The sequence below is a fragment of the Sphingopyxis sp. LARHCG72 genome (assembly GCF_052871675.1).
This window is the reverse complement of record NZ_JBIXJU010000006.1, coordinates 220021-275466: the sequence shown is the minus strand read 5'-3', so window position 1 is coordinate 275466 and position 55446 is coordinate 220021. Positions and strand designations below refer to the sequence as shown.

Annotated in this window: 59 protein-coding genes (2 of these 59 cut by a window edge); 20 read left to right on the top strand and 39 right to left on the bottom strand. The window is 65.2% G+C overall.

The features are described from left to right. The 9 genes from ACIPPQ_RS15630 to ACIPPQ_RS15590 all read right to left on the bottom strand — a co-directional run. Positions 1–1081, bottom strand: partial view of a sugar MFS transporter gene (locus ACIPPQ_RS15630; protein WP_446544982.1) — the 5' portion only. The gene continues 215 nt to the left of window position 1, outside the view; the window shows 1081 of its 1296 coding nt (coding positions 1–1081); it begins with the start codon at positions 1079–1081; its stop codon lies off the left edge, out of view. Between the two features lie 48 nt (positions 1082–1129). Next, positions 1130–3559: a glycoside hydrolase family 3 N-terminal domain-containing protein gene (locus ACIPPQ_RS15625; RefSeq protein WP_446544981.1), complete on the bottom strand. Its 2430-nt coding sequence runs from the start codon at positions 3557–3559 to the stop codon at positions 1130–1132. 141 nt (positions 3560–3700) lie between these two features. After that, positions 3701–4894, bottom strand: a complete 1194-nt coding sequence (locus ACIPPQ_RS15620) for an MFS transporter (RefSeq protein ID WP_446544980.1) — start codon at positions 4892–4894, stop codon at positions 3701–3703. Beyond that, positions 4887–5951, bottom strand: coding sequence for a LacI family DNA-binding transcriptional regulator (locus ACIPPQ_RS15615; RefSeq protein ID WP_446544979.1), 1065 nt, complete (start codon positions 5949–5951; stop codon positions 4887–4889). Before ACIPPQ_RS15615 ends, ACIPPQ_RS15620 begins: the two co-directional genes overlap by 8 nt. 112 nt (positions 5952–6063) lie before the next feature. Next, positions 6064–7563 carry a tryptophan halogenase family protein gene (locus ACIPPQ_RS15610; RefSeq protein WP_446544978.1) on the bottom strand — a complete coding sequence of 500 codons (1500 nt, stop codon included), beginning with the start codon at positions 7561–7563 and terminating at the stop codon, positions 6064–6066. Beyond that, the gene (locus tag ACIPPQ_RS15605; RefSeq protein WP_446544977.1) at positions 7560–8591 is read right to left on the bottom strand and encodes a cupin-like domain-containing protein; all 1032 of its coding nucleotides are present in this window, start codon (positions 8589–8591) and stop codon (positions 7560–7562) included. Before ACIPPQ_RS15605 ends, ACIPPQ_RS15610 begins: the two co-directional genes overlap by 4 nt. Further along, positions 8584–9303, bottom strand: a complete 720-nt coding sequence (locus ACIPPQ_RS15600; RefSeq protein WP_446544976.1) for a SapC family protein — start codon at positions 9301–9303, stop codon at positions 8584–8586. The genes ACIPPQ_RS15605 and ACIPPQ_RS15600 overlap by 8 nt, the downstream gene beginning before the upstream one ends. Next, on the bottom strand, positions 9303–10850 hold the full coding sequence (locus ACIPPQ_RS15595; protein ID WP_446544975.1) for a tryptophan halogenase family protein: 1548 nt from the start codon (positions 10848–10850) through the stop codon (positions 9303–9305). The genes ACIPPQ_RS15600 and ACIPPQ_RS15595 overlap by 1 nt, the downstream gene beginning before the upstream one ends. A gap of 105 nt (positions 10851–10955) precedes the next feature. After that, the gene (locus ACIPPQ_RS15590; protein WP_446544974.1) at positions 10956–13940 is read right to left on the bottom strand and encodes a TonB-dependent receptor; all 2985 of its coding nucleotides are present in this window, start codon (positions 13938–13940) and stop codon (positions 10956–10958) included. 316 nt (positions 13941–14256) lie between these two features. Here ACIPPQ_RS15590 and ACIPPQ_RS15585 point away from each other — a divergent pair, with 316 nt between their 5' ends. Next, entirely contained in the window at positions 14257–14592 is a 336-nt protein-coding gene (locus tag ACIPPQ_RS15585; RefSeq protein ID WP_446544973.1) for a hypothetical protein, read from the top strand. 23 nt (positions 14593–14615) lie between these two features. On the opposite strand, the gene ACIPPQ_RS15580 is transcribed toward ACIPPQ_RS15585, so the two are convergent. The 10 genes from ACIPPQ_RS15580 to coxB all read right to left on the bottom strand — a co-directional run bounded on the left by ACIPPQ_RS15580 (position 14616) and on the right by coxB (position 23374). Then, on the bottom strand, positions 14616–15494 hold the full coding sequence (locus ACIPPQ_RS15580; protein WP_446545034.1) for a class I SAM-dependent methyltransferase: 879 nt from the start codon (positions 15492–15494) through the stop codon (positions 14616–14618). Between the two features lie 4 nt (positions 15495–15498). Then, positions 15499–16896 carry a threonine synthase gene (thrC, locus tag ACIPPQ_RS15575; protein ID WP_446545033.1) on the bottom strand — a complete coding sequence of 466 codons (1398 nt, stop codon included), beginning with the start codon at positions 16894–16896 and terminating at the stop codon, positions 15499–15501. 26 nt (positions 16897–16922) lie between these two features. Further along, positions 16923–17567 carry an SURF1 family protein gene (locus ACIPPQ_RS15570; protein ID WP_446544972.1) on the bottom strand — a complete coding sequence of 215 codons (645 nt, stop codon included), beginning with the start codon at positions 17565–17567 and terminating at the stop codon, positions 16923–16925. Beyond that, positions 17560–17952: a DUF983 domain-containing protein gene (locus ACIPPQ_RS15565; protein ID WP_446544971.1), complete on the bottom strand. Its 393-nt coding sequence runs from the start codon at positions 17950–17952 to the stop codon at positions 17560–17562. Before ACIPPQ_RS15565 ends, ACIPPQ_RS15570 begins: the two co-directional genes overlap by 8 nt. 1 nt (position 17953) lies before the next feature. Beyond that, entirely contained in the window at positions 17954–18829 is an 876-nt protein-coding gene (locus ACIPPQ_RS15560) for a cytochrome c oxidase subunit 3 (protein ID WP_446544970.1), read from the bottom strand. Positions 18830–18909: 80 nt separating this feature from the next. Then, on the bottom strand, positions 18910–19458 hold the full coding sequence (locus ACIPPQ_RS15555; protein ID WP_327455971.1) for a cytochrome c oxidase assembly protein: 549 nt from the start codon (positions 19456–19458) through the stop codon (positions 18910–18912). Positions 19459–19466: 8 nt separating this feature from the next. Further along, positions 19467–19616 carry a hypothetical protein gene (locus tag ACIPPQ_RS15550; RefSeq protein ID WP_327455973.1) on the bottom strand — a complete coding sequence of 50 codons (150 nt, stop codon included), beginning with the start codon at positions 19614–19616 and terminating at the stop codon, positions 19467–19469. After that, the gene (locus tag ACIPPQ_RS15545; protein ID WP_446544969.1) at positions 19613–20524 is read right to left on the bottom strand and encodes a heme o synthase; all 912 of its coding nucleotides are present in this window, start codon (positions 20522–20524) and stop codon (positions 19613–19615) included. Before ACIPPQ_RS15545 ends, ACIPPQ_RS15550 begins: the two co-directional genes overlap by 4 nt. Positions 20525–20584: 60 nt before the next feature. Then, positions 20585–22258: a cytochrome c oxidase subunit I gene (gene ctaD, locus ACIPPQ_RS15540; protein WP_446544968.1), complete on the bottom strand. Its 1674-nt coding sequence runs from the start codon at positions 22256–22258 to the stop codon at positions 20585–20587. A gap of 15 nt (positions 22259–22273) precedes the next feature. Further along, entirely contained in the window at positions 22274–23374 is a 1101-nt protein-coding gene (coxB, locus tag ACIPPQ_RS15535; RefSeq protein ID WP_446544967.1) for a cytochrome c oxidase subunit II, read from the bottom strand. Between the two features lie 233 nt (positions 23375–23607). Between coxB and pyrE the strand changes: the two genes are divergently transcribed. Genes pyrE through ACIPPQ_RS15510 form a run of 5 tightly spaced genes read left to right on the top strand, consistent with a single transcriptional unit; the run spans position 23608 to position 27309 of the window. After that, positions 23608–24189, top strand: a complete 582-nt coding sequence (gene pyrE, locus ACIPPQ_RS15530) for an orotate phosphoribosyltransferase (RefSeq protein ID WP_446544966.1) — start codon at positions 23608–23610, stop codon at positions 24187–24189. Then, positions 24186–24923, top strand: a complete 738-nt coding sequence (locus ACIPPQ_RS15525; protein WP_446544965.1) for a pyridoxine 5'-phosphate synthase — start codon at positions 24186–24188, stop codon at positions 24921–24923. The genes pyrE and ACIPPQ_RS15525 overlap by 4 nt, the downstream gene beginning before the upstream one ends. Continuing rightward, positions 24920–25321 (top strand): holo-ACP synthase, encoded by a 402-nt coding sequence (gene acpS / locus ACIPPQ_RS15520; RefSeq protein ID WP_446544964.1) that lies wholly within the window; start codon positions 24920–24922, stop codon positions 25319–25321. The genes ACIPPQ_RS15525 and acpS overlap by 4 nt, the downstream gene beginning before the upstream one ends. A gap of 7 nt (positions 25322–25328) precedes the next feature. Beyond that, positions 25329–26165 carry a signal peptidase I gene (gene lepB / locus ACIPPQ_RS15515; RefSeq protein WP_446544963.1) on the top strand — a complete coding sequence of 279 codons (837 nt, stop codon included), beginning with the start codon at positions 25329–25331 and terminating at the stop codon, positions 26163–26165. A gap of 19 nt (positions 26166–26184) precedes the next feature. Beyond that, entirely contained in the window at positions 26185–27309 is a 1125-nt protein-coding gene (locus ACIPPQ_RS15510) for an AI-2E family transporter (RefSeq protein WP_446544962.1), read from the top strand. 42 nt (positions 27310–27351) lie between these two features. On the opposite strand, the gene ACIPPQ_RS15505 is transcribed toward ACIPPQ_RS15510, so the two are convergent. Together ACIPPQ_RS15505 and rpsU are read right to left on the bottom strand one after the other, a co-directional pair. After that, positions 27352–27888, bottom strand: coding sequence for an FKBP-type peptidyl-prolyl cis-trans isomerase (locus ACIPPQ_RS15505; protein ID WP_446544961.1), 537 nt, complete (start codon positions 27886–27888; stop codon positions 27352–27354). Between the two features lie 171 nt (positions 27889–28059). Then, positions 28060–28266: a 30S ribosomal protein S21 gene (rpsU, locus tag ACIPPQ_RS15500; protein WP_003047635.1), complete on the bottom strand. Its 207-nt coding sequence runs from the start codon at positions 28264–28266 to the stop codon at positions 28060–28062. Between the two features lie 288 nt (positions 28267–28554). On the opposite strand from rpsU, the gene ACIPPQ_RS15495 reads away from it, so the two are divergent. The 5 genes from ACIPPQ_RS15495 to ACIPPQ_RS15475 all read left to right on the top strand — a co-directional run bounded on the left by ACIPPQ_RS15495 (position 28555) and on the right by ACIPPQ_RS15475 (position 33135). Beyond that, on the top strand, positions 28555–29322 hold the full coding sequence (locus tag ACIPPQ_RS15495) for a class II aldolase/adducin family protein (protein ID WP_446544960.1): 768 nt from the start codon (positions 28555–28557) through the stop codon (positions 29320–29322). 27 nt (positions 29323–29349) lie between these two features. After that, complete coding sequence (locus ACIPPQ_RS15490; RefSeq protein WP_446544959.1) at positions 29350–29895, top strand: (2Fe-2S)-binding protein; 546 nt, start codon at positions 29350–29352, stop codon at positions 29893–29895. A 133-nt stretch (positions 29896–30028) separates the two neighbouring features. After that, positions 30029–31015: an RcnB family protein gene (locus ACIPPQ_RS15485; protein WP_446544958.1), complete on the top strand. Its 987-nt coding sequence runs from the start codon at positions 30029–30031 to the stop codon at positions 31013–31015. Positions 31016–31105: 90 nt separating this feature from the next. Further along, entirely contained in the window at positions 31106–31777 is a 672-nt protein-coding gene (locus tag ACIPPQ_RS15480) for a hypothetical protein (protein WP_446544957.1), read from the top strand. An 86-nt stretch (positions 31778–31863) separates the two neighbouring features. Next, entirely contained in the window at positions 31864–33135 is a 1272-nt protein-coding gene (locus ACIPPQ_RS15475) for an amidohydrolase family protein (protein WP_446544956.1), read from the top strand. A gap of 12 nt (positions 33136–33147) precedes the next feature. On the opposite strand, the gene ACIPPQ_RS15470 is transcribed toward ACIPPQ_RS15475, so the two are convergent. Beyond that, a complete protein-coding gene (locus ACIPPQ_RS15470) occupies positions 33148–35769 on the bottom strand; it encodes an EAL domain-containing protein (RefSeq protein ID WP_446544955.1) in 2622 nt (873 codons plus the stop codon). Positions 35770–35932: 163 nt separating this feature from the next. Here ACIPPQ_RS15470 and ACIPPQ_RS15465 point away from each other — a divergent pair, with 163 nt between their 5' ends. Further along, positions 35933–36964, top strand: coding sequence for a fatty acid desaturase family protein (locus ACIPPQ_RS15465; protein ID WP_446544954.1), 1032 nt, complete (start codon positions 35933–35935; stop codon positions 36962–36964). Here ACIPPQ_RS15465 and ACIPPQ_RS15460 read toward each other — a convergent pair whose 3' ends face one another. The 5 genes from ACIPPQ_RS15460 to ACIPPQ_RS15440 form a co-directional block, all read right to left on the bottom strand. Continuing rightward, positions 36965–37447 carry an asparaginase domain-containing protein gene (locus ACIPPQ_RS15460; protein ID WP_446544953.1) on the bottom strand — a complete coding sequence of 161 codons (483 nt, stop codon included), beginning with the start codon at positions 37445–37447 and terminating at the stop codon, positions 36965–36967. It lies immediately after the preceding gene. Beyond that, complete coding sequence (locus ACIPPQ_RS15455; RefSeq protein WP_446544952.1) at positions 37444–37929, bottom strand: DUF3291 domain-containing protein; 486 nt, start codon at positions 37927–37929, stop codon at positions 37444–37446. The genes ACIPPQ_RS15460 and ACIPPQ_RS15455 overlap by 4 nt, the downstream gene beginning before the upstream one ends. A gap of 10 nt (positions 37930–37939) precedes the next feature. Further along, positions 37940–39541, bottom strand: a complete 1602-nt coding sequence (locus ACIPPQ_RS15450; protein ID WP_446544951.1) for a lysine--tRNA ligase — start codon at positions 39539–39541, stop codon at positions 37940–37942. Between the two features lie 61 nt (positions 39542–39602). Continuing rightward, entirely contained in the window at positions 39603–40139 is a 537-nt protein-coding gene (locus ACIPPQ_RS15445; RefSeq protein ID WP_446544950.1) for a DUF4199 domain-containing protein, read from the bottom strand. A 99-nt stretch (positions 40140–40238) separates the two neighbouring features. After that, complete coding sequence (locus ACIPPQ_RS15440) at positions 40239–40658, bottom strand: response regulator transcription factor (RefSeq protein ID WP_446544949.1); 420 nt, start codon at positions 40656–40658, stop codon at positions 40239–40241. A 91-nt stretch (positions 40659–40749) separates the two neighbouring features. On the opposite strand from ACIPPQ_RS15440, the gene ACIPPQ_RS15435 reads away from it, so the two are divergent. Beyond that, positions 40750–41118 (top strand): PilZ domain-containing protein, encoded by a 369-nt coding sequence (locus ACIPPQ_RS15435; RefSeq protein ID WP_446544948.1) that lies wholly within the window; start codon positions 40750–40752, stop codon positions 41116–41118. Positions 41119–41121: 3 nt separating this feature from the next. Here the strand turns inward: ACIPPQ_RS15435 and ACIPPQ_RS15430 are convergent, their stop codons facing one another. Beyond that, positions 41122–41556, bottom strand: coding sequence for a hypothetical protein (locus ACIPPQ_RS15430; RefSeq protein ID WP_446544947.1), 435 nt, complete (start codon positions 41554–41556; stop codon positions 41122–41124). An 88-nt stretch (positions 41557–41644) separates the two neighbouring features. Between ACIPPQ_RS15430 and ACIPPQ_RS15425 the strand changes: the two genes are divergently transcribed. The 3 genes from ACIPPQ_RS15425 (at position 41645) to ACIPPQ_RS15415 (ending at position 45359) form a co-directional block, all read left to right on the top strand. Beyond that, positions 41645–41887: a GIY-YIG nuclease family protein gene (locus ACIPPQ_RS15425; RefSeq protein ID WP_446544946.1), complete on the top strand. Its 243-nt coding sequence runs from the start codon at positions 41645–41647 to the stop codon at positions 41885–41887. A gap of 127 nt (positions 41888–42014) precedes the next feature. Continuing rightward, the gene (locus ACIPPQ_RS15420; RefSeq protein WP_446544945.1) at positions 42015–44750 is read left to right on the top strand and encodes an ATP-dependent DNA helicase; all 2736 of its coding nucleotides are present in this window, start codon (positions 42015–42017) and stop codon (positions 44748–44750) included. Positions 44751–44807: 57 nt separating this feature from the next. Continuing rightward, positions 44808–45359 (top strand): SixA phosphatase family protein, encoded by a 552-nt coding sequence (locus ACIPPQ_RS15415; RefSeq protein ID WP_446544944.1) that lies wholly within the window; start codon positions 44808–44810, stop codon positions 45357–45359. 3 nt (positions 45360–45362) lie between these two features. On the opposite strand, the gene ACIPPQ_RS15410 is transcribed toward ACIPPQ_RS15415, so the two are convergent. From ACIPPQ_RS15410 to rpmF, 5 genes are all read right to left on the bottom strand, one after another. Continuing rightward, positions 45363–45743, bottom strand: coding sequence for a MerR family transcriptional regulator (locus ACIPPQ_RS15410; RefSeq protein WP_446544943.1), 381 nt, complete (start codon positions 45741–45743; stop codon positions 45363–45365). A 29-nt stretch (positions 45744–45772) separates the two neighbouring features. Then, positions 45773–46066, bottom strand: a complete 294-nt coding sequence (locus ACIPPQ_RS15405; RefSeq protein ID WP_327456027.1) for an integration host factor subunit alpha — start codon at positions 46064–46066, stop codon at positions 45773–45775. Positions 46067–46320: 254 nt separating this feature from the next. Next, positions 46321–47286: a beta-ketoacyl-ACP synthase III gene (locus ACIPPQ_RS15400; protein ID WP_446544942.1), complete on the bottom strand. Its 966-nt coding sequence runs from the start codon at positions 47284–47286 to the stop codon at positions 46321–46323. Continuing rightward, complete coding sequence (gene plsX, locus ACIPPQ_RS15395) at positions 47283–48317, bottom strand: phosphate acyltransferase PlsX (protein WP_446544941.1); 1035 nt, start codon at positions 48315–48317, stop codon at positions 47283–47285. Before plsX ends, ACIPPQ_RS15400 begins: the two co-directional genes overlap by 4 nt. A gap of 22 nt (positions 48318–48339) precedes the next feature. Then, the gene (gene rpmF / locus ACIPPQ_RS15390) at positions 48340–48519 is read right to left on the bottom strand and encodes a 50S ribosomal protein L32 (RefSeq protein ID WP_011541714.1); all 180 of its coding nucleotides are present in this window, start codon (positions 48517–48519) and stop codon (positions 48340–48342) included. Between the two features lie 353 nt (positions 48520–48872). Between rpmF and ACIPPQ_RS15385 the strand changes: the two genes are divergently transcribed. Beyond that, positions 48873–49313, top strand: coding sequence for an MAPEG family protein (locus ACIPPQ_RS15385; RefSeq protein WP_446544940.1), 441 nt, complete (start codon positions 48873–48875; stop codon positions 49311–49313). A 6-nt stretch (positions 49314–49319) separates the two neighbouring features. Here the strand turns inward: ACIPPQ_RS15385 and ACIPPQ_RS15380 are convergent, their stop codons facing one another. The 4 genes from ACIPPQ_RS15380 to ygfZ form a co-directional block, all read right to left on the bottom strand. Continuing rightward, positions 49320–49985, bottom strand: coding sequence for an MBL fold metallo-hydrolase (locus ACIPPQ_RS15380; RefSeq protein WP_446544939.1), 666 nt, complete (start codon positions 49983–49985; stop codon positions 49320–49322). 215 nt (positions 49986–50200) lie between these two features. Beyond that, a complete protein-coding gene (locus ACIPPQ_RS15375) occupies positions 50201–50752 on the bottom strand; it encodes a retropepsin-like aspartic protease family protein (protein WP_446544938.1) in 552 nt (183 codons plus the stop codon). Between the two features lie 38 nt (positions 50753–50790). Next, on the bottom strand, positions 50791–51411 hold the full coding sequence (locus tag ACIPPQ_RS15370) for a hypothetical protein (RefSeq protein WP_446544937.1): 621 nt from the start codon (positions 51409–51411) through the stop codon (positions 50791–50793). 32 nt (positions 51412–51443) lie between these two features. Continuing rightward, the gene (gene ygfZ / locus ACIPPQ_RS15365; protein ID WP_446544936.1) at positions 51444–52169 is read right to left on the bottom strand and encodes a CAF17-like 4Fe-4S cluster assembly/insertion protein YgfZ; all 726 of its coding nucleotides are present in this window, start codon (positions 52167–52169) and stop codon (positions 51444–51446) included. Positions 52170–52225: 56 nt separating this feature from the next. Between ygfZ and pyrC the strand changes: the two genes are divergently transcribed. Further along, positions 52226–53251, top strand: coding sequence for a dihydroorotase (gene pyrC / locus ACIPPQ_RS15360; protein ID WP_446544935.1), 1026 nt, complete (start codon positions 52226–52228; stop codon positions 53249–53251). On the opposite strand, the gene rarD is transcribed toward pyrC, so the two are convergent. Together rarD and ACIPPQ_RS15350 are read right to left on the bottom strand one after the other, a co-directional pair. Next, a complete protein-coding gene (gene rarD / locus ACIPPQ_RS15355; RefSeq protein WP_446544934.1) occupies positions 53248–54165 on the bottom strand; it encodes an EamA family transporter RarD in 918 nt (305 codons plus the stop codon). The genes pyrC and rarD overlap by 4 nt on opposite strands. A 28-nt stretch (positions 54166–54193) precedes the next feature. Beyond that, positions 54194–54415, bottom strand: a complete 222-nt coding sequence (locus ACIPPQ_RS15350) for a hypothetical protein (RefSeq protein ID WP_054588143.1) — start codon at positions 54413–54415, stop codon at positions 54194–54196. Between the two features lie 181 nt (positions 54416–54596). Here ACIPPQ_RS15350 and ACIPPQ_RS15345 point away from each other — a divergent pair, with 181 nt between their 5' ends. Continuing rightward, on the top strand, positions 54597–54995 hold the full coding sequence (locus tag ACIPPQ_RS15345) for a glycine zipper 2TM domain-containing protein (RefSeq protein ID WP_446544933.1): 399 nt from the start codon (positions 54597–54599) through the stop codon (positions 54993–54995). A gap of 158 nt (positions 54996–55153) precedes the next feature. Continuing rightward, positions 55154–55446: the 5' portion of a GNAT family N-acetyltransferase gene (locus ACIPPQ_RS15340; RefSeq protein WP_446544932.1), read on the top strand. It continues 259 nt past the right edge of the window; 293 of the gene's 552 nt are visible here — the first part of the coding sequence; its start codon is at positions 55154–55156; the stop codon falls past the right edge of the window.

The following is a 55446-nucleotide window of genomic DNA, read 5'->3' as shown; positions in this document are numbered from 1 at the left end:
TCGGGAACATGATCGCGTTCATCAGGCCGATCGCCAGCAGGCTGTAACCCGAAACGACGCCGGTGGTGTTGATCGAAATCAGGATCAGGGCGATCGCGCCGACGGCCACGAAGCCGAGCAGCTTGCCCGGGCTGATCACGCGCATCAGTCCCGAACCGATGAAACGACCAACCATCGCGCCGCCCCAGTAAAGCCCGATCAGCTTGCCCGCGGCTTGTTCGGCAAGGCCCATGACGCCCGGCTGCATCAGGTAGTTCACGATCAGCGAGCCGATCGAGACTTCGGCGCCCACATAAAGGAAGATGCACAGCGCACCGAATCCGAAGCGCGGGCGCTTCAGCAGGTCCAGGCCCGCCAGCCCGGCACTCGCTTCATGCTTTTCGCCTTGGAGCCGATTGCGGAACATCCAGACCGCGCCCGCGACGACCAGCAGCGCGACCGCGATGCCGAGATAGCCATGGACGATCGCCTGGCTTTCGGCGGTGCGATACGCGTCGAGTTCGGCGCCCGATAGATCCTCCGCCTTCATCGTGGCGAGGCTGCCGAGGATGAGGATCGAACCGACGATCGGAAAGATCGTCGTACCGAGCGAATTGAACGCCTGTGCAAAGGTCAGGCGACTATGCGCGGTCTCGGGTTTGCCGAGCAGCGAGATCAGCGGATTGGCGACGACCTGCACGATCACCACCCCGCTTGCGAGCACGAAGAGCGCGAACAGGAACAGGCCGTAAACCGCATTTTGCGAGGCCGGGATGAACAGCAGACAGCCGACCATCATCGTCAGGAGGCCCGCCACCGCGCCGCGCATATAGCCGATCTTCTTGACCAGCTTCGCTCCCGGAATGCCGATCACCAGATAGGCGGTGAAGAAGCAGAACTGCACCAGCATCGCCTGCGTGTAATTGAGCGTGAACAGCTCTTTCAGCTTGGGGATGATGACATCGTTCAGGCTGGTGATGCCGCCGAAGATGAAGAACAGCCCCATGACGAACAGCCGCAGTTCGGGCGCGTCGACATGCGTCCCCTGCCCTTCGCCGACAGCGGCTCCGCTGCCCGACGCGATTTCCGGCGCTAATGCCATTTTTCTCTCCCAAACCCTTGTTTCAGGCTAACCCGTTTGCGGGTTTTGTCATTTTACCGTGGGTGGGCAAGGCAGATTCTCCCCGACCGCCTCGACATTCGTATTCAACAGCGTCGCGGCAAAGCCCTTGCCAGCCTGAATCGTCATCGCATTGTCGACCTGCCGCAGGTTGGCGCCCGCGTCGGCGAAGCAACGCAGCGGCACCTTGATCGTCGACACCTGCCCCTTCAGCGCTGCCTTGACGAGTGCCGAAATGTCGAATGCCTTGCCGCCTAGCGCGAGGCTGACCGGCGCGCCGCCGGGCGCATCGATCCGCCAGTCGACACGAAGTGCGAAGCTGTTGTTGAGCTGGCGCGAGAGGTCGGCATAGGGTCCGGTCAGTTCGAGTGTCGCCGGGCCGGTCCAGGCGAAGGATTTGCCATCCTCCTGCGCGCGCACATCGACCGACCGCGCCGCGATCATCCCGCCCGGGCTCGCGATCGGCGCGGATTCGACCGGTCGCTTGCCGCCCGCATCGGCGATCGAAAGCACCCACGGCGCGCGCGCGCGGCCGCCCGAGAAGAAATTCTCGACGTTCAGCACCGCGGCAATATCGACGCCCAGCTCTTCGGATAGCGGCGGCACCGTCGTGCTCGCACCATATTTCAGGCCGTAACCGACGGGGAACTGCGGCTTTTCGACGGGCGAGCGCGCGTCGGACGGCCAGGCGAAGGGCAGCGTCCCGGCAAAGCCGCGCGCCGTCTTGCCATCCTTGCCCGCGATCAGCACGTCGGCGACGCCCGCGCCTTGCGAGCCCGGCAGCCAGCCCGCGACGAACGCGTCGGCGGCATTGATTTCGGGGTTGGTGAACATCGGGCGGCCCGACAGGAAAAGCGCGACCACCGGAATGCCCGCGGCTTTCAGCGTCTTGAGCGTGGCGAGATCGGTCGCCTCCGTCGGCTGGTAATCGAGCGTCGCGACATCGCCCTGGAACTCGGCATAGGGGGCTTCGCCGAACACGACGATCGCAACGTCGGGCTTGTCGCCGAAGCTGCCGTTCGCCGAAAGCACGGCCTTACCGCCCGCATCGCCGACGGCCTTGTTGAGCGCTTCCCAGATCGTCTGGCCGTTCGGGAAGTCCGACCGGACGACGTCGGTGCCCTGCCAGCTGATCGTCCAGCCGCCCGACTGCATCGCCATATTGTCGGCGCCCGGCCCCGTGACGAGCACTTTGGCGCCCGGTTTGACCGGCAGGATATTGCCGTTATTCTTCAACAACACCAGTGACTTGGAAACCGCCTCGCGCGCCACTGCCAGATGATCGGGCGCCCCGACGGCGGCGAAGTTGCCACGGTTAACATGGCCTTCGGCGAACAGGCCCAGCTTGTATTTGACGCGCAGGATGCGGCGCACCGCATCGTCGAGCCGCGCGGCGGGAATTGTGCCGTCCTTCGCCTGCTTCAGCGTGCTCTCGTACAGCCCCTTCCAGCTATCGGGCGCCATGAACATGTCGAGTCCGGCGTTGATCGACTGGGCGCAGTCGGTCACGCTGCACCCGGCGACCTGCCCGTGCCCGTTCCAGTCGCCGACGACGAAGCCCTCGAACCCCATCTTCTTCTTGAGCGCGTCGGTCAGCAGCCCCTTGTTGCCGTGGTGCTTGACGCCCTGCCAGCTCGAGAAGCTCGCCATGACGGTCAGCGCGCCCGCGTCGATCGCGGCGGGGTAACCCATAGCGTGCTTGGCGATCAGCTCCTTCTCGTCGATCCTGGCATCGCCCTGGTCCTTACCCTCGAACGTCCCGCCATCGGCGAGGAAATGCTTGGCGGTCGCGGCGACATGGCGCGCGTCGAGGGTCTGGCCCGAAACGAGCTTGCCTTGTAGGCCGAGCACCATCGCCTTGGCATATTCGGCGATCAGCCCCGGGTCGGAGGCATAGCCTTCGTAGCTCCGCCCCCAGCGCAGGTCCTGCGGCACCGCGAGCGTCGGCGCGAAAGTCCACTCGATCCCGCTGCCCGCAATTTCGGCGGCGGTGACCGCGCCAATGCGCTGGATCAGTTCGGGATCGCGCGCCGCGCCGAGCCCGATATTGTGCGGGAACAGCGTCGCGCCGGGGATATTATTGTGCCCATGGACGGCATCGACGCCAAAGATGATCGGGATCGCAACGCCATTTGCCTGCGGCCGCAAGGATACCGCGCGAAAATCGCCGACGAGTTTCGCCCAGTCGGCCGCGGTCGAGCGTTCGTTGCCGTTCGGGCCGCTGTTGCCGCCCGCGAGGATCGAACCGAGCGGATAGGTTTCGAGGTCCTTGGGGGTAATCGTCGTGATATCGGCCTGCACCAGCTGGCCGACCTTCTGCTCGACCGTCATCTTCCCGATCAGCGCATCGATCCGCGCCTCGGTTTTGGGATCGGATATCGCGGCGGGACTTTTCGCCGCCGGCCAAAGCTCGGGATGAACCGCCGCGGCGTCCGCCCCGTTCGTTTCGGGTGCCGCCATAGCGGTTCCAGCCAGAAGCATTGCGGTCGCCATGACCATTGCCTGTCGGCGCATCGTCTCTCCCATCCCTCTAATGTGAACGTTATCAAATCTCGTGTCGCATAGCGGCCGAATGAAATCAAGCGCTGTATTCGGGATGGGTCAGCGCAGGCGCGGCATCGTCGCGAGCAGCAGCACGGCAATCGCGGTCAATCCCGCAAGCAGCAGGAAAAGCGCGTCAAAACCGAAGCCGGGTACCAGCGAGATCGTCAGCCAGGGCATGATCAGCGACGGCACTGTGTTGGTGAGGTTGAAGATGCCAAGGTCGCGTCCGCGCCGGTCCGAGCGCGGCAGGATGCGCAGCGTCTGGCTGCTATGGAGCGACAGGAACACCGTCGTCGCGATCCCGAATACGAGATAGCTCGCCTTCGCCGCATCGAGCCCTGTCGCGAGCGCCATCCCGACCATGCCGAGGCCCGACACCGCCGAGCTGACGACGAGCGGCAGGAACGGCCGGTCGTTGCGGTCGGCCCAGCGCCCGCTCGCCAGCGCGATCGGGATGGCGATCGTCAGTGCCATGCCGAACAATCGCGCCTTTTCATTGTCGTGCATCTCGGGATCGATCGAGCGGAACCAGAAATAGAGATAGGCGAACAGCGCCGCCTCGGCGATCTGGACGAGCAGGCGTGCGAGCCACATCCGCACCGCCGGGCCGGTCGGTCGCTGCGGGCCCGCCTCTTCCGTCCGCTTGGGCGGCGCGGTGAGTTCGGGGAACGGCCGCGGACGGCCGAACAGCAGCACCGGCAGCACCGCGGTCGCGACGAGCAATGCGATGACGATCAACCGGCTTTCCGCCGGCACCAGTCCCGGCCAGGTGACGAGCCATCCCGACCAGCCGCCAAGCGCAGGCGAGAAAGCGAGCAGCCCGCCGAGAAGGCCCTTCTGATCGTCGGGAACAAGGTCGCCGGCCCAGGCGGCGAGCGGCCCGAGCATCATGTTGAGCGCAAGCTGCCAGGCGATGATGATCGCGACAAGCGACCAGATGTCCTGTGCAAGCGGCACCGCCAGCAGCAAGCCGATGGTCAGCGCCAGCCCGGCAAGCACCCAGCCGCGCCGGTTCTGCGTGCGGTCGCTCAGCCATCCGAACCCGATCGCCCCGACACTGGCCGCGATCGCGCCGAAGAAGGTGACATAGCCCAATGTCTGCACGTCCGCCGACCCGGCCAGCTCGGTCATCCGGCCGGGCAGCCAGATCGTCAGGAACGGTACATAGGCGATCGCGCCGCCCGCCGAAGCGAGCGCGTAGAGGAGGAGGAAGCCGAGCGACTGGCGGCGCGCGACCACCTTGTCAGCCATGCGCGGCGACCGGCGGCGCTGCGGTCGATCCACGCGGGACAAGCCCGCCCTGCACGCGCGTCGGCTCGGTCGGGCGCGGCGCGCCGCGCTGCGCGGCGATGATCAGTTCGACCGCACGCGACGCCGTTTCGGCGACCGGCTGGTCGACCGCGGTCAGCGCCGGCTGCGTGAAGCGCACGACGGGGGTATTGTCGAAGCTGACGATCGACAATTGGCCCGGCACGTCGAGTCCCTTTTCGCGCGCGACCTCGAGCGTCGCGAGTGCCATCTGGTCGCTGCTGGCGATGATCGCGGTCGGCGGGTTCGCGCCGCCGAGCAATTGCTGCGCCGCGTGCGTTCCCGACGCAAAGGTGAAATCGCCCTCGACGAGCAGCCCCGCGGTCGGCAGATCGGCCGCCGCCATCTCGCCCTGCCAGCCGTCGATGCGCCAGCGGCTGAGGCTATATTCGGGCGAACCCGCGATGAATCCGATGCGCTTGTGCCCGAGGTCGATCAGGTGCCGCGTCGCGCGCCGCGCCGATCCCTCATCGTCCATCGTCAGCGCGATCCCCGCCGCGCCGCCGCGCGACCCGATGCGCGCGAAGGGAATTTTCTGCTGGTCGAGCAAACCGACGATCAGCGGATTGTCCGAATGCGGCGGCGTCAGGATCACCCCGTCGGGCTGCAATGCCGCGATCGCCGCGCGCAGCTCGCGCTCGACATGGTCGTTGTGCGTATCGACGAGCTCGAAGATCATCCGATAGCCGAACTCGGCGCATTTCAGCATCCCGCCGAGCAGCATCTGGTCGACCCAGTCGACCCCTTGCCGCCCCTGCCAGTCGGCGATCGTGCGTTCGCGGTCGTTGATCGCGAGGATGAGATACGAGCGCGACCCGCTCATCCGCTGCGCCGCAATCGACGGGACGTAGCCGAGCTTGTCGATCGACGCCTGGACGCGCTCCTTCATCTCGGGGCGGACATTGGGCTCGTTGTTGATGACACGGCTCACGGTCTGCAGCGACACGCCCGCGTCGGCTGCAACATGCTTGATCGTGACCGACTGCCGCCGACGCCCCATTATGTCCCCTGGCCCCCTCTACTTTCGTCATCGCTAACGGTATCGCCGCCACAATGCCAGCCGCGAACCCGCTCTGCTTCCATAATTTTCCGGTATCCGCGGCGAACGACAGTCATGCCGCCTGCGGCTCCGCAGCGCCGCAATAGCGCGCGACATAAGCCTGATGCTCGGGCAAGGTCGCGACCGTCTGCGCGATATTGTCGCGGATCGACTGGAACAATCGCTCGACCTCGTCGTCGCGCAGCTTGTCGGCGATGGGGTGATAGGTCTGCGGCTCGATCCCCTGCCCCATCATCACCTGCACCCAGCTATTCTCGGCGAACAATTCCTCATATTTGCGGAAGACGCGGCCGGTCTCGCGGAACAGCTCGATCTTCTGCTGCAAGGAATCGGGGATCGGCATGTTCGCGACATGGCGCCAGAAGGCGCTGTCGCGGCGGTTCGTCGCCTTGTAATGCAGCACGACAAAGTCGCGGATCTGCTCGATGTCGAGCCGCTGCTGGTCGTTGAACTCCATCGCATCGCGCTCGCTGACGCGCCCGTTCGGCATCAGCCGGATGAAGCGCAGCACCGCGCGCTGGATCAGGTGCACCGTCGTCGCCTCGAGCGGCTCGACGAAGCCACCCGCGAGGCCCACCGCAACGCAGTTGCGGAACCATTGCTTGCGCCGCACCCCGCCCCTGAACTTGATGTCGAACGGCTCGATCAGCGGCTCGCCGACGCTGCCCATCAGCCGGTCATAGGCGGCGTCGCGCGACAAATAGCCGCTCGAATAGACGATCCCCGCGCCCATGCGATGCTGGAGCGGGATGCGCCATTGCCACCCCGCGTCGTGCGCAATCGCCTGCGTATAAGGCTGTGGCGGCCCCAGATGCTTCGCCTGCACCGCGATCGCGCTGTCGTTGGGCAGCCAGTGGCTCCAGTCCTCGAACCCCGCGTGCAGCGCGCCGTCGATCAGCAGCCCGCGAAAGCCCGTGCAGTCGACAAACATGTCGCCTTCGATCCGCCGGTCGCCGTCGAGCTGCAGCGCGGCGATATCGCCATTCTCGCCATTCAGTTCGACGCGCGCGATCTTGCCCTCGACGCGCTTGCAGCCGTCCGCCTCGGCCAGCTTGCGCAAATAGCGGCCGTACAGCGTCGCATCGACATGATAGGCGTAATTCATCCGGTCTTCGGGCAGGTGCGCGAACTTGCCCTGCATTGCGGCAACGAGCTCGAGGCAATAATCGCTGTACGGCTGCTCGTGCCCGCGCGCGCGCGCGTTGAGCCAGAAATGCTGGAAGCCCGCCGACCAATGGTCCTTGCCGGACAGGCCGAAGCTGTGGAAATAGCTGTCGCCGTCGTGCTTCCAGTTGTCGAACAGGATGCCGAGCTTGAAGGTCGCCTGCGTCGCGCGCATGAATTCGGGCTCGGGAATACCGAGGATGCGGTTGAAATTGACCAGCGGCGGGATCGTCGATTCCCCGACGCCGATCGTGCCGATCTGCTCGGACTCGACCAGCGTCAGGTCGACGGTCTGTCCCATCGTGCGCGCGATCGCTGCCGCCATCATCCAGCCCGCAGTGCCTCCGCCCGCGATCACGATACGCTGGACCGGTTTCTTGTCGCTCATTTACTCAACGCCCTCAGCAAGAAGGCGCGCAGCCGCCCCGCCGTCTCGGACGTGAGCGGGGCGAGGATGCTGCGCGCGGTTTCGGGAATATGGTCGGTGACGCTCGCGTCATTGTCGAAAACATAATGGTCGAACTGCGCGCGCCAGATCGCCTTGTCTTCCGCCGGCAGGTCGCGGATCGCGAGAATTGCGTGGTTGAGCGCCGCCTGCGGCTGGCCGAGCCACGCAGGGGTGCGGCGCCACCAGTAATTGACGAGGATGTTGAAGTCCGCGAGCCCCTCGACATGGTGCCACCACATCGAGGGGATGAAGATCGCATCGCCGGGTTCGAGCTCGACCGTCAGCGCCTCGGCCATCGCGTCGACGAAGCGCGGGTGCGCGGCCAGGTCCGGCGCGTCGAAATCGACCATGCTGACGACGCGGCCCGCGGGCGTATTGTCGATCGGGCCGAGATAGAGGTTGCGGAACGCACCCGGTGGGAACAGCGTGAAGCGGCGGCGCCCCGCCGCGCAGCACGCGAGATTGTCGGGGAAGTCATTGTGCGCGGCGATCTTCGTCCGCGTGCCGATCCAGATGCTCCTGAGCGGGTCGCGGTCGCCCAGATCGAGCGGATTGGCATCGTCGAGTCCGTCGAAATGCGACGGAATGTCGATCGAAGCGAGATAGACGGTGCGGCTTTCGCCGCGTTCCTCGGCCGTATCGATCCCGCTGAAAATGTCGGCGAGCTTGCCCGTCCCGATCCGGAAATTCATCTCCATTTCGGCATCGTAGAACAGCCGGCCGTCGTGCCCCGGCGGGCCGATCGACACCTTGAACGGCCGCTCGCGCGCATGATCGAGCAGATAGCACCGCACGTCGCGCGCCGATCGCTTGCCCGCGGCGACGAGCGGCCAGTCTGCGACAAGACCGCGCAGGACAAAGGGCTCGCGCGCGCCTTCCAGCAACGCGTCGAGCCCCGCCCCCTTATCCCATTCCAGTTCGGGCACCCGCGCGAGGCGGTCGGTAAAGGCGCCACCCTGCTCAGCCACGGCCGAGCCTGCGGTTCTTGCGCGCGACCAGCACGGAGAGCTGCGACAGCGAGGCGAGCGCCATGAACATCGGCATCAGGTGCCCCGCGGCGTGGAGGCTACCCAGCGCCTCGCCATCCAGCGCACGCAGCTTCGCCTCGTCGATGATATGGAATCCGACGAGCGAATGGAGCGAGCCGTCGTCGAGCGTCACTTCGAGGCTGAACGGTTCGAGCAAATCATAGGCGAGCAAGGCGTCATAGAACGCCTTGCTCTCGCGATAGCCTTCGTCGAGGTCGCCGAGCCGTTCGGCGATGTCTACAAGATGAGGTGTCGCCACGCCATCGGCGTCGAACAACCGCATCCCTTCGCCGCCCGCCGCGATACGCGGATGGTCCATGTCGATATGGACCTGCCCCGGCCCGTCGCCATTCGCCGGAAGGCCGATCAGGAAGGGCTGGATCGCGACCGACAGCGGGCGATAGCGCGCGTCCCAGCGATTGCCGTCGAGGAACAGATTTTCGCCGTTCTGGAAGCCGAACATCGCCAGCGCGGAGAAATCCTCGCGCCCCGTCTCGCGGCGGAACAGGATCGGGAAATGCGCCTGCACGCGGCGGAATTCGCTCGGTACCGTCAGCGTCGCCATGATGTCGTCACCCAGCTCCGCGCCCGCATCGGTCCGGATGCGCAGGTCGCGGTGGGTCTTGTTGTCGAGGACGGCGTGGCGGGTCATCAAATTCCTTCCTGTCGCGCCGCGACCCTATGGGCGTCGGGGCGCAGCGCATCGAGATAGTCGCGATTGGCGGGCAGCGCCGCGGCGAGCGACCTCGCGCGCTGGCGGATTTCAGCGAGCAAGGCCCCCATTCGCTCGTTCGCGGCCAGACCGGCGGGGACCGGATAGCCCATGCCATAGAGGATATATTGATGGCTTTCGGCCGAGAAAATCTCGTCGACGCGCGGGAAGTCCCACGCCGACGGCGGCTGGTCGCGCCACAGCGCCAGCATGTCGGCGAGCCGCGGCGGGATATGTGCCGGATCGCGCTGTGCCAGCCAGTAAGGCTCTTCACGCCGGCTCAGCGCATAATGCAGCTTGAGAAACTCGACGATGCGGTCCCAGCGATAGCGGAACAGCTCGTTGAAACGATCGACATGGATCGCCATTGCGTCGCGGCTCGCCGGGAAATTGTCGATCAGCGCGTTCAGCGACAATTCGATCAGCACGATCGCCGACGCCTCGAGCGGCTCGATGAAGCCCGCCGACAGGCCGATCGCGATGCAATTTCCTTCCCAGAAACGCGCGCGGTGACCCGTCGGAAAGCTCAGGCGGCGCACCGGAACCTCGGGTGCGCCCGGCAGCACGCGGGCGATATAGCCGCGCAGCGTTGCCTCGGCCGCGTCGTCATCGATAAAGCGGCTGGCGTAGACACATCCGATACCGCGGCGCCCCGGCAGGCCGATATCCCAGATCCAGCCTGCGGCGTGCGCGGTCGATATCGTCTGCGACGCGATCGGGCTGCCCGGCGCAACCGGCACCTGCGCCGCGAGCGCGCGATCGTTGAACAAGGTGTCGCTGCGGTCGATCCATTCGACGCCCAGCTCGCCGCCGATCAGCAACGACGCATGCCCGGTGCAATCGATGAACAGGTCGCCTGCGATATCGCCATGATGGCGGGTCGCGACCGCGGCGATCCCGCGCTCGCCGTCGCGCGACACCCCGACGACATGATCCGATATGTGCCGCACCCCGAGCCGCCCGACCGCGTGCGCCGCGAGCAGCGCCGCAAACTTGCCGGCATCGAGATGATAGGCGTAATTCGCCGCACCCTGATAGTCGGGCATCGCACGTTGCCGCGGTGCAAGGTCGAGGTCGCAGACATGTGCCTGAGCGGTCATGACCGCCGCGAACGGCTGGCCGGGCGCCCCCGCCTGCCAGGCCGCCAGCAACTCCCGCATCGGAGCGGCAGGAGGCGAGGTGAAGGGATGCAGATAGCGGTCGTCCGCCGCACCGTTCACCCAGCCGTCGAAGCGCGAACCCTGTTTGAACGATCCGTCGCACGCCGCAAGGAATTCGGCCTCGCCGATGCCGATTGCGGCCAGCGTCGCGCGCATCGTCGGCCATGTCCCTTCGCCGACGCCGATCGTCGGAATGTCGGGCGCCTCGATCAACGTGACCGACAGCTTGCCCGCGACGGCGCGGGGCGCGCTGGCGAGACGCGACGCCGCGAGCCAGCCGGCGGTGCCGCCGCCCACGATGACAACCCTCTCGATCGCGCTAGTCATTGCCGTCGATCCTAGGCCGGCCTGGCCTCGCCGTCACGCAAAAGAGCCGCGCCCGAAAAGGCGCGACCCCCTTGCCTGCGACCGGGCGGAGATGACCCACCTGCCTTAGAAGCTGAACCGGACCCCGGCGGCGTATCGGGCGAAACCGGGCGACACGAAGGTCACGTTATTTTCGTGCCTCAGATGCTTGCGCTGCCCCTCGCCCGTCAGGTTGATCGCCTCGACAAAGGCGGTGAGCCCGGGAACGAACTCGTAGCTCGCGCTGGCGTCGATCTGCCAATAGGCCTCGGTATAGGTCGGGTTGGGGCCCGTTCCCGAAAGGAATTTGTCGCGCCAGTTCCATGCTACGCGCGCCTGGATCGGCCCCTTGTCGTAAAAGGCAACGGCGTTGGCCGTGTCGCTCAGCCCGACCAGCGCGAACTGCGCCACGGACGACGGCTGGCTATTGTCGTAAGTCGCGTCGCCGTTGACGATCGTATAGTTCAGGATCACGCCAAAGCCCGTATCCCAGAAGCTGTGCTGTAGCGCGAACTCCCAACCGTTGAGCGACGCGGTCTGGTCGCTGTTGACCGGCGTCGTAATCTCGAAATTGACCAGCGGATCGCCCGGCGCGGCGTTGATGATATTGCCCGTGACCGTGCCGGGGAAATTGGTGATGATATATTGGCGGATCTGCGCGACGGTCGCGTTCGGACCCAGCGCGGCCACAGCGGCGTTCCACCGCGGCCCTTCGACCGGCGTCGTCAGCCCGAACGCACTGCTGTCGATGCGCGTCGAGGATATGAAATTGCTCACATCCTTGTGGAAATAGCCCGCCGAAATATAGCTGTCGCGCGCGTAATACCATTCGGCCGACAGGTCGATATTCTTGGATTTATAGGGGATCAGCCCCGGGTTGCCCTGCGCGCCGCCGCCGCCGCCGACGCGGAACAATGTGTCGATCGTCCGCCCGCCCTGCATCAGGTCATAGCTGGGACGCGCGATCGTGTGGCTGTACGAAGCGCGCAGCTTGACGTCCTGCAATGGCGAGATGTCGAAATCGATCGCGGGCAGCCAGTTGTCGTAGGATCCCTTGAACCTGGTGAAGTCGCTATCGCCCGAAAAGACGACGTTGAATTCATTGTCGCCGACCCAGGTGGTCGTGACGGGGACCGGCACCAGCGCCGCCGACGAAATGTCGGTCGTCTCGTACCGGATGCCGGCAACGAGATGCGCCGAATTGTCGAACAGGTCGAATACCGTCGCCACCTGCAGGTACGGCGCCAGCGTTTTTTCGCTGATGCGCCGGTCGGTGTTGAAGTTCGCGAGGCACGTGCCGGGCATGGCCGAACCCGTCGCGGGGTTGCTGCACGTCTGGAAATTCTGCTCGACCAGATCCGCCATGCGCTCGAAATCGAAACGATAGAAGCTTCCGATCATCCCCGGTTGCGCGAGGCCCGGGAATTTGTCCGGCAGCGTCACGAGCGAGAAGATGTCGTCGGGAATGCTCGACGCCGGCCCCGCCCCACCCCACGTATCGTCGTTCTGGATCGTGCCGAAAGCCGAACGCACCTTGCTGTCGACATAGGATACGCCGAAGTCGATGCTGTCGAGGAAGCCGCCGTCATGGTCATATTGACCGCGCAGCTGCACCTGGTTGATCCGGTTCCGGAAAATGGCGTTGCGGAAGGCATTGCCCGTCGGCGTGATCAGCGCCGGGTTCAGCGGATCGATACCGGGGTACATGCCATAGGAAATGACCGGCAGGTCGTTTTCGAAATTGATCGTCTGGTTCTGGACGCCGAAAACGGCATTGCCCAGCGACATGCTCGATCCGAAGCGATTGACCGGATTCACCTCGGCGGTCGAATGGTGACCATCGAGTTCGAAGGTGACGCCGCCCGGCCCGTTCCATTCCAGATTGACGCCCAGCGACTTGTTCTCTGCGCGGTTTTCGGTCAGCGCGCCGCTGTACGACAGGTCCTTGCCGCCATAGAGCGCGTTCGGTCCGGGCACACCGGTCGGCGCCGCGAAGCGTTCGGTGTAGAAGAGCGGACCGGCGACCGGGCCGTCGGTCCACGCGCTCGTCGTGTCTTCGTGGTTGAACCACACGCCGACATTGCTGTTGCGCGTTTCGACGGTGTTGCGCGCATAGGTATAGTCGATCGTCGCGGTAAACGCGTCGCTCGGACGGAATTGCAGCACCGCCTGGCCGTTGATGCGCTCGCGATTGACATCGTTGAGGTCGTAGGAGGTATTCTGCGGAACCTGATAGACGTCGGTCGGATCGGGCCGGTTCGTGATGTTGGCCGCGCGCGGCGTGCCCGGCTGCGCCAGCGAACCCCAGTTGTTCTCGCTGCCCAGATAGCCATCGCGCCAGCCGACGTTCGCGTTGTTTTCGCTCGACTTGCGCTTCTGGTACGACCCCGTGATCAGGATGCCGATCGTGTCGTTCGCAAAGGTTGTGCTGATAATGCCCGATACCTCGGGGGTGATCGGATTGCCTTCGTTACGCGACGAGTCATAGACGCCCTTGACCGCGAGGCTGCCCCGCAGGCCCGGCTTGTCCAGCGGGCGCGGCGTGCGGAGGTTGATGATCGAGCCGATCCCGCCCGATTCCATCGTAACCCGGCCGCTCTTGTAGACCTCGACCCCGGCGATGCCTTCGGAAGCGATATTGTCGAAATCGAACGAGCGCGACGATGGGGCATTGTCCCCGCCGCCGATCAGCGCGGTCGGCATCTGGCGCCCGTTCAACGTCACCAGGTTGAATTCGGGACCGAAGCCGCGGACGGTCACGAGCGAGCCTTCGCCGTTCGAGCGGTCGATCGACACGCCGGTGATGCGCTGGAGCGATTCGGCGAGGTTGGTGTCGGGGAATTTGCCGATATCTTCGGCCGAAATCGCATCGACGACGCCCTGCGCCTCGCGCTTGATATCGGCCGATGCGGCAAGACTGGCGCGAATGCCGGTTACGACGATCTCGTCGCCGTTCACGTCACCTTCGGCTGGCGCCTCCTGCGCCGCCGCGGCCTGCGCCACGCCCATCAGCGCGAATGCCGACGTCCCTACGAGAAAATTCGCGAGCCAACGCTTCTGAGATGCCTGCACCCCTATCCTCCCCATTTTGCAACGCTCTGTTCGGCGGCATTTTCTTGAATGTGAACGTTCACCTAAATGATAACGTTCCCTTTGTCAATCCGCCCGATATGATGCTTTCGCAGCGGATGACTACGTATTCGAGTAAGAATCCATGCCTCTCGGACGCTCTTATGTGGCTTCGTTACGCGTAGTGCGTGAGCGGTGACACTGGCAGTGTGTCGGCGCCCCGCCTTCCAGGATGCTCGGTTTGACGCCGCAATTTGCCAGCTTTACCTCGCCAGTCAGAAGTGAGATGGTATCGCGACATCTATCAAGGGAGGGGCAAATGAAATCGGCGACAGCATATTGTCTGTCAATTTTCCTGGTGATGCTTCCGTCCGGCACGATGGCGCAGGCGGATGCGGCGCCGCAGCAGATCGATCCGCGCGCGATGACCATGAGTGAAATTCGCGTTCACAACGCCAAGCTCGATCGCAAGGATCGAAAATATATCGTCTGTCGAACAAGCGACCAGACCGGCTCGTTGGCCCGCAAAAATCGTATTTGCCGTACGAATAGCGAGTGGGATCGGGCGTCGCGCGCCGCGCAGGACTGGACCAACGGCGTTTCGCAAAGCTCGCGAAGCATGCCCGTTCCGCTGCCGCCTGGCAGCGGACAGTAAGCGCCATCGACCAGACGGCTCTGCTAACGGCTCCAGCGCGCAAAAATGGCCGTCGGAAGCAATAGCCCCCTCGCCTCCTCACGCACCGCGAGTTCCCCGCATTCGACCTTGCCCGGCAAGTCGGCAAAAAGCTGCGCCAATAGCTCGCCGATCGCGAGCGCCGACATGCGCACCGCATAGACGGTGAGGAACAGCGCGCGGCTGTCCGCATCGAGCAGCTGGCGGCAGTCGGCGAGCAAGGGCGCGAGTCCCTCCTCGATCTGCCAGCGTTCGCCCGCCGGGCCGCGGCCGAATTTCGGCGGGTCGAGCAGGATCGCGTCGTAGCGCTTCTCGCGCCGGACCTCGCGTGCGGTGAACTTGCCCGCGTCGTCGAGGATCCAGCGCACCGGCTTGTCGGCCATGCCGGCAAGCGCAGCATTCTCGCGCGCCTGCCCCACCGACTTCTTCGATGCGTCGACATGCGTGACCGACGCGCCCGCCGCGGCGAGCGCCTGGCTACCGACGCCGGTATAGCCGAACAGGTTCAGGAAGGCCGGATCGGGCTTGTCGGCGACTTTCTCGCGCAGCCAGTCCCACACCGGCGCCATGTCGGGAAAAAAGCCCAGATGGCGGAACGGCGTGCACGATGCGGTGAAGCGCGTCTCGCGCCAGCCGAGCGGCCAGCCTTCGGCGGGCACGGGCTTGTTATAATACCAGCGGCCGCCGCCGTCGTCGTCCGACGCGGGGATGAACTCGCCGTCCGCCTTGTCCCACTCGCTGGCGGGCAGCGCAGGCGCCCACATCGCCTGTGGTTCGGGGCGGATGAAGCGAAAGCGGCCATAGCGTTCGAGCTTGCGCCCGTTCCCGCTGTCGACGAGCCCATAATCGTCCCACGCCTCGCCGACGAGCGTGACGAGGGGCAGAAGGTCAGCCACGCGCCGCTTCCGCGAGAACGAACGCCTTCACCGCGTCATAGTCGCCCGGCAGGCGTTCGTAACGCTCTTCGCGATCGAACAGATTGCCGAGCCGCGCAGGCAGCGGCGGGCGCACGCCGGTCGCGCGCTCGACCGCTTCGCGAAACTTCGCGGGATGCGCGGTCGCGAGCGTGACGACGGGAATATCGTCATCGATGTCGAGCGCGCGCGCCGCCGCGAGGCCGACCGCGCTGTGCGGATCGATGATCTGCCCGCCATGTTCCTGCGCCCAGCGCAGCGCGAGCGCCATCGCGTCGCCGTCGATGCTCGCGCTCGAGAAGAGTCCGCGCGCGCCCGCCAGCATGTCCGCGGGGATCGACATCGCGCGGTTCTTGTCGAACTCGCCCATCATGCCGGTGATCGCGGCGCCGTCGCGGCCCGCTAGGTCGAACAGCAGCCGTTCGAAATTGCTGCTGACCTGGATGTCCATGCTCGGCGTCGCGGTCGGCGTCACCGTGCCCGCGCTATAGTCGCCGCTGGTCAGTGCGCGGTGGAGGATGTCGTTGACGTTCGTCGCGACGACGAGCTTTGCGATCGGCAACCCCATCTGCGCCGCGACATAACCCGCGAACACATCGCCGAAATTGCCCGTCGGCACCGAGAAGGCAACCGGGCGGTCGGGCCCGCCGAGCCGCACCGCGGCGTAGAAATAATAGACGACCTGCGCCATCAGCCGCGCCCAGTTGATGCTGTTCACCGCCGACAGGTTCACCTGCGCGCGCGCCTCTTCGTCGCCGAACAGCCGCTTCACCATCGCCTGCGCGTCGTCGAAGCTGCCGTCGATCGCGATGTTATGGACATTGGGCGCGAGCACCGTCGTCATCTGGCGGCGCTGGACGTCGCTCACGCGGCCTTCGGGATGGAGCATGAAGATCTGGATATGTTCGCGCCCCGCGACCGCCTCGATCGCCGCCGACCCGGTGTCGCCCGAGGTCGCACCGACGATCGTGATGTCGGTGTCGCCGCCCGCGAGGAACTTTTCGAACAGTTCGCCGAGCAATTGCAGCGCGACATCCTTGAACGCGAGCGTCGGGCCGTGGAAGAGTTCGAGGAGCCAGTGGCGATGGTCGAGCTGGACGAGCGGGGTTACCGCGTCATGGCTGAAGCGGCCATAGGCGGCACGGCAGAGGCTGCGCAGCTCGTCCTCGGTCAGCACGCCCGCGACGAAGGGGCGCATGATCCGTACCGCGGTTTCGGCATAGTCGAGCCCCGCGAGCGCGCGGATTTCGTCGGTCGACATCTGCGGCCATTTTGCCGGCACATACAGGCCACCGTCGCTGGCAAGGCCCGCGAGCGTCGCGGCACGAAAGTCGAGGGTCGGCGCGGAGCCGCGAGTGCTGATATAGTCCATCACGGACAGCGCCTAGCGGCGCGCCGTCACGGCTGCAAGCGGCGGCGGACCGCGAGGACGTAGATAATCAGCGCAACAATCGCGAAGAAGAACCATTGGAACGCGTAGGCCAGGTGGTTGTTCGGCGTATCGTCGGCGGAGGGAACCGCGCTGGCGCGGAGGCCCGCGGCCGGCTGATCGGCGATCAGCATCGCGCGCGCGGGGCTCGCCTTGCCCATCGCGCGTTCCATCACCGTCGGCTGTTCGGGTCCGGGAACGATCGTCCCCTGCACCGTTCCGCCCGTCCATTGGGGCGGGGTGAAAGTGTCGCCGATCCCGACATCGACGAGCACGCCCGGACCTTCGGCGCCGGTACGACACTCGGCGATCATGCGGATGCCCGACTTGCCCTTGCGGTCGGTGCCGCTGCGCGGATCCCAGCCCACCGGATCGAGGCAAACGATGCTGCTCTTGCGATAGAGGAAGGCGTCGGCAACGGGCGGCAGTTCGGGATAAGCGACGGTCGAGGACATCGCCATGTTGCGCTGGAACAGCGCGATCAGCGCTTCCTTCTCGCTCTTGCGCTGGAGCTGCCAGACGCCGAGCGCGATCATGACAGCGACCGCGGCAAGCACGAGGATCGTGGGGATCAGCGGCCAGCGCCGCGCGGGCTGTTGGGCTGGTTCAGTCATGCTTGTCCACCTTGCGGCCCTCGGCCGCCTGACGCTGGTGCTCGCTCGCCAGCAAGGCGCCCTTGCCGACGCGCAGGCCATAGACGACCGCGGCGGCGGTCAAGGGCACCCACAGGATGACATGCACCCACAAGGGCGGGCGCACGACGGCATCGAGCGTGAGCGCGATCGCGATCAACAGCGCGCCGATGATCAATGTCAGGAAGGCCGCGGGGCCGTCGCCGACATTATAGCGGCCATAATCGAGCCCGCAGCTTTCGCATTTCGGACGAAACTTTACCGGCCCGTCGAACAGGGCCGGCGCGCCGCATTCGGGGCAGAGACCAAAAAGGGCAGCGCGCCAGACCGGCGGCTGCCCTTTTTGAATTTTGTCGCCAGTCGGCAATTTAGTGCGCGGCGATCGGCGCGCCCCAGCCGCCCCAGACATAGACGATGATGAAGAGGAACAGCCACACGACGTCGACGAAGTGCCAGTACCAGGCCGCGGCCTCGAACCCGAAATGCTGGGTCGGGGTGAAGTGGCCCTTGTAGGTGCGCACGAGGCAGACGATCAGGAAGATCGTGCCGACAAGCACGTGGAAGCCGTGGAAGCCGGTCGCCATGTAGAAGGCCGAGCTGTAGTTGCTCTGTCCGAAGCCCCACGGCGCGTGAGCATATTCATATGCCTGGATCGTCGAGAAGACGACGCCGAGGATGATCGTCAGCCACAGGCCCTTCTTCAGGCCTTCGCGGTCACCGTGGATCAGCGCGTGGTGCGCCCAAGTGATCGTCGTGCCCGAGCAGAGCAGGATCAGCGTGTTGAGCAGCGGCAGCGAGAAGGGATCGATGACTTCGATGCCCTTCGGCGGCCACATGGTGATCGCCGCGGCGCCATCCTGCCCGAACAGCGAGGTGACCGCGCCTTCGGCATATTCGATCGGAACCGGGAAGAGCGAGAAGTCGAACCACGCCCAGAACCAGCCGACGAAGAACATCACTTCCGATGCGATGAACAGGATCATGCCGTAACGCAGATGGAGCTGAACGACCGGGGTATGGTCGCCGGCGTGGGCTTCGTTGATGACGTCCGACCACCAGCTGAAGAAGGTGGCGATCACGCCCATGAAGCCGAGGCCGAGGACCCACTTGCCGATGCCGCCGAAATAATCCGCGTGCATCGCCATGACGAGCCCGAAGAACATCACGAGTGCAGCGACCGAGCCGATGAGCGGCCAGACGCTGGGGTTTACGAGGTGATAGTCATGATGTTTCGCACCGGACATGGCGTGTTTCCCGTTTTTAGCAGCCCCAGCATGACGATTCCCCATCATCTGCCGGTCTTGTTAGACTCTTGTTCGCGGCCTTAGCTCGCCTTTTTACCCTCGTCTACAGGGTGGAAGGTATAGCTGAGGGTGATTTCCTGCACGTCGCGCGCGTCGGGGTCGTCCATGATCTTCGGATCGACGAAGAACAACACCGGCATGCGCATCTGCTGCCCCGGCTCGAGCCGTTGCTCGGTGAAGCAGAAGCACTGGATCTTGGTAAAATATTTGCCCGCTTGGTCGGGCGTGACGTTGAAACTGGCGGTCCCGACAACGGGATGCGCCGAATTATTTTCGGCAATGAAGATCGCCATGTCGCGCGCGCCGACGCTGACCGTATCGCGCGGATGCTCGGGATAGAATTTCCACGGCAGGTTCGGCGAGACATTGGCGTCGAAACGCACCGAGATCGTCTGGCTCAATATCTCGGGCTCGGCCGCCGCAGCGACCGGGTCATAACGCTGCGTCGTGCCGCCGAACCCGGTGACGCGGCAGAACAGGTCGTACAGCGGCACGGCGGCAAAGCCGAGGCCCGTCATCGCGACCGCGATCAGCGCGGCGAAGCTCGCGGTCTTCGCGTTCGGAGACATGCGCCCGATCATGAGAAAATCTGCATCTTTGCGATGGTGATGAAGAAGAACAGGATCGCGAGCGCGCCGAGCATCCACGCCATCATGTTCGCGCGGCTGCGCTGGCGGCGGCGATATTCGGCCTCGTCGAAGGGTTCGAGATTCGGTTTTTCGGTCATAGCGGCCACCAATGGTCGGCAACGACAGCGCCGAACAATATGAAAAGATAGGCGATCGAATAAGCGAACAGGCGCTTTTCGGGTTGCATGAGGTCGCCCTCGCCCGTCGTGCGCGTGCCGACCTGGATCGACAGCAGCACGAAGACCGCCGACAGGATCATCGCGGTCCAGCCATAGAGCGCGCCGGTATAGCCGAGCGGCCAGGGCGCGATCGCACCGATCGCCATGATGACGGCGTAAAAAAGAATCTGGCGCCGCGTCGACTTCTCGCCCGCAACGACGGGCATCATCGGAATGCCCGCGGCGGCATAGTCCGAGCGGACGAACAGCGCGAGCGCCCAGAAATGCGGCGGCGTCCACAGGAAGATGAGAAGGAAGAGCAGCACCGGCAGCGGGGCGATCGAACCTGTCGCAGCGACCCAGCCGATCAGCGGCGGGAACGCACCCGCGGCGCCGCCGATGACGATATTCTGCGGCGTCCGCGGCTTCAGCCACATCGTATAGACGAAGACGTAGAAAAGGATCGAGACCGCGAGCAGCAAGGTCGCCTGCCAGTTCGACGCGAAGAGCATCAGGAACAGCGAAAAGGCGGCAAGCCCGACGCCGAATTGCAGCGCAGTCTGCGGATCGAGGCGCCCCGCGGGAAGCGGCCGCCCGGCGGTCCGCTTCATCTTGGCGTCGAGTCCGGCTTCATACCATTGGTTGAGCGCACCCGAAGCCCCTGCCCCCAGCGCGATCGCAAGGATCGACGAGAAAGCAAGGACGGGCGGGACGCTGCCCGGCGCCGCGAGCAAGCCGCACAAGGCGGTGAACACCACCAGCGACATCACGCGGGGCTTCGTCAGCGCGAACAGGTCGCGCCAATCGGCGGGTAACGCCGTTTCGCCGTGGGTCAGGCTCTGCGCCATATTTACTCCGGCCCGAAAATCGTGCGCCCCCTGCCGTCAAACGGCAGGGGGCAACACAAATCAGGCGATACGCGGCAGTTCGTTGAACTGGTGGAACGGCGGCGGGCTCGACAGCGTCCATTCGAGCGTCGTCGCGCCTTCGCCCCACGGATTGTCGGCGGCCTTCTTGCCGGCGAACAGCGAGTAGAGGATGTTCACGAAGAAGAACACCATGCCGGCGGCCATGATCACATAGCCGAACGACGAGATGTAATGCCAATAGGCATAGGCTTCCGCATAGTCGGGGTAACGGCGCGGCATGCCCTGCTGGCCCAGGAAGTGCTGGGGGAAGAACATGACGTTCACGCCGATGAAGAAGACCCAGAAGTGCAGCTGTCCGAGGAACTCGTTGTACATCCGGCCCGACATCTTCGGGAACCAGTAGTAGAAGCCGGCGAAGAGCGAGAAGACCGCGCCCAGCGACAGAACATAGTGGAAGTGCGCGACGACATAATAGGTGTCGTGCAGGTTGGTGTCGACGCCGCCATTGGCGAGCACGACGCCGGTCACGCCGCCGACGGTGAACATGAAGATGAAGCCCAAGGACCACATCATCGGCGTCTTGAAGGTCATCGAACCGCCCCACATGGTGGCAATCCAGCTGAAGATCTTGATGCCCGTCGGGACCGCGATGACCATCGTCGCCGCAGTGAAGTACATTTTGAGGTTCACGCTCATGCCGACCGTGAACATGTGGTGCGCCCACACGATGAAGCCGACGACGCCGATCGCGACCATGGCATATGCCATGCCGAGGTAACCGAACACCGGCTTCTTGCTGAAGGTCGAGATGATCTGGCTGACGATGCCGAAGCCCGGCAGGATCATGATGTACACTTCGGGGTGGCCGAAGAACCAGAAGAGATGCTGATAGAGGACAGGGTCGCCGCCGCCGGCCGCATCATAGAAGGTGGTGCCGAAGTTGCGGTCGGTCAGCAGCATGGTGATCGCCGCAGCGAGAACCGGCAGCGCGAGCAGCAGCAGGAAGGCGGTGACGAGCACCGACCACACGAACAGCGGCATCTTGTGCAGCGTCATGCCGGGTGCGCGCATGTTGAAGATGGTGGTGATGAAGTTGATCGCACCGAGGATCGAAGCCGCGCCCGCGAGGTGGAGCGAGAAGATCGCCATGTCGACCGCCGGGCCTGCCGAGCCGCTGGTCGAAAGCGGGGCATAGACCGTCCAGCCGGTGCCGGCGCCATGACCGCTGCCCCCCGGGACGAACATCGAGCCGACGAGCATGAAGAACGCGACGAACGTCAGCCAGAAGGACACGTTGTTCATGCGCGGGAACGCCATGTCGGGCGCGCCGATCATCAGCGGCACGAACCAGTTGCCGAAGCCGCCGATCATCGCCGGCATGACCATGAAGAACACCATGATCAGGCCGTGCGCGGTGATCATCACGTTCCAGAAATGCTTGCCCGCGACCTCGTCGGCACCGCCGCCAAGGGCGCTGGCCCAGCCCGAAAGATACTGGACGCCGGGTTCGGCGAGTTCGAGACGCATCATGCCCGAAAGCGCGCCGCCGACGATGCCGGCGACGATCGCGAAGATCAGGTAGAGCGTGCCGATGTCCTTGTGGTTCGTCGACATGAACCAGCGGACAAAGAAGCCGGGCGTGTCGTGATCATGGTCGTCATGCGCATGGACGGCATGGCCATGATCGGGTGCAGTTGCAGCGATATCGGTCATCTGTCGGACCCCTTATTAATTCTTGGCGGCCGGCGCAGCGGCAGGAGCCGCTGCGGGCGCAGCTTCGGGTGCAGCGGTCGGCGCGGCGGCCGGCGTTGCGGCAGGTGCCGCAGTAGCGGGCGCCGGCGCGGCAGCGACAGGAGCCGCGGCGACCGGACCAGCAGGGTTGCCGCCCTTCGAGCGGACCCACGCTTCCCACTTGTCCACCGGAAGCACTTCGACGGCGATCGGCATGTAGCCGTGATCAACGCCGCACAGTTCCGAACACTGGCCGTAATAGACGCCGACCTTGTTCGCGGTGAACGTCGTTTCGTTGGCGCGGCCGGGGACCGCGTCCATCTTGGTCCAGAAGGCCGGGACCGCGAAGCTGTGGATCACGTCGGCGCCGGTGATGATCAGTTTCACCTGACGACCGACGGGGACGACCATGCGGTTGTCGACGGCGAGGTGATAGGGTTCACCCGCGGCCTTCGCCTTGTCTTCGGGCAGGATCTTCGAGACATATTCGCCGATGCCCTGGTCGGGATAGGCATAGCCCCAATACCATTGGTAACCCGTGACCTTGATGGTCAGCGCATCCTTCTTCGGTGGCTCATACTGCGCCGCGAGCAGGCGGATCGACGGCACCGCGATCACCGCGAGGATCAGCACCGGAATGGCGGTCCAGATGATTTCGATGAAGGTGTTGTGCGTCGTCTTCGACGGAACCGGGTTCGCCTTGGCGCGGAAACGGAACATCACCCAGAGCAGAAGACCGAGGACGATCAGCGTGATCACCGTGATGACGGGGAGCAGGATGACATGGTTGAACCAATATGCCTGTTCGCCGATCGGGCTGACCTGCGGCTGGAAATCGATGCCCTTGTCGATCGGCTGGCCGACCCCGGGGGTCGGCTTCATCGGGACATAGGTCGCATCGCCAGCCGGTGCCGCGGCGGTCGTCGCGACCGGCGCCGCTGCCGGAGCAGCCGCATCGGCGGCGGCCGGAGCCGGATTCGCCGGAGCCGTTGCGGCGGGTGCTTCGGCCGGAGCCGTCGCGGGTGCCTGCGCATGGCCGGCGCCCATCGCGCCGAGCGACAAAGCAGCCGCAATTACAAGGGTTTTCAAGCTCTTCATAAGGATAGTGCCGCCCGTTGCCTGTTGTTCTTATTGATGCCCCAGCCGGCCTTTCCCCACTGCTGGACACAGGTCCACGCAGCCATCGGACAGGCTGAATCTCGCGGGCGCTATAGACCCGCTTGCCGCTTGCCTCAAGCATCTCTAACACTATTTTGCGGCTGGATAATCTTCGCCGCTCAAACCCGCTCGCCCGCCACGGGCGACGCACAGGACAAAAGAATAATTCTCCCATGACCGATGACGAAATCCTGGCCGAGTTCCGCGCCGCCGACGCCCTGCTGCAGGGCCATTTCCTGCTCTCCTCGGGCCGCCACAGCGAATATTACCTGCAATGCGCGCGCGTATTGATGGATACCGAGCGTGCGGGTCGGCTTGCTGTCGCGCTCGCCGCCAAATTGCCGCGAGAACTCAAACAGACGATCGATATCGTCGTTTCGCCCGCAATGGGCGGGGTGATCATCGGGCATGAAATGGGCCGCGCGCTCGGCAAGCCCGCGATTTTCGTCGAGCGCCCGACGGGCACCTTCGAACTGCGCCGCGGCTTTGCGATCGAACCCGGCGCGAAGGTGCTGATGGTCGAGGATGTCGTGACCACCGGCCTGTCGTCGCGCGAAGCGATGGACGCGGTGCGCGCCGCGGGCGGCGAAGTCGTCGCGGAAGCCGCCCTCGTCGACCGGTCGGCGGGTCATGTCGAACTCGGCGTGCCCTTCTACCCGCTCGTCGCGATCAATTTCCCGACCTATGCCGAGGACGAGCTGCCGCCCGAACTGGCGAAGACCAAGGCGATGAAGCCCGGGAGCCGCGCGAATTGAGCCAGCGGCTTCGCCTCGGGGTCAACATCGACCATGTCGCGACGATCCGTAACGCGCGCGGCGGCGAGCATCCCGACCCGGTGCGCGCGGCCGAAATCGTCGCGGCGGTCGGCGGCGACGGCATCACCGCGCACCTGCGCGAGGACCGGCGCCATATCCGCGACGACGACCTCGCGCGCATCCAGGCCGCGACCGACCTGCCGCTGAACCTCGAAATGGCGGCGACCGACGAGATGGTCGAGATCGCGCTGCGCCACAGCCCGCACGCCGCGTGCATCGTCCCCGAAAAGCGCGAGGAGCGCACGACCGAGGGCGGGCTTGACGCAGCGGGGCAGCACAACCACCTCGCCCCGATCGTCGCGCGGCTGAACGACGCGGGCATCCGCGTCAGCCTGTTCATCGAACCTGACGCGCGACAGATCGAGGCGGCGATGCGGCTGCGCGCGCCCGTCGTCGAGTTCCACACCGGTCGCTATGCCCATGTCGAGGGCGAGGAACGCGCCGCCGAACTGCGCCGCCTCGCCGACGCCGCGGCGCTGGCGTGGAAGAATGGCATCGAGCCGCACGCCGGCCACGGCCTGACCTATGAGAATGTCGTGCCCGTCGCCGCGATCCCGCAGCTCGCCGAACTCAACATCGGCCACTATCTGATCGGCGAGGCGATCTTCACCGGGCTCGATCCCGCGGTGCGCCGGATGCGCGCGCTGATGGACGAGGCGCGGGGCGCGCTGTGATTATCGGCCTCGGTTCCGACCTCTGTAATATAGAGCGCATCCAAGCGTCGCTCGACCGCTTCGGCGAGCGGTTCGAAAATCGCGTCTTCACCGATGTCGAGCGCGCCAAGGCGGCGCGGCGCCCGTTCACACGTGCGGGAACCTACGCCAAGCGCTTCGCCGCGAAAGAAGCCTTCTCGAAGGCCGTCGGCACCGGCTTCAAGCGCGGCGTCTTCATGAAGGACATCGGCGTCGTCAACGCCCCCTCGGGCGCGCCGACACTGGCGCTTACGGGGGGTGCCGCCGAACGCCTCGCCGCGATGATCCCCGCGGGACACACCGCGCATATCCATCTGACGCTGACCGACGACCATCCGTGGGCGCAGGCCTTTGTCATCATCGAAGCAATCAAGGACTGAATGAATAATGGCGAAGGACAAGACGAAGGATGACGGGGGCTGGGGCAAGCTGATCCGCGATGTCGTGGTGATATTGCTCCTCGTGCTCGGCATCCACAGCTGTGTCGCCAAGCCCTTTTATATCCCGTCCGATTCGATGATGCCGGTGCTGCGCAATGGCGACCGGCTGATCGTCAGCAAATATCCCTATGGCTGGTCCTATTCGTCGGTCAGTTTCCACCTCGCGCCCAAGGTCGCGGGACGCTGGTTCGGCAAGCTGCCCGAGCGCGGCGATATCGTGGTGCTCGAGCATCCGGTGACGCGCATCGACTATATCAAGCGCGTGATCGGCCTGCCCGGCGACACGATCGAGCTGCGTAACGGCGAACTCAGCATCAACGGCAAGCCGGTGAAGCGCGAGGTCCAGCCGATGCTGGCGATCCCGGTTGATCTCAACACCCCAGGCCCCGACAGCAGCCTCTTCCGGTTCGTGAGCCGCGGTGCCGACGGAAAGGAAGTGCTCGAACTTCCGATCGTCCGCGAAACGCTTCCCGGCGGGGCGACCTTCGACACGATCGACATGGGCCCCGGCTATACGACCGACGACTATGGTCCGATCAAGGTCCCCGCCGATCACCTGTTCCTGATGGGCGACAACCGCGACGGCAGCGCCGACAGCCGCGTCGGCACCAACCAGAAGGGCCTCGGCGGCCCCGTCCCGTTCGACGCGATCGCCGGGCGCGCCGAGATCATCAGTTTTTCGACCGACGGAACAGCCGAATGGTACAACCCCTTGAGCTGGTTTAACGCCCTGCGATCGGGCCGCGCCGGAACCGATCTGCGCCCCGAGCGTCAGAGCGACTAGGCACAACGGGGAACAGGTGATGGCGGCGACACGAAAACCAGCGGCAACGCGTACAGCCGCCAGCGCCGCCGCGAAGGCCGAGGCGCACCGCGAAGCCCCCGGCCCCACCGAAATTCGCAGCCAGCTCGTCCGCACCGAGCTTCTGAAGGCCGGCGTCTGGATCGGCCTCGCGCTGCTCATCGGCGTCTGCATCGTGCTGATCCAGCCGATCCTGCTGATCTTCGCCGGTATCGTGATGGCATCGATGCTCGACGGCGGCACGCGCCTGCTCGGCCGCGTGCTGCCGATCGGACGCGGCTGGCGGCTGCTCATCGTCTGCCTCTCTTTGCTCGCCTTCCTCGGCTGGACGATCATGTTCGCGGGATCGCAAATCGCCGACCAGGCGGCGACGCTGCAGACCGTCGTGATGGCACAGATCGAACGCATCGCCGCGTGGGCAAGCGATCATGGCATGGGCAATCTCCAACTCGACACCAAGACGATCACCGATAATATCGCCGGCACCGTCGGCCGCGTTACCGCGGCGGTCGGCACCGTGCTCGGCGGCCTCACCAGCCTCGTCATGATCATCGTGCTCGGCATCTTCATCGCGATAGAGCCGCGGCTTTACGAGCGCGGCGTCGCGTGGATGCTGCCGATGAAGAGCCGCGAGAATTTCTATATTACCACGGCGCGCATGGGCTTCACGCTGCGCCGGTTGATGGCGGGGCGCCTGCTCGGCATGCTCGTCGAGGGGATCGGGACCTGGCTCGCCTGCCTTGCCGTCGGCATCCCGATGGCGGCGCTGATGGGGCTGCTCACCGGCCTGCTCGCCTTCATCCCCAATATCGGCGCGATCGTGTCGGGCGTGCTGCTCGTGCTCGTCGGCTTTTCGGCGGGGACCGATACCGGCCTCTGGGCGATCGCCATCTATTTCATCGTCCAGACGGTCGACGGTTACCTGATCGTCCCGATGGTCGCGAAGAAGACGGTCGACCTCGCCCCCGCGCTCGTGCTCGGCGCGCAGATATTGTTCGGCGCGCTGCTCGGCTTGATGGGGCTGTTCCTCGCCGACCCGATCGTCGCGATGATCAAGGTCGCGCTCGAACGCGAAGCCGAACGCAACGCCGACACCGCCAAAACGAAAACGGCGGCGGGTTCCTGAACCCGCCGCCGCTTCGGCTTTTCTCTTGTCAGTTCGTGCCGCTTATTGCGGCGGCCCGCCCGGCGCCGGGGCGCCGCCCGGGGCGCCCTGCATCATCTGTTGCTGCTGCATCATCTGCTGCTGTTGCTGCATCTGCTGTTGCATCGCGCGAACCTCGGCCTCCGAACGGAAATCGAGCAGCGTCACGGTAAAGTGCAGCGTGCTGTTCGCCGGGATCGGCCCGGTCTCCCGGTCACCATAACCAAGCTGCGGCGGAATGCTGATCTTGTATTCGCCGCCCTTTTTCATGCGGGTCAGCGCTTCGGAAAAGCCCGGAACGACCTGCGCGACCTGCATCGGCGCCTGTTCATTGGCGTCGAAAACGGTGCCGTCGTCGAGCTTGCCTTCATATTTCACCAGCACGACATCGGCCTTGGTCGGACTCTTCCCCGTGCCTTCCTTGACCACTTCGAACCCGATGCGGGGGGTCATGTGCCAGGCAAGGGCCGCGCCCGCGACGAGCAGCGCCGCGAGGCCGAACCACATCAGCCACAGGCCGCCCTTGCTCACCGGACGCAATGGAACCGTCGTTACGCTCATCTTGGATGATCCTTCCGCTGCCCCGGCCGGGGCGAAAATGCTGGCGAGGCCTATAGGCGCTGTGCCGCGCGGCGGTCCAGAGACAATATGCGCGCGTCGTGCATAACGAAAAAGGGCGCCGCGTTGCCGCAGCGCCCTTTTCACGATCAGGATCCCGAACGGGAGACGGTCTTACTTGATACCGTCGCGCTCCATCCGCTTGCGCTCCATCTTGCGGGCGCGGCGGACAGCGGCGGCACGCTCGCGGGCGCGCTTTTCGCTGGGCTTCTCGTAGTGACGGCGCAGCTTCATTTCGCGATACACGCCCTCACGCTGCAGCTTCTTCTTGAGCGCGCGAAGGGCCTGGTCGACATTATTGTCGCGAACGATGATCTGCATACGCCGTGTCGTCTCCTGTTCGTCAAAACGATTTGGTCCACCGGGCAACCCGGTTTGCCGTAAATCGCCGATATTCGGGCAATAAAAAGAGCGCCGCGATCACGCGACGTTCCGATGGGCAGCCAACTAGAGAGATTCGCGGCAAAATGCAAGCCCCCGCGCGGTGAACCGCCTCTGCCGCACCCTCGTCGCACCGTGACACCGCCCTGCCCGCTCGCGGGATTGTGTCCGCCCCTCGCCTTATGGCATAGGTAGCAGGACGAAACTAACATGACAAAGGGACAGGCCATGGCGACCCAGCTCCAGCGCAACAGCAAATATAGCGAAGCCGAATGGACAGCGCGGCAGGAGCTTGCCGCCTGTTACCGCATCTTCGCGATGATGGGCTGGGACGAGATGATCTTCAACCATATCACGGTGAAGCTGGAGGATCAGGAAGGCGCCTTCCTGATCAACCCCTATGGGATGCATTTCAGCGAAGTCACCGCCTCCAGCCTGATCAAGATCGACATCGACGGCAACAAGCTGGACGAGGACAATCCGTGGCACGTCAACAAGGCGGGCTTCGTCCAGCACAGCCTGTTCCACCGCGTCCTGCCCGACGCGCACGCGATCATCCATACCCACACCACCGCGACAATGGCGGTGTGCGGGCTCGAGGGCGGGTTGCAGCCGACGAACTTCTATGCCTGCAACTTCATGGGCCAGCTTGCCTATCATGATTTCGAGGGCATCACGGTGCGCGAGGAAGAGGGGGTACGGCTCGTCGAGCATCTGGGCGACAAGCGCATCCTGATGCTGCGCAACCATGGCCCCGTGGTGATGGGCAAGTCGCTGACCGACGCCTTCATCAAATATTGGGCGCTCCAGCGCGCGTGCGAAATCCAGCTCGCGACGATGAGCATGGGCAAGCCGATCCTGATCAGCGACGATGTCGTGAAGGTCCACCAGCGCGACCTTTACATGGCGCAAATCCCCGGCCGCCAGTCGGGCAAGGCCGAATTCGACGCGATGGTGCGCAAGGTCGACAAGATCGACACGAGCTGGCGTGACTAATCCGTCCATTCGGCTAACAGGGGCGGCATGACGCGATTCTCGGTCAACGACCGCCCGGTCGAATATCGTATGGACCCCGAAACGCCCCTCTTGTGGGCGCTGCGCGACGCGTCGAACCTGACCGGCACCAAATATGGGTGCGGCACAGGCGATTGCGGCGCGTGCACCGTCGACATCGACGGCGAGCCGATTCGCAGCTGCCTCGTCACGATCGCCGAATGCGAGGGGCGCTTTGTCACGACGATCGAGGGGCTCGCGCGCGACCGCAGCCACCCCGTGCAGCAAGCGTGGGTGGCCGAGCAGGTGCCGCAATGCGGTTTCTGCCAGTCGGGCATGATCATGGCCGCCGCGGTGCTGCTCCGGTCGAACAGCAATCCCAGCGACGCCGAGATCGATGCGGCGATGACGAATATCTGCCGCTGCGGCACCTATCCGCGCATTCGGACCGCGATCCGCCTCGCGGGCCGCGTGATCCGCGGCGAGGAGCGGATCGCCGCCGCGCCGCCGCCGGGCATCCGACCCGAGGATGCGGCAGGGGCCGTCCCCGCGCTGCGCCTGCCGCCCGGACGCTGAACGCACCCGTTCATCTAGCTGAACCGCAGGCAACGGCCCGGTCAGCGATCGATCATCTTGCGGGGCGTAAGAATCACCTCATCATCCCGGCTGGCGTCTCCAGCAAACGGGACATGAGTTGGAGAATGGCGAGATGAAGAAGATGTTCGGAGGGTTGCTGATCGCTGCAACGATCCTGACCCCCATCGCCCCCGCAGCCGCACAGGCATCGGGCGAACGGGTTCAGGTCGCGCAGCGCGGCGACCGGGGAGACCGCGGCCCACGCGGTCCCGAAGTGCGCCGCGGCGGCAATTGGGGTGGTCAGGCACGGCCTGAACGCCAGCAGAACCAGCAGCCGCGTGCGGAACGCCAGCAGCGCAGCGAAATGCGCCAGCAGCGCGGCAACGATCAGCAGCGACAGGCGCAGCGCGAGCAATGGCGACAGCAGCGCGGCAACAACGACGCGCAACGCCAGCAGTGGCAGCAGCAACGTGGCAACGACCAGCAACGGCAGGCCCAGCGTCAGCAGTGGCAGCAGCGGCAGGCCGAACAGCGCCAGCGCGGCACCTATGACCGAAACCGCGACGGCCGCACCGATCGTCAGTGGGATCGGAACCGCGACGGTCAGGTCGACCGCCAGTGGGACCGGAACCGCAATGGCCAGGTCGATCGCCGCTACGACCGCAACCGCAATGGCGACCTCGATCGCCGCTGGGACCGGAACGACAACAACCGCGTCGACCGTCGTTGGGACAACAACCGCAACGGCTCTGTCGACCGGCGCTATCGCGACGGCCGCAACGACCGCTGGGACCGGAACGACCGCAACAACCGGTGGAGCCGCGACTGGCGCAGCGACCGGCGATACGACTGGCGCAGCTATCGCGACCGGAACCGCAGCTATTACCGCATGCCGCGCTATTACAACCCGTATCGCGGCTACAACTACACGCGGTTCAGCATCGGCTTCACGCTCGGATCGCTCTTCTACGGCCAGCGCTACTGGATCAACGATCCGGGCTATTACCGCCTGCCGCCCGCCTACGGGGGTTATCGCTGGGTCCGCTATTATGACGACGCGCTTCTGGTCGATACCTATTCGGGCGAAGTGGTCGACGTGATCTACGATTTCTTCTGGTAATATTCCTTTCGGTTATCAGATGACAAACTGGGGGCCGGTTCGCCGGCCCCTTTTTTTGGAGTCCGCTTTCGATCGATTGCGGACGTTGCTGTGAGCGGATTCAAACGCCATGTTCGAGGTATGGCCGATTCTTCTTTACCGCCTTCCGACGTTCGCGTTCGGGACGCCATTCATTCAGTTTACAGGCATTTTGCGACGCCAGCGCCATCGGCCATAGAAGGCTGCCCTTGTTGCGTCGACACGCGAAATGTAGATGTTTTACTGACAACTCCACTACCGGAAATCACCGCACAAGCGCTTTGGCGCTATGTGTCGGGCGCCTACTACACGATCGGCAGCGACCAAGACTTTCGATATCTGCTCCCGCGTATTCTGGAAATATCGGTTAACGATCCCGGCAACGCCAACAACCCTGAAATCGTATTGAACAAGCTGGCCTTGGCACAATGGCGATCTTGGGGAACGGAAGAGCAGCAAGCGGTGAGCGAGCTATTGGACGCTTGGTTCGAGCGAGCGCTGGAGCAGGATTTGTCCGAAGCTGAAGATGGTTGGGTGGGCCGAGAAGCCGAGGGCGTCCTTTGCGGAGCGGCGTTGGCCGGATTTCCGCTAGATCAGTGGCTGGCTCGTCTGACCGAACCGTTTGCTGCGCCGGTCCTGGATGATTTGAAAGACAGATTCCCCGGCGAGCTATCGCCATTCTGGGAGCAATCGCCGAACGGCTTGAGCCAACTGTCGACGATCCTGGCACAGGGCCGCGCATAACGTCCGCTTCCCACCCCAAACTCACTCCTCGCTTGCCCTCCCCCACCCGGCGCGCCACGATGGCACAATCAGACAGGGGAGACTTCATGCGTAAACTGGGAATGGTCGCGGCCGCGACGCTCGCGCTGCTCGGCACGACGGCCTATGCGAAAACCACTATCGTCTATGCCGGACGGGTCATCACCGACGCCAGCAAGCCCGCCCAAGGGCCCTCGACGGTCACCATCACCGACGACCGCATCACCGCGATCACCCCCGGCCGCGCCGAGGCGCCCGCCGGCGCCGAAATCGTCGACCTTGGCGACAAGACCTTGCTTCCCGGCCTCATCGACCTTCACGTCCATCTGACCGGCGATCCGGGCGGCGACTATCGCAGCGAAGCGGTCGATCCCGACGAGTGGGGCGTCGTCGTCGGCGCGAAAAATGCCGCGATCACGCTGCGCGCGGGCTTTACCACCGTGCGCGAGGCGGGGTCGGCGCAATATACCGCCTATGCGCTCCGCCGCGGCACCGCGAACGGCTTTATCGAAGGGCCGCGCATCGTCGCCGCCGGCCCCGCACTCTCGATCATCGGCGGGCACGGCGACGTGACGGGCTTTCGCGAGGACGTCCATGACGTGCTCGATCAGGGTTATACCTGCACCGGTGCGCTCGAATGCGCCGAAAAGGTCCGCAAGGCGTCGCGCGCCGGCGCCGACGTCATCAAGATCACCGCGACCGGCGGCGTGTTGTCGCAGCAAGCGCGCGGGCTGGAGGGCCATTTCACCAGCGCCGAATTGCAGAGCATCGCGGACACCGCGCACTCGCTGGGCCTGAAGGTCATGGCGCACGCGCATGGCGCGGGCGGCATCACCGCTTCGGCGGCGGCGGGTATCGACAGCATCGAACATGGCACCTTCGCCGACGACGCGACGCTGAAGGTCATGAAGACGAAGGGCACTTATCTCGTCCCCACGCTGATGGCGTTCGAGGGCATCAAGGAGCGCCTCGGCAAGGGCATTTACACCCCGACGGTCGAGGAAAAGGTACGGATGACGATGAACGACGTCGGCAAGGCGGTGACGCGCGCCAAGGCGCTCGGCGTGCCGATCGCCTTCGGCACCGATGCCGGCGTGTTCGAGCATGGCCGCAACGGGCAGGAGTTCGCCCTGCTCGTCAAGCGCGGCCTCACCCCGGGCGAGGCGCTGGCGAGTGCCACGACCGTAGCGGCAAAGCTGCTGTCGCTCGACAACGAGATCGGCCGCATCGCTCCCGGCATGTCGGCCGACATGATCGCGGTCAGCGGCGATCCGCTGAGCGATGTCACCGTGCTCGAAAAGGTCGACTGGGTAATGGTACGCGGCCGTATCGCCGACTGACCCCGCAGCCTATCAGGCGGCGCGGCGGATTCGTCCCCGCGCCGACGCGGCAATCCTTGGCCCGATCAGCGCGTCGGTATCGACCGCAATGGCGAACTGGACCCCGACGCGATTGCCCGCCGACCAGCGCGCCTCGGCATCGAACGACTGGTCGGGTCCGAATTCGAGCGTCAGCGCGGTTCCCGGCGGCACGTTCCACAGCCCCTCGATCAGCGCGCCGCGCGACGACATATTGCGGATGATCGCTTCATATCGATAGCCGCCGCTGCCGATCTGGACCGTGCGGAAGGTGGTGAGGCGCGGTTCGCGCGCGCTTCTGTATCCGCGCGCTTCGGCACGTCCCCCGCCCTCGCGCAGCAGCGCCAGCACCTCGACGAGGTCCATGGGCTTGCCATAGATATAGCCTTGGACATGGCTGCATCCGAGCCCGCGGATCAACGAAAGGTCGTCATGCGTCTCGACGCCCTCGGCGGTGGTTTCCATGTCGAGCGCAGTCGCCAGCCCGACGATCGACGAGATGATCGCGGCGTTCATGCTGCTCGGGTCGGCGGCGCCGAGGACGAAGCTCTGGTCGATCTTGATCTTGTCGAACGGCGCCTTCTTCAGATAGCCGAGCGCCGAATAGCCGGTCCCGAAATCGTCGAGCGCCAGCCGCACCCCGGTGCGCTTCAGCTTCTGGAACATCGCGAGATTTTCAGGACTCTCGTCGAGGAACACCCCTTCGGTAATCTCGAGCTCGAGCTGTTCGGGGCGGATCCCCGCCGCCGACACCGCGCTCATGATCGTCGCGGGCAGCTTTTCGTTCGCAAACTGACGCGGCGAGACATTGACCGCGACGCGGTAGCCGGGGCCGATATGCGCGATCGCGGCGCAGGCGGAGCGAATGATCCATTCGCCGATCGGTACGATCAGGTTCGATTCTTCGGCGATCGGGATGAACTTCGACGGGCTGACCAGGCCCTCGGTCCCGTGGTGCCAGCGGATCAGCGCCTCGAACCCCGATATCCGCTCGCTGCCGACATCGACGATCGGCTGGTAGAGAAGCCTCAGTTCATCCTTCGCCAGCGCGTCGCGCAGCGCATCCTCGATCGCCTTTCGCTCGCTCGCCTGATTGTGCATCGCATCGGCATAGAAACGATAGACGCCGCGCCCCGCGTCCTTCGCCGCATAGAGCGCAAGGTCGGCGTTGCGGACGAGCGCCGACGCGCTCACTCCCTGCCCGTCCGACACCGCGATACCGATCGACGATCCGATGCGCACCTGCTCGCCCTCGATCGCGAAGGGTTTCGCAAGGCTGAGGATGATCGCATTGGCGATGCCCGCAAGCTTCTCGGGCTGCGCCATCTGCGGCACGACAATCTGGAACTCGTCGCCGCCGAGCCGGCCTACTTGCCCCTTGTCGCCGACGATCTGCGTCAGCCGCCCCGCAACTTGCTGCAACAACTGGTCGCCAACGGGGTGCCCCAGCGTGTCGTTCACCGCCTTGAAACGGTCGAGGTCCATCAGCAGCAGCGCGCAGGGCTGCGGCTGGCCGCTGTGACTCTTGAGCGCGCGTTCGAGCAGGTCGGTGATGTGGCGCCGGTTCGCGAGGCCCGTCAGCGTGTCGTAGCGCGCGAGCTGGTTGATCTCGCGTTCCGACCTTTTCTTGTCGGTCAGGTCGGTGCCGCTGCCGCGAAAGCCTTGGAAATTGCCGAGTTCGTTGCTGATCGGGTGACCCGAGATCGACCACCAGCGCTCTTCGCCATGCACCGCGGCCTGAACCGTCAATTCCTTGAACGGCGTGCGCGACGACAGGCTGAAACCCAGCGTGCGCTCCTCGCTCTCGTCATTGCCGATGCGCTTGCGGATGATATCGGTGAAGGGCTGGCCCAGCAGGTCAGACAGCGACAGCCCGAGCCGAGCCGCGACGGTCGGCGAGATATAGACGAGCCGGCCGTCCCGATCGGTTTCCCAAAACCAGCCGCGACCCGCGCGCTCGAAATCGCGCATCAGGTTCAGCGCGCGTTGCTGGTCGCTGACGCTCAGCCGCGCGGCGCGCGTGGCGCGGCGCTGATGGCGGATATCCTCGCGCATCATCACGATCAGCAGGCCGAGGAAGGCGACCCCAGCGACCGCGAACGGCCACGACGCCACGCCGATCGCCCCGCCAAGCGCGGTCGCCCCCGCGAATGCGAAGAAAGCCGGGCGGACGATCGCGGCAGCCGAAGCGGCAACGAGCAGCGATCCGATCTGGATCGCGGTAAAGCTGTCGAAATGGGCGCTGCCGTCGGGTATCGCCAGCGCAGCGAACATCGCCGCCGCGCTGAGCAACGTGCCGAGTGCGATCAGCGCCAGGCACAGCATCGCGAGCAGTCGCACCCGGTCGTGCGCGATCGGTCGCGGCTTGCGCATCGCCTGCCCGATCACCGTCAGCACGACGTCGCACGGCAGGCCGACCGCCATCACGAGCCATTGCGCGGGCCGATCGAGGAAACCGGCCAGACCCGGCAGGAAAGCAAAGGTCAGGAACGCGAGGACGCGGCCGATCAGCACATAGTGCCACAGCTTGGCCACGCGCATCAGGTGCGTGACGAATTCGGGCGAATCGAACAGCAACTCGCCCGGTGGCAAGTCGCGGTCCGCTGGCCTGATCAAGTTACGCCGAACCCCCAATTTCCCATCATTCCCCGCTGCTTTGTCTATCGAGGCACTGGCCAAAAGGGGTTTCCAAATCCTTACCGCAAGCCCGTGATTTCCGCCGATATTGTGCCAAAACGGAAGGGGTTACGTTTCGGTTCGCAACTTGTTATACGGGGATATGCCCGCTGTCCGCCTGTTTCCGCCCGACCGCTTTTTCGACCGCGCCGAATGGTCGGCGATCACACGCGCCTCGTCGTGGCGCGGCATCTGGCTCGTCGCCCATGCTTGGATCGTCAGCGTCGCGCTGGTCGGGTTCGCCGCATGGTCGCAGAATCTGGCAGCCTGGGTGGTCGCTGTGATCTTCGTCGGCGGGCGCCAGCTCGGCCTCGCGATCCTGATGCACGATGCCGCGCACGGCGCGCTGCATCCGAACCGGAAAATCAACAATTTCCTCGGCCAGTGGCTGACGGGCGCAGCGGTCGGATCGGACCTCATCGCCTATCGCACCTACCATCTCCAGCATCACAAATTCACCCAGCAGCCCGAGGACCCCGACCTCGCGCTGTCGAAGCCCTTCCCCACCACACGCGCCAGCCTGTGGCGCAAGGTCGTTCGCGACCTGACCGGCCAGACCTTCTTCAAACAGCGGATGGCGCAATTCGGATATGCCTTCACCGGGTTGAAGGCGATTCTCCGCGGCGAAGAGGCGGCGAAAAGCGGTGCGAGCACAAAGGCCGGGACGCCCTTCAACAAGCAGTCCGACGACGGCATGACGTCACCGACGGTCGATGTCGCGGGTGCGATGGCGGTGGCGCGCGCGGTCGGCCGCTTCCTCGTCGTGCAGGCGGTGCTGCTCGGCCTGTCGCTCGCGCTCTATGGCTGGACGCCATACCTGCTCTGGCTCGTCGGGCTCGCGACGACCTTCCAGCTCTACCTGCGCATCCGCAACATCGCCGAACATGCGTGCACGACCACCGGCAGCGACGATCCCTTCACCCACGCGCGCACCACGCACGCGGGCTGGCTGGCGCGCGCGACGGTCGCTCCATATTGGGTGAATTATCACGCCGAGCATCATCTGTTCATGGGCATCCCCTGCTACCGGCTGCCGCAGGTCCATGCCGCGCTCGGCCGCGCGGGCAAGCATGAGTCGATGACGATTTCGAAAGGCTATGCGGCGGTGCTGCGGCAGGTCACCGCGAAGGGCTGATCAGCCCTCTTGGACGAACCTTGCGCCGGCGCGGTCCTTCACGGTCTTTTCGGGGTCGAAGATCATCCCGTTCATCGCGACATAGATGCCGGGCGGCAGCGTCTGCACCGCCGCGAGCGCGAAGCCGACGTTGAATTCGGCATCGCTGGCGCGCACTGATGCGGGCTGCATCGCGCCTGTCATCACGATCGTCTTGCCCGCGATGCCCGCCAGCACGCGGCCGGTGACGACCATCGTGTCGGTGCCGTGGGTGACGAGGATGCGCGAGGCATCGCTCGCAGCGACCGCGGCGCGGATCGTCTCGCGGTCGGCGTCGTCGAGTTCGAGACTGTCCTTGCGCATCAGTTGTGTGACGCGGTGCGGGACGTGGACGTTGTTTTCGCGCAGCATGTCGGGAATCGCCGCGGGACCGATCTGGAACTCCGAAAGCGCGTCGAAATAGACTTTGTCGATCGTCCCGCCGGTGGTGAAAATCTCGATCATGCGCATTCGTCCTGGATCGGCGACGCCGGGGTGCCGTCGGGGGCGGCGAAGGGCCGCTTGAAGGTAAAAGCCTCTGACGTCGGGCCGTGCGCGTCGAGCATCGCGATGCGCGCCATGCCCTCGGCGACCGTCGGACGGTGGCCAGCGGGGACCCACCACAAAGCCTGATAGACGGCCATATGCTCGAACCATTCCTTGCGCCGTTTCATCACCGTCAGATGGTCGGGCGTGCGATAGACATAAGCCGCGAGCGCATCGATATCGCGCCACACCGACATGTTCGCGATCAAATGCGGGTCCTCGGTCACCGGCACATCGGTCGCATTATTGCCTTCGCCGGTCAGCCGCCACACAAAGCCGTCGGCGGCCTCGGCCACCGCGTTCACATGGTCGAGCGCGTCCATGAAATCGCGGTTGGCGACATGGTCGGGCGGCAGGCGGAAACGGCCGATGTTGATCTGCGCCAGTTCATACGCCGCCATGTGCGTCTCCTCAGGCCAAAGCCTCGGCAATCAGCCGCCGCGTGTTGTCGATCCCGAACAGCGCGATGAAGCTTCCCATGCGCGGCCCCGCGCTCGATCCGAGCAAAGTCTCGTAGAGCGCCTTGAACCAATCGCGCAGATTTTCAAAGCCATAGGCCTCGTTCTTGCCTATCTCATACACGATATTCTGGATATCGTCGGCCGAGGCATCGGCGGGCAGCGCGGCGAGCTTGGCGTCGAGGGCGGCGAGCGCCGCGCCCTCGCCGCCCTGCGGCTTGCGACGATTCAGCGTCGGCGCGACATAGTCACGGTTATACGCCATCGCATTGTCGATCAGCCCATCGAGCTCGGGATAGGTTTCCGCATTCGCGCCCTCGACATATTGGCCGAGATAGCGCCAGATCTGCTCTTTCGACGCATCGGCGCCCATCACCCCGACGAGGTTGAGCAGAAGCCCGAAGGTCACCGGCAGTTCGGCACTCGGCATGTCCTCGCCGCGCGCGGCATGGACGTGATGCACCGGGTTGCCGAGCTTCTTGTCAGGCTCCTGCGCCGCGTAATTTCCGCGCATCTGCAGATATTCGTCGACCGCCTTCGGGATCACGCCGATATGGAGCTGCTTCGCCGCCTTGGGCTCACGGTACGCGAAAAAGGCCAGGCTTTCCTCGCTGCCATAGTCGAGCCACTGCTCGAGGCTGAGGCCATTGCCCTTCGACTTCGAAATCTTCTCGCCCTTTTCGTCGAGGAACATCTCGTAGATCAGCCCTTCGGGCTTGCGCCCGCCGAGAGCCTTGGCGATCTTGCCCGACTGGACGCCGCTGTCGGTCAGGTCCTTGCCGTACATTTCGTAATCGACGCCCAGCGCGACCCAGCGCATCGCCCAGTCGACCTTCCACTGCAGCTTCGCGCCGCCGCCGAGGATCGAGTGCGTGATCGTCTCACCCTCGTCCTCGAACGACACGAGGCCCTTGTCGGCATCGACGACGGTCACCGGTACCTGCAGCACGATTCCCGACTTGGGGCTGACCGGCAGGATCGGCGAATAGGTCGCGGCGCGCTCGGCGCGCAGCGTCGGCAGCATGATGTCGAGAATGTCCTGATTGTGGCGCAGGACATTCTTGAGCGCGTCGTCGAACGCGCCTGCCTTATACTGCTCGGTCGAGCTCACAAACTCATATTGGAAGCCAAAGCGGTCGAGAAACTCGCGCAGCATCGCATTGTTATGATGCGCAAAACTCTCATACTTGCCGAACGGATCGGGGATCGCGGTCAGCGGCTTGCCCAGATATTCGCGCAGCATGTCGCCGTTCGGCACATTGTCGGGAACCTTGCGCAGGCCGTCCATGTCGTCGCTGAACGCGACGAGGCGCGTCGCCGCCCCGCCGGTCAGCGCTTCATAGGCGCGGCGGACCATCGTCGTGCGCAGCACTTCGTTGAAGGTGCCGATATGCGGCAGCCCCGACGGACCATAGCCCGTTTCAAAAAGGATCGCCTCGCCCCCGGGCTTGCCATCGGGATAGCGTTTGACCAGCTTGCGCGCTTCCTCGAACGGCCAGGCCTTGGACGTTTGCGCGGGTTCGCGCAGCGAAGGGTGAAGGTGCAAGTCAGTCATGCCGCGCCCATAGCGGCAAGAAGCGAAGATGGGAAGAAGACCGGCCTTCTTCCCATCGATCTTACCCGCGCGGCTGCGTCGCGGGCAGGAAGCTGCTTTTGCGCAGCAGCGCTGCCGACACGAGCGACACCAGCAACGCGACCGGGAATATCTCGGTCAAGGTCAACGCCATGCGGAAGAGCGGGTTCTTATACTGCTCCGCCATCGCGCCCATCTCGGCCGAGAAGGCCGCGATCTCGGCCGCCGGCTTGCCCGCCGCACGCATATCCTCGACGCTTTGCGCGATATAATCGGCCATGAACGTCCCGCCGGTCTGCCACATATAAAGCTCCCAGCCGAGGATATAGAAAAGCGACGCGACGAGCCCGATGCCGAGGCCAACCCCGAGCGCGTTCCAGAAGGTGATCACGCCGCCCAGATTGACGTCGCGATAGCGTTTGACGCCGATGAAGACGAAGACCAGCGCGACCAGCATCGACAGATAGCCGGCGACCATGCCCATCGTGCCATGATCGGCGACGAAGGTGATGCTGATGAACATGCCGAAAATGACGATGACGCCGGCGATGGCGCCATAAACTGCAATAATCCTGCCCATGATCCTGTCTCCCCAAATGGTGAATGCCATGCGCGATGGACCGGAACAACGGGAGGAATCTATCGCCCAAACGGGTGATTTGAGGGATCTCGTCCTATTTTACGGCAGGATGTCGAGCGTGCGCGCCTTCTGCACCGCCTGCGTCCGGCTGGCGACCGCCAGCTTTTCATAAACGCGCGCGACATGCGTCTTCACCGTGTTGGGAGAAATATCGAGCTGGCGCGCGATCACCTTGTTCGCGTGTCCCGCCGCGAGCATCTCCAGCACCTCGCATTCGCGCGCGCTGAGCCCCAGCGCCGCGATCGCCGCATCGTTGCGCGCGAAGGGCTCGCGCGGCCGTGCGGTCAGCCGGTTGCCGACCCATATGCCCAGCGCGATGCAGATCACCGCGATACAGATGACGTAAAATTCGGTCGACCAGCGGTGCACAAGATGTTTGTAGTTCAGCCACTCGAGCAGGAACGCCGCGGCGGCAAGACCGATGCCATAGAGGATGATCGGGTGGATCATCATCCGCATAGACCATTACGAGCCATCGCTTGCAAGAATGTCCCGGTGCGAGGCAACATCGTTACCGGAAAATTTACCATGGTGCCGTAACGTCCCGGACATGGACAGTTTTCGCACTCCCGCCGCCCGCGGCCACAAGCGCACCCCGGTTTCGATCGAGGTGACCGTCAACGGCGTGCTCAACTTCGTCGACGGCCGGATCACCGACCTGTCGGAGGGCGGCGCTCGGATCGACGGGGCGAGTATGCCGGCGCGCTCGCGCTGCGAAGTCCACTATGGCGGCGCGGTCACCTACGCCGTCGTGATGTGGTCGGAACATGACCGCATGGGCGTGCGCTTTCCCTATGAACTGACGCACGGCCCGCTTTACAATGCGCTGAAACGCGCGCGCAGTGCGGCGTTGATCGAGCCGTCGCAGATTTTCCAGACCGCCCGCCCGGTCAGCTTCGGCCGCCGCGGACTGGGCTAGAAGTCAGAAAGGCGCGATCGCCGCGCCCTCGCGCTCATTGTCCCAGATCATCGCCATGATCCGCCAGCCGAGGTCGGGATCCTTGAACAGTTGGATCGAATTGATCCCGCGCCGTTCGGGCAGCGCGTCGTCGAGCGCGGTGCGCGCTTCATAGGCGCTCCAGACATGGGCGATATTGCCCAGCACGTCGATCCGCCGTCCGATCTCGACTTCGAAAAAATCGTTCGAGGCAAAGAAGGGCGTCGTGTCGCGCGCATAGTCTTCGAGTCCCATGTTCCGGAACGTCGCGCGTCCGTCGGCGTCGATCCACGTCCGGATCTGCCGCGCATCGGGGTGAAAGCAATTCGCCTGCCGCGACCAGTCGCGCGGCCCCTTGGGGCCCGAGATCATCGCATACATCTCGTCGACCACCGTCCCGATCGCCGCTTCTTCGCTCATCCCAAGAATCCTTTCGCGTTGTAGAGAGGAAGGAACTCCTCCCTCCGTTCGCCCTGAGCTTGTCGAAGGGCCGTTCTTTCTTCTACCTGTGCGGTGGACCTATATCCTGCACTGCCGCGGCGGCACTTTCTACACCGGTCACACGGATAATCTTCCTCACCGCATAGGACAGCACGAATCCGGCGCGATAGCCGGCTTCACCTCCGACAGATTGCCCATCGTTCTAGTTTGGAGCCAGGAATTCTCGACACGCATTGAGGCATTGGAAGCAGAACGCCGAATCAAGGGATGGAGTCGAGCCAAGAAGATGGCGCTCATCCGGGGCGACTGAGACAAGATTTCGGCCTTGGCAAAGAGCAAGAACGGTCCTTCGACAAGCTCAGGACGAACGGATGAAAGATAGTCGCAAGGCCGCCATCCACCTTGCCGCGTTCGCCTTTTGTCCCTAGCGTGGAGCGATGGCTCCCGACCCGCTTACCCTGCCCGCGATCCATGCGAGCCATATCGGCATCTGGATTGCCGACGCGCACGGGCGCGTGCAGCGCGTCGGGCGCGGCGAGGCCATTGCCGCGGTCGCGGCGACCCCGCACCTGCTCCTCAATGCGACGCTGACCGGTGACCGGCTCGGCTATCCCGAGCTGTCGGGACTCGACCTGCTCGAACTCTTCGCCTTCCTCTATCCCGCGCGCTTTGCCGTGCCGACTCCGGCGGGAATCGCCGCCGCGATCGGCCTGACGCCGCCGAAAGGCGAAGAGGATATCGCCGCCTTCCTGCCCAAGGCAGCCGCGGCGATGCTCGCCAGCCTCGTCGACCCCGACTGGCCCGAGCGCGAGGGCGCATGGCACGGCGTCCAGGCCCTGTCGCGCCAGCGCTGGTCGTGGTCGCCGCTGATCCAGCCCCGCCTGTCGCAGCCCGACGCCAATGAACGCTGGTTGTTCGCGCGCCTCCCCGAATGGGAAGAGGTGCCGCCGCGCGGCGCGCCGCGGCAGGTTACGATCAATGAGGACGATGTGTCGGCGCGGCTCGACCGGCTGACCGGCGACGGCGCCGAACGGCGGCCGGGGCAGCAGGATTATGCGCGCGCGACCGCCGCGATCTTTGCCCCGCGCGATCGCAAGGATGCGCCGCAGATGCTCGTCGCCGAAGCGGGGACGGGCATCGGCAAGACATTGGGCTATCTCGCCCCCGCCAAACAATGGATCGACCAGTCGGCGGGCAGCGTCTGCATCTCGACCTTCACCAAGGCGCTGCAGCGCCAGTTGTCGCGCGAGACCGAGCGGCTCTACCCCGACGCCGCGACGCACCGCGAAAAGGTCGTCGTGCGCAAGGGGCGCGAAAATTACCTCTGCCTGCTCAACCTCGAGGATGCTTTGCAGGGCGGCTTTTCGGGGCGCGCGGCGATCCTCGCACAGCTTGTTGCCCGCTGGGCGGCCTATACGCGCGACGGCGACATGATCGGCGGCGACCTGCCCGGCTGGCTCCCCGCCCTCTTCCGCCGCAACGGCACGACCGCGCTGACCGACCGGCGCGGCGAGTGTATCTATGCGGGCTGCCCGCATTTCAGGAAATGCTTCATCGAGCATTCGGCGCGCGCCGCGACGCAGGCCGATATCGTCATCGCCAACCATGCGCTGACGATGGTGCAGGCCGCGCGCCCGCGCGACGGCGGCGCGCCCGCGACGCGGCTGATCTTCGACGAGGGGCATCACCTGTGGGATGCCGCCGATTCGATGTTCGCCGCGGCGCTGACCGGGCAGGAAGCCGTCGAAATTCGCCGCTGGGTGCTGGGGCCCGAGGGCAAGTCACGCGGGCGCCGCCGCGGGCTCGCCGCGCGCCTCGCCGATGTCGCAAGCTATGACGAGGCGGGCGACCGCGCGATCCAGTCGGCGATCGCGGCCGCCGCCGAGCTGCCCGGCGACGGCTGGCTCGGCCGCTTGTCGGAAAACGACCCGTGGGGTGCGATCGAGCGCCTGCTCGTCGCGGTACGCGGACAGGTTTATGCCCGCGCGGTCGACACGCGCACCGCCGACGCCGGCTATGGGCTCGAAACCGAACTCGCCGACCCCGATTCCGAACTGGTCGCCGCTGCGGCCAGCGCGAGCGACGCGGTCGAGGCACTGCTGCGCCCGCTGATGGCGCTCGGCAAGCGCCTCGAGGCGCTGATCGAGGACCCGCCCGACTGGCTCGACGGGCAGGCCCGGGCAAGGGTCGACGGCGCGCGGCACAGCCTCGGCACCCGGATCGACACCTTGGGCGGCTGGCTTTCGCTGCTCGGGCGTGTTGGAGGTCCTGCCGACCCCGATTTCGTCGACTGGCTCGCGGTCGACCGCTACGACGGGCGCGAGTTCGACTGCGGCCTCCATCGCCACTGGCTCGATCCGGCGCGGCCGATCGCCGAGGTCGTGTATCGCCCGGCGCAGGGTGTGCTCGTGACGTCGGCGACCTTGCGCAATGGCGGTCATGGGCGCGGCGGCTGGATCGATGCCGATATCCGCACCGGCGCACGTCACATGGAAAGTGGGGTCCAGCATTTCGCCGTACCGAGCCCGTTCGACTACGCCCGCCAGTCGGAGGTGCTGATCGTCACCGACATTCCGCGCGGCGACCTGCCCGCGCTCGCCGGGGCCTACAGCCGGCTGATCGAGGCGGCGGGTGGTGGCGCCCTCGGGCTGTTCAGCGCGATCCGGCGGCTGCGCATCGTCCATTCGCGCATCGCCGACCGGCTGGCGCGCGCGGGGCTGCCGCTGTTCGCGCAGCACGTCGATCCGCTCGACACCGGCACGCTCGTCGACATTTTCCGCGCCGATCCGCACGCCTCGCTGCTGGGTACCGATGCCTTGCGCGACGGGGTCGACGTGCCCGGCGATTCGCTGCGGCTCGTCGTGATGGAAGGCGTGCCCTGGCCGCGCCCGACGATCCTCCACGCCGCGCGGCGCGCGGCGCAGGGCGGCAGCGCCTATGACGACATGGTCATCCGAGCACGCATCGGGCAGGCGTTCGGGCGGCTGATCCGCCGCGCCGACGATTTCGGCCAGTTCGTGATGCTCTCGCCCAGCTTCCCGTCGCGCCTGCTCAGCGCCTTCCCTGAAGGCACCCCGATCCGCCGCCTGCCGCTCGACGAAGCGGTAAACCATGTCGCCGCCGCGAACGTCGAGCGCAGAAAAACAGCGTTTCCAGCCTTTTCACCGTCATAAGTTTCCGGCACAAGGCCCCCGAACGAGGGCATAAGCGCGCGAACGCGGGGAGATATTTTGAAAAGCTTGACCATTTTGCGCCACGCCAAATCGGGTTGGGACGTACAGGTCGAACGCGATTTCGACCGGCCGATCAATAAGCGCGGCGCGCGCGGTGCCGAACTGATCGGGCAATGGCTGAAGCGCCAGAAGCTGCCCGTCGATCGTATCATCGCCTCGCCCGCAGTGCGCGTGACCGAAACGCTCGATATCTTCCAGCCCGCCGCCGACCTCGATACGCTCGAGCCGCATTGGGACCGCCGCATCTACCTCGCGTCGGCCGCGACGCTGATCGACGTGATCCGCGACACGGGGCGCGACGCGCAGAACCTGCTGATTTCAGGGCATAATCCGGGGCTCGAGGATCTGATCCTGATGCTCGTCCCCGAATCGGCCGACGATGAATTGCGCGCGAAGGTCGAGGAAAAACTGCCGACATCGGCGCTGGCGCGGCTCGAACTCGATATCGGCGACTGGCACGATCTCGATGTGAACAGCGCGCGTTTCGTGGGCTTCATCCGCCCGCGCGACCTCGACCCGGCGCTCGCGCCGGCGATGGACAATGACTAGGATCTAGTCGAGCGCCGCCGCGAGCCGCTGGCGCAGCGCCACGAGCGCTTCCACCGGAATGCCCCCGACTTGCCCCGGCGCCGCGCTATCGAGCACCTCGCGCGTCAACGGCGCGCGCGGTGCGGGCGCAGCGCCCGGCTCGGACAGCGCCTTGCGCGCGCCTTCGACGGTGAAGCCCTGCACGTGCAGCAGATGGTGGATGCGCTCGGCGAGCGCGACATCCTCGGCGCGGTAATAGCGCCGGCGGCCCGACCGCTGGAGCGGCCGCAATTGCGGAAAGCGGGTTTCCCAATAGCGCAGCACATGCGTCGGGACACCGATCCGCACCGCCAGCTCGCCGATCGCGAGCATGGCGGCGGGTGCCTTGCCGCCATCGTCGGTCATATCAAGACCCGACATGGCTCGGGTGCGGTTTAGTTGCCGGCAACGCGGGCACGCATTGTCTGGCTGGCGCGAAAGGTCATCACGCGCCGCGGCAGGATCGGCACTTCGATGCCGGTCTTCGGGTTGCGGCCGATGCGCTGCGCCTTGTCGCGCAGCACGAAGGTGCCAAAACCCGAAATCTTCACATTCTGCCCGACGGCAAGCGCGTCGGACATATGATCGAGAATCGATTCGACGATGGCGGCCGATTCATTGCGCGACAGCCCGATCTGCTGGTTGATCCGCGTCGCAATGTCGGCTCGCGTAAGAGTCCCTGCGGTCATGTTGATCCCTTCCCCCTCTGAAGCGAAAATACACCAATGGTTCCCTGACAGCCCCCACCGTCACGAGTCCCTGTCCGCATATGTAACAAATGCGAATTAATCCGCCAAACTGAAACGGATGGAAGGAGAAGTTGACGCGGTGAACTCCATCCACTGGTGTGGCGGCTGCACCGGCCCGCTGCCCCACCCGGCCTCCCCAACGATAGTAGCCTATGGGAGGCCGGGTGGGGGAGCGGGCCGGTGCAGCAAGTAGCCTAAACGCGCAGGACCGCCGCGCCCCAAGTGAAGCCGCCGCCCATCGCTTCGAGCACGACAAGGTCGCCGCGCTTGATGCGTCCGTCACGGACCGCAAGGTCAAGCGCCAGCGGCACCGACGCCGCCGACGTATTGGCATGCTGGTCGACGGTCAGCACGACGCGCTCGGCGGGCAAGCCCAGCTTTTTCGCGGTCGCGTCGATGATTCGCTTGTTCGCCTGATGCGGGACGACCCAGTCGATCTGATCCGCCGACAGGCCGACGTCGGCCATCACCTCGCCCAGCACCGACGCGAGGTTGGTGACGGCATGGCGGAACACTTCGCGGCCCTGCATGCGAACATGGCCGACCGTGCCGGTGGTCGACGGCCCGCCGTCGACATAGAGCATGTCCGAATATTTGCCCTCGGCGTGGAGGCGCGTCGCGAGGATACCGCGATCGTCGCCGACCTCCTCGGCCGACAGGACGATCGCCCCCGCGCCGTCGCCGAACAGCACGCACGTCGTGCGGTCTTCCCAGTCGAGGATGCGGCTGAAGGTTTCGGAACCGATCACCAGCGCGTGCTTCGCAGCACCCGTGCGCAGCATCGAGTCGGCGACCGACACGGCATAGAGGAAGCCCGAACAGACCGCGGCGACATCGAAGGCGATGCAATCGGGCGTGCCGAGCAAAGCCTGCACCTTGGTCGCGCTGGCCGGGAACGTATTATCGGGGGTCGCGGTCGCGACGATGATCAGGCCGATATCGGCGGGTTCGAGACCCGCCGCGGCCAGCGCCTGCCGCCCCGCATCGGCGCCAAGCGTCGCAGTCGTTTCATCGGCCTCGGCGATATGACGAAAGCGGATGCCGGTGCGCTCGACGATCCATTCGTCGCTGGTGTCGACTCGATCGGCCAGTTCGGCGTTCGAAACGCGCGTGCGCGGCAAGGCCGATCCGGTGCCCGCCAGGATTGCGCGCAGCGTCATGCCGCGTCGCCGCTGCGGAAATTCGCGAGATCCTCGGTCACCTGACGCGTAATGTCCTTTTCGATCAGCTCGGCACAGAGGTGGACGCAGTTCGCGACCCCTTTTGCGTCCGCGCTGCCATGGCTTTTGAGCACCACGCCGTTGAGGCCGAGGAACACCGCGCCATTATGGTTGTTGGGGTCGAGATGATGCTTGAGCAGTTCGGTCGCCGGGCGCGAGATCAGGAATCCGATCTTCGATCGCGTCGAGCTGGTGAAGGCGCGGCGGAGCAGGTCGGTGACGAAGCGCGCCGTCCCCTCGATGGTCTTGAGCGCGATATTGCCCGAAAAACCGTCGTGGACGATCACATCGACATCGCCGCGCGACAATTTGTCGCCTTCGATGAAGCCGGTGAATTGCATCGGCAGCCCGTGCGCCTCGCGCAGTCGGGCGGCGGCATCGCGGATCTCGTCGGTGCCCTTCAGTTCCTCGGTGCCGATGTTGAGCAGCGCGACGCGTGGGCGTTCGAGGCCCATCGCGGTGCGCGCATAGGCGGCGCCCATGACCGCGAACTGGATCAAATTGTTGGCGTCGCAATCGGTGTTGGCGCCCAGATCGAGCATGACGACGTCATTGTCGCCCAGCGTCGGCAGCAGCGCGGCGAGCGCCGGCCGGTCGATCCCCGGCATCGTACGCAGCGCGAGTTTCGCCATCGCCATCAGCGCGCCGGTGTTGCCCGCCGACACGGCACCGCCGGCATCGCCGCGTTTCACCGCATCGATCGCGAGCCCCATCGAGGTGCTCTTCGCCTTGCGCAGCGCCTGGCTCGGCTTGTCCGAACCCGACACGACGCCGTCGGTGTGGATGATATCCGACGCCGCGCGCAGGTTGGGATGGTTTTCGAGCGCCGCCTTGATCTGCACCTCGTCGCCGACGAGGATGAAGCGGAGGCCGTCGTGCTTGTGGCGCGCCATCGCGGCGCCGGCGAGCATCATGCGCACGCCGACGTCACCGCCCATCGCATCGATTGCGATTCGCGGTGTCAGTGCCATCAGGACGCCCTCCGGCTAATGCTTATGCGCCGACCGACACCACTTCACGGCCATTGTAATGGCCGCAGGCGTTGCAAAGGTTGTGCGGGCGCTTCAGCTCGCCGCAGTTCGGGCATTCCTGGAAGGCTTCGACCTTCAGGCTGTCGTGGCTGCGACGCATGCCGCGCTTCGAGGGCGAGGTTTTTCGCTTGGGAACGGCCATGATATTTCCTGCATTCTCAAATAGTGTGTCACGAATCGGCTACCCGGAGTTGTCGTTCCCGTTACCGGAAATGACTGGCCCGCCCGCCAAGCCGAAGGCTGTTCCTGCCCGAATAGTGCAGGAAAATCTTCCGCCGGAGGGTGCCTCAACGCCAGATGGTGTCGGGTGCCGGATCGGGCGCGGCTATAGCGTTTTTGCCCGCAAAGGCAAGCCCATTGCGTGCTCGAATAGCCATAGCGTCATTCTCTCGGTTGTGCCGGGCGACAGAGGGATAGCGCAAGCTTGCCCTGCCCTTCGCGCAGTGCCACATCTCGCTCGCCGCCGGAACGACCGGCCCATAAGGGGGAAGCCAAATGATAATCTTGCCGATCAGCCTGACGATCGCCGCGGGGGCGGCGCTGCTCAATCTCTGGCTTTCGGTGCGTGTCGGGCGTGTTCGCACGAAGGAAAAGCTGTTCATCGGCGACGGCGGCAATGACCTGCTCACCCGCCGGATGCGCGCGCACAGCAATTTCGTCGAAAACACCGCTTTCGTGCTGATCCTGCTCGCGCTCGTCGAACTCGGCCTCGGCTCGTCGATGTGGCTGTGGGGCGTCGGCGCGCTCTATCTGGTCGGGCGCATCCTGCATGCACTGGGCATGGACGGGATGATGTGGTGCCGCATGGCCGGCACCGCGATCACGATGCTGACCCAGCTCGGCCTTGCGATCGGCGCGCTCTTGATCGTCTATATGACGCCGACGAGCATCACGACGACCGCCGTGGAAGAAACGGTGGCGATCGCGCCGCGCTGAACCGGCCTAGCTGCCCAGCGCCATATCGCTCACGAACGGGTTGGTTCGCCGTTCGTGGGCGAAATTGCTGTGCGCGCCATGTCCGGGCAGGAAGGTCGTGTCGCCGCCGAGCGGCCACAATTTCTGCGTGATCGAATCGAGCAATTGCTGGTGATTGCCGCGCGGAAAGTCGGTGCGCCCGATCGATCCCTGGAAGATCACGTCGCCGACGATCGCCAGCTTCGACGGCGCATGGTGAAAGACGACATGCCCCGGCGTGTGCCCGGGGCAATGGATGACGTCGATCTCGAGATTGCCGACGGTCACCTTGTCGCCATCGACCAGCCAGCGGTCGGGCTCGAACGATTCGCCGACCATGCCGAAGCGCGCGCCGTCCTCGGCAAAGGCGTCGATCCAGAAGCGGTCGTCCTCGTGCGGCCCCTCGATCGGCACGCCCAGTTCCTTCGCGAGCATCCCGGCCTGCCCGCAATGATCCATATGGCCATGGGTGACGAGGATCTTCTCGACCTCGACTCCGGTCTGACGCACCGCCTCCTTGAGCTTGTCGAGGTCGCCGCCGGGGTCGACGAAAGCCGCCTTGTTCGTCGCGGTGCACCACAGCAAGGTGCAATTCTGCTGGAAAGCGGTGACCGGGACGATCGCCGCGCGCATCGGGGGTTCGGGAGCGTTCATGGCCGCCGATGTGGGGAAAAGCGGCGAAAATGGCAAGAGCGGGAACGGCGGCATTCGACTGGAAGCGGTCATAAGATCTTACCTCGTCACCCCGGGCTTGACCCGGGGCCTGCCTTGCCTTTCACCGTCAGCAAGAAGAAAGGCGGGTCCCGGGTCAAGCCCGGGATGACGGAAGTGAGAGGGCGCAACGTCCGCTCACCAACCCAAAGCCGCCCTCAACGCAGCGTCATCGTGTCGCCTTCGACATTCACCGCGTCGAGTTTCGAGAGGAAGCTTTGCCCGAGCAGCGACACGCCCATGTCGGCGTCGATCACCGCCGCATGCACCCCGCGCACCTCGATCCCGTCGACTTCGACGCTGTCGAGCATCACCGGACGCATCGAGACGACCCCGCCCGCGGTACTCGCGCTGCCCCCGACCGGAAGGTCGTCGACGTTGATCCCCAGCGCCTCGGCATCGCGGCGCGTCAGCGCGACGATCGACGCGCCGCTGTCGACCATCATGCGGATGTTCCGCCCGTCGATTTCGGCGTCGGCATAAAAATGCGAGTCGGCGGCGCGGCCCAGCCGCACCTCGCCCGATGAGCGCGCACCGCCTGCCGCTGAGGACCAGCCCCCGCTCTTGCGCCGCTCGGTCGTCCAGTTGCTGTTGTCCTGCGCACTTTCGGCCGCCGGTCCGGCGGCATTGTCGGTCGCGCGGCCGGCGATGCCCGCCATACCGATCGACACCACCGCGATACCCGCGGCCAGCCCAAGGAAACGCCCCATCATGGGCGCTATTATCGCAAGGGAGGGTTGGAGATTGGTTAAGCGGGTTCGCGCGCGTCGGCCGCGACCATCGCCGCGTCCGTGCCTTGCTCGATGAACGCCCGCCATGTCGGCGCGTCGCCGCGAATCGAGTAAGCGATCCGCGCGCAGGCATAAGACCGGCCGGGTCGATTGTCGGCCTCGCCCGCCGTCGCGGGCCATGGCCCGTCGCCATTGCCGCCTGCCGACCAGCAGACGAGCGCCTCGGCCTCTTGGCCCGCCTCGATCGCTGCGCGCTCGTCGGCGTTCAAAGAGGCAGGCGCACTCCATCCGAAAATGGCGCGATGCGTATAGCCTTTTGAGAACAGCGCGTGCAGGAATGGGCTGTGGCGATCGTGGAGCAGGCCGGCGATCCGATCGCGGTCGGCCGCCGCCAGCCACTGTCCGCCGAAAAGCGGCGCCCAGCGCGCCTCGTCGCGCGATCGCAACGCCGTGACCAGTTCGTCCGCGGCCGCCTCGAACCGCGGCGTCCATGCCGAATCCGCGGCAAGCGGCGCGAGGCGCGCGGGTGCCTGCACCGCCTCCGGCTGGGTTGGCAGCAAGGACGTCGGCGCCGCGGTTGCGGCGGTCGACAAGGCGAGAGCGGCGGCGAGCGCCGACGAAATCAGCATAGCGCGCATGGCGGGCAATCTAGCAGCAAAGGCTGCACCTGTCATGAACCGGCGGCGAGCCCCACGCGCAGCCATGCCGGCGCCGCCGCGGCGTCGATATTCTCGGTCCGCCTGTGCTCGACCGACCAGCCGAGATCGGGATACGCAACGACCTGCCGTTTTTCGTCGGCCCCGGCCAGCGGCACGACGACGAGCCGCCGATTGACCTTTTGCCGCCAGTTCATCCGCGCGGTATTTTCCTGCCCGACATAACAGCCCTTGGTGAAGCTCACCCCGTTCAGTTCGGCGGCATTGCATTCGAGCCACAGCGTCGTGCCGTCGCCGAGTTCGGCGCGGCCTTCGGTGACGCCGAGCGCCAGCCGGTGCGCCCGCCACCGTTCGTCGGCCCCCTCGCCCTCGTCCGCCGGCGCAAGCCAGCGCTGGCCGAGTTCGGGCAGGCGCGGATCGACAACGCCAAGGTCGTCTTGCGGCGCCCAATGGACGCACAGATCGGGTTCGCGCTCGATGGTGATCGCGCGGCGTAAACGATAGAGCGTCAGGCGCTTCGCGAGGTCCCCGGCCGCGTCGCGCTCGCAGTCGATCAATAGGTCGTCGCCGTCGCCCCAGATCAGGAAATCGAACAGCGCCTTGCCCTGCGCGGAGAGCAGCGCCGCCCACACCGGCAGATTGCCCGACGTGTCGTTGGTGACGAGACCTTGCAGGAAGCCGCGGACGTCCTCGCCCGACAGACGGATGAGCGCGCGGTTGATCAGGGTGGTATTGGCCATGGCGATAATCTAGGGACACGCCAGCTAAAACCAACCCACAAGTTGACGAGTCCCGCATGACCGACCGCCTGACGATCCGCCGCCCCGACGACTGGCATGTCCATCTGCGCGACGGCGCGATGCTCGACCATGTCGCGCCCTATACCGCGCGCCAGTTCGCGCGCGCGATCATCATGCCGAACCTGTCGCCGCCCGTCACCACCGCCGAGGAAGGCCGCGCGTACCGCGACCGTATCAACGCCGCGGTGCCGGCGGACCTCGACTTCACGCCGCTGATCGTCGCCTATCTCACCGACCACAGCAGCCCTGAAGAGATGGCGCGCGGCCATGCCGAAGGCGTCTTCACCGCGGCCAAACTTTATCCCGCGCACGCGACCACGGGCAGCGCGCACGGGGTCACCGACGTCGCGAACATCATGGGCGTGCTCGAACGGATGCAGGACATCGGCATGCCGCTCCTGATCCACGGCGAGGTCACCGACCATAACGTCGACATCTTCGATCGCGAGGCGGTGTTCATCGAACGCACGCTCGAACCGCTGGTGCACGCGCTGCCCGCGCTGAAGATCGTGTTCGAGCATATCACGACGGCGGAAGCCGCGCAGTTCGTCGCCGATGCACCCGCCAATGTCGCCGCGACGATCACGCCGCAGCATCTCCACATCAACCGCAACGCGATGCTCGTCGGCGGCATCCGCCCGCACGCCTATTGCCTGCCCGTCGCGAAGCGCGAGCACCACCGGCTCGCGGTGCGCGCCGCCGCGACCTCGGGCTCGCCCAAATTCTTCCTCGGCACCGACAGCGCCCCGCACGCGGTGCACACGAAAGAGGCGTCGTGCGGATGCGCGGGCATCTTCAACGCGCCCTATGCGCTCGAAAGCTATGCGATCGCGTTCGATCAGGATGGCGCGCTCGACAAGCTCGAAGGCTTTGCGAGCGAGCATGGCCCGAACTTCTACGGCCTGCCGCTCAACACCGGCACGGTGACGCTCGAACGCGCGTCGGTGACCGTTCCCGACATTATCGGCGAGGTCGTTCCCTTCCACGCCGGCGAAACGATCGGCTGGCGGATCGCCGTCTAGGCCGCCGGCATCATCCGCTCGGCGCGCATCTTGCGCCACATGTCGAAACTGAACACCGCGATGCTCGCCCAGATCAGGATGAAGCAGGCGAGCTGTGCGGGCTTCAATGGCTCGTGGAAAACGAACAGGCCAAGCAGGAACTGCACCGTCGGCGCGAGGAACTGGACAAAGCCGAGCGCGGCATAGCTCATCCGCCGCGCCGCGGTCGCGAAGAGCAGGAGCGGCACGGCGGTTACGATACCGCCCGCCATCAGGAGCGCGCTGATCGACCCGTCAGAGCCGAAACCGCGCCCGTCCCCGGCCCACAGGTAAAAGGCCGCGATCGCCAGCGAGGGCACGAATAACACCGTCGTCTCGATCGCGAGGCCCGGAAGCGACCCGACCGGCACGACCTTGCGGATAAGCCCGTATATGCCGAACGAAAAGGCGAGCGTCAGGCTGATCCACAGCGTATCGAGCGCGCCCGCGAGCAGGATCGCCACGCCGATACCCGCGATCACGACCGCCGCGAGTTGCAGCCGCGACAGCCGCTCGCCAAGGAACACCATGCCGAGCATCACGTTGACGAGCGGATTGAGATAATAGCCAAGGCTCGCCGCAAGCACATGGTCGGTGAAGATCGAATAGATATAGACGAGCCAGTTGACCGCGATCAGCAGCGCGCTCGCGAGCAACAGGCGCAGCGTCCGCCAGTCCGTCAGCACGGCCAGATATTCGCCGATCTGGCGGCGGAAGAACATGATAAGGAAACAGAGCGGCAGCGACCAGATGATCCGCTGTGCCAGCACCTCGACCGGCGGGACGCTGCTCAGCAGCTTGAAGAACAGCGGGACGAAGCCCCAGATGCCATAGGCCGCGAGCGCATAGGGCAAGCCGCCCTGATGGCTCCCCGCCGGGGCCTTGTCCTCGGTCATGATTGCAAACCGCCTTCCGGCCGGAAATTCAGATGATGCCGCCGCCCAGCATCAGGCGGATCACGCCGATGACGATGACGACGATGTTCAGGTTGCGCCCGCTCGTCTTGTCCGACATCGCGCCGAGCGCGAGCCCGACGACGGCGAAGGGTATGATCACCCAATTCGCCCAGCCGAGCAGCGGGATGAAGGCGAAAACGGCCAAAACCAGCGCGATAACGCCAATGACGAGCGATCCGATATTGAGCATGGCCGGGACTGTCGCACGGCATTGCCGATGCGGCAAGAGCCTTTCGGTTCATCGACATATGCACTCGCTTCGTCTTGTTGCCTAACGTTCATGCAACGTCGGCGAGACCATGGCCGTTCTCACATCGAAGCGCCCGGTCTCGCCAAGCGGGACGAGGCGCCGAACCAGGAAAGGACTTAATATGCGTAATCTCACCAAGGGCCTGATGGGTGCTTTTGCCGCCGCCAGCGTCGCCCTGACCGCGCCCGCCTATGCGGGTATCGCGGCACCGGCGAAGGCGGATGGCTTCCATCAGCTCGACCAGTCTTCGGGCTTCCACAAGAAGCGCAAGGATCGCCGCTATTATGCGCGCGACCAGCGCGTCAATTCGAACACCCGCATCTGGCGCGGCGATGATGGTCGCTATCGCTGCAAGAAGGACAATGGCACGACCGGCCTCCTGATCGGCGGCGCGGTCGGCGGCCTCGCCGGCCACGAAATCGCGGGCGGCGGCGACAAGCTGCTCGGCACCGTGCTCGGCGCCGCAGGCGGCGCGTTGCTCGGCCGCGAGATCGACCGCGACAAATATCGCTGCCGTTAAGCCAACAGCACCCGTCTCGAGTGCGGGTTTGGACCCCTCCACCCGTACACGCTGATGGAGAGGGCACCGGTTTCACCGCCGGTGCCCTCAAGCGTATCCGCTTGCCGAACAGGCGCGCTTGCCGCAGAAGCACCGGCCAACGTTGCCGGAGAATGAAGATGTTAAACGGCCCCCTGCTCGTCACCGAGCGGCTGATCCTGCGCCCGCCCGCGACCGAAGATTTCGACGGTTTTGCCGAAATGTGCACCGAGGAAGACACGATGCGCTTCATCGGCGGCATCTGCCCGCGCTCGCAGGCCTGGCGCATGTGGTGCACGCTCGCGGGTGCCTGGCACATCCGCGGCTTTTCGATGTTTTCGGTAATCGAGCGGGCAACCGGCGAATGGGTCGGACGGCTCGGCCCATGGGAGCCCGAGGGCTGGCCCGCGCCCGAGATCGGTTATGGCGTGCG

Coding starts and splice junctions, on each gene's coding strand:
- ACIPPQ_RS15380 (WP_446544939.1), bottom strand. CDS start 49,985: ATGAACGCTCCCGAACCCCCGATGCGCGCGGCGATCGTCCCGGTCACC.
- ACIPPQ_RS15435 (WP_446544948.1), top strand. CDS start 40,750: ATGGACAGTTTTCGCACTCCCGCCGCCCGCGGCCACAAGCGCACCCCG.
- ACIPPQ_RS15620 (WP_446544980.1), bottom strand. CDS start 4,894: ATGGCTGACAAGGTGGTCGCGCGCCGCCAGTCGCTCGGCTTCCTCCTC.
- ACIPPQ_RS15445 (WP_446544950.1), bottom strand. CDS start 40,139: ATGGGCAGGATTATTGCAGTTTATGGCGCCATCGCCGGCGTCATCGTC.
- ctaD (WP_446544968.1), bottom strand. CDS start 22,258: ATGACCGATATCGCTGCAACTGCACCCGATCATGGCCATGCCGTCCAT.
- ACIPPQ_RS15610 (WP_446544978.1), bottom strand. CDS start 7,563: ATGAGCGACAAGAAACCGGTCCAGCGTATCGTGATCGCGGGCGGAGGC.
- ACIPPQ_RS15405 (WP_327456027.1), bottom strand. CDS start 46,066: ATGACCGCAGGGACTCTTACGCGAGCCGACATTGCGACGCGGATCAAC.
- rpsU (WP_003047635.1), bottom strand. CDS start 28,266: ATGCAGATCATCGTTCGCGACAATAATGTCGACCAGGCCCTTCGCGCG.
- ACIPPQ_RS15420 (WP_446544945.1), top strand. CDS start 42,015: ATGGCTCCCGACCCGCTTACCCTGCCCGCGATCCATGCGAGCCATATC.
- ACIPPQ_RS15585 (WP_446544973.1), top strand. CDS start 14,257: ATGAAATCGGCGACAGCATATTGTCTGTCAATTTTCCTGGTGATGCTT.
- ACIPPQ_RS15455 (WP_446544952.1), bottom strand. CDS start 37,929: ATGGCGGCGTATGAACTGGCGCAGATCAACATCGGCCGTTTCCGCCTG.
- ACIPPQ_RS15475 (WP_446544956.1), top strand. CDS start 31,864: ATGCGTAAACTGGGAATGGTCGCGGCCGCGACGCTCGCGCTGCTCGGC.
- ACIPPQ_RS15430 (WP_446544947.1), bottom strand. CDS start 41,556: ATGAGCGAAGAAGCGGCGATCGGGACGGTGGTCGACGAGATGTATGCG.
- ACIPPQ_RS15400 (WP_446544942.1), bottom strand. CDS start 47,286: ATGACGCTGCGCGCAATCCTGGCGGGCACCGGATCGGCCTTGCCGCGC.
- ACIPPQ_RS15550 (WP_327455973.1), bottom strand. CDS start 19,616: ATGACCGAAAAACCGAATCTCGAACCCTTCGACGAGGCCGAATATCGC.
- ACIPPQ_RS15440 (WP_446544949.1), bottom strand. CDS start 40,658: ATGCGGATGATGATCCACCCGATCATCCTCTATGGCATCGGTCTTGCC.
- ACIPPQ_RS15505 (WP_446544961.1), bottom strand. CDS start 27,888: ATGAGCGTAACGACGGTTCCATTGCGTCCGGTGAGCAAGGGCGGCCTG.
- rpmF (WP_011541714.1), bottom strand. CDS start 48,519: ATGGCCGTTCCCAAGCGAAAAACCTCGCCCTCGAAGCGCGGCATGCGT.
- thrC (WP_446545033.1), bottom strand. CDS start 16,896: ATGGACTATATCAGCACTCGCGGCTCCGCGCCGACCCTCGACTTTCGT.
- ACIPPQ_RS15450 (WP_446544951.1), bottom strand. CDS start 39,541: ATGACTGACTTGCACCTTCACCCTTCGCTGCGCGAACCCGCGCAAACG.
- ACIPPQ_RS15490 (WP_446544959.1), top strand. CDS start 29,350: ATGACGCGATTCTCGGTCAACGACCGCCCGGTCGAATATCGTATGGAC.
- ACIPPQ_RS15460 (WP_446544953.1), bottom strand. CDS start 37,447: ATGATCGAGATTTTCACCACCGGCGGGACGATCGACAAAGTCTATTTC.
- ACIPPQ_RS15555 (WP_327455971.1), bottom strand. CDS start 19,458: ATGTCTCCGAACGCGAAGACCGCGAGCTTCGCCGCGCTGATCGCGGTC.
- ACIPPQ_RS15545 (WP_446544969.1), bottom strand. CDS start 20,524: ATGGCGCAGAGCCTGACCCACGGCGAAACGGCGTTACCCGCCGATTGG.
- ACIPPQ_RS15615 (WP_446544979.1), bottom strand. CDS start 5,951: ATGGGGCGTCGGCGGCAGTCGGTCACGATCAAGCATGTTGCAGCCGAC.
- ACIPPQ_RS15485 (WP_446544958.1), top strand. CDS start 30,029: ATGAAGAAGATGTTCGGAGGGTTGCTGATCGCTGCAACGATCCTGACC.
- ACIPPQ_RS15465 (WP_446544954.1), top strand. CDS start 35,933: ATGCCCGCTGTCCGCCTGTTTCCGCCCGACCGCTTTTTCGACCGCGCC.
- pyrC (WP_446544935.1), top strand. CDS start 52,226: ATGACCGACCGCCTGACGATCCGCCGCCCCGACGACTGGCATGTCCAT.
- ACIPPQ_RS15625 (WP_446544981.1), bottom strand. CDS start 3,559: ATGGCGGCACCCGAAACGAACGGGGCGGACGCCGCGGCGGTTCATCCC.
- ACIPPQ_RS15410 (WP_446544943.1), bottom strand. CDS start 45,743: ATGACCGACGATGGCGGCAAGGCACCCGCCGCCATGCTCGCGATCGGC.
- ACIPPQ_RS15370 (WP_446544937.1), bottom strand. CDS start 51,411: ATGCGCGCTATGCTGATTTCGTCGGCGCTCGCCGCCGCTCTCGCCTTG.
- ACIPPQ_RS15595 (WP_446544975.1), bottom strand. CDS start 10,850: ATGACTAGCGCGATCGAGAGGGTTGTCATCGTGGGCGGCGGCACCGCC.
- ACIPPQ_RS15345 (WP_446544933.1), top strand. CDS start 54,597: ATGCGTAATCTCACCAAGGGCCTGATGGGTGCTTTTGCCGCCGCCAGC.
- ACIPPQ_RS15560 (WP_446544970.1), bottom strand. CDS start 18,829: ATGTCCGGTGCGAAACATCATGACTATCACCTCGTAAACCCCAGCGTC.
- ACIPPQ_RS15600 (WP_446544976.1), bottom strand. CDS start 9,303: ATGACCCGCCACGCCGTCCTCGACAACAAGACCCACCGCGACCTGCGC.
- ACIPPQ_RS15510 (WP_446544962.1), top strand. CDS start 26,185: ATGGCGGCGACACGAAAACCAGCGGCAACGCGTACAGCCGCCAGCGCC.
- rarD (WP_446544934.1), bottom strand. CDS start 54,165: ATGACCGAGGACAAGGCCCCGGCGGGGAGCCATCAGGGCGGCTTGCCC.
- coxB (WP_446544967.1), bottom strand. CDS start 23,374: ATGAAGAGCTTGAAAACCCTTGTAATTGCGGCTGCTTTGTCGCTCGGC.
- pyrE (WP_446544966.1), top strand. CDS start 23,608: ATGACCGATGACGAAATCCTGGCCGAGTTCCGCGCCGCCGACGCCCTG.
- ygfZ (WP_446544936.1), bottom strand. CDS start 52,169: ATGGCCAATACCACCCTGATCAACCGCGCGCTCATCCGTCTGTCGGGC.
- lepB (WP_446544963.1), top strand. CDS start 25,329: ATGGCGAAGGACAAGACGAAGGATGACGGGGGCTGGGGCAAGCTGATC.
- ACIPPQ_RS15375 (WP_446544938.1), bottom strand. CDS start 50,752: ATGGGGCGTTTCCTTGGGCTGGCCGCGGGTATCGCGGTGGTGTCGATC.
- ACIPPQ_RS15495 (WP_446544960.1), top strand. CDS start 28,555: ATGGCGACCCAGCTCCAGCGCAACAGCAAATATAGCGAAGCCGAATGG.
- ACIPPQ_RS15385 (WP_446544940.1), top strand. CDS start 48,873: ATGATAATCTTGCCGATCAGCCTGACGATCGCCGCGGGGGCGGCGCTG.
- ACIPPQ_RS15350 (WP_054588143.1), bottom strand. CDS start 54,415: ATGCTCAATATCGGATCGCTCGTCATTGGCGTTATCGCGCTGGTTTTG.
- plsX (WP_446544941.1), bottom strand. CDS start 48,317: ATGGCACTGACACCGCGAATCGCAATCGATGCGATGGGCGGTGACGTC.
- ACIPPQ_RS15570 (WP_446544972.1), bottom strand. CDS start 17,567: ATGACTGAACCAGCCCAACAGCCCGCGCGGCGCTGGCCGCTGATCCCC.